The 55,192-nt window shown below is 64.4% G+C and carries 56 protein-coding genes (2 of these 56 only partly in view); 26 read left to right on the plus strand and 30 right to left on the minus strand.

The window, feature by feature from the left end; translation table 11 throughout:
- The 3 genes from ASH00_RS13035 to ASH00_RS13045 all read right to left on the minus strand — a co-directional run.
- Window positions 1–880: the 5' portion of a carbohydrate ABC transporter permease gene (locus ASH00_RS13035; RefSeq protein WP_056549052.1), read on the minus strand. It extends 20 nt beyond the left edge of the window; 880 of the gene's 900 nt are visible here — the first part of the coding sequence; its start codon is at window positions 878–880; its stop codon lies beyond the left edge, outside the window.
- Window positions 877–1,800: a carbohydrate ABC transporter permease gene (locus ASH00_RS13040; RefSeq protein ID WP_056549054.1), complete on the minus strand. Its 924-nt coding sequence runs from the start codon at window positions 1,798–1,800 to the stop codon at window positions 877–879. The genes ASH00_RS13035 and ASH00_RS13040 overlap by 4 nt, the downstream gene beginning before the upstream one ends.
- A gap of 126 nt (window positions 1,801–1,926) precedes the next feature.
- Window positions 1,927–3,228, minus strand: a complete 1,302-nt coding sequence (locus tag ASH00_RS13045) for an ABC transporter substrate-binding protein (RefSeq protein ID WP_235563298.1) — start codon at window positions 3,226–3,228, stop codon at window positions 1,927–1,929.
- Window positions 3,229–3,379: 151 nt separating this feature from the next.
- Here ASH00_RS13045 and ASH00_RS13050 point away from each other — a divergent pair, with 151 nt between their 5' ends.
- The gene (locus ASH00_RS13050; protein ID WP_056549057.1) at window positions 3,380–4,123 is read left to right on the plus strand and encodes a FadR/GntR family transcriptional regulator; all 744 of its coding nucleotides are present in this window, start codon (window positions 3,380–3,382) and stop codon (window positions 4,121–4,123) included.
- Window positions 4,124–4,164: 41 nt separating this feature from the next.
- On the opposite strand, the gene ASH00_RS13055 is transcribed toward ASH00_RS13050, so the two are convergent.
- Window positions 4,165–5,421, minus strand: coding sequence for an MFS transporter (locus tag ASH00_RS13055; protein WP_056549059.1), 1,257 nt, complete (start codon window positions 5,419–5,421; stop codon window positions 4,165–4,167).
- A gap of 88 nt (window positions 5,422–5,509) precedes the next feature.
- On the opposite strand from ASH00_RS13055, the gene ASH00_RS13060 reads away from it, so the two are divergent.
- Together ASH00_RS13060 and ASH00_RS13065 are read left to right on the plus strand one after the other, a co-directional pair.
- Window positions 5,510–5,965, plus strand: coding sequence for a hypothetical protein (locus ASH00_RS13060; protein ID WP_200954806.1), 456 nt, complete (start codon window positions 5,510–5,512; stop codon window positions 5,963–5,965).
- A 22-nt stretch (window positions 5,966–5,987) separates the two neighbouring features.
- Entirely contained in the window at window positions 5,988–6,242 is a 255-nt protein-coding gene (locus tag ASH00_RS13065; protein WP_056549063.1) for a DUF3072 domain-containing protein, read from the plus strand.
- A 52-nt stretch (window positions 6,243–6,294) separates the two neighbouring features.
- On the opposite strand, the gene ASH00_RS17250 is transcribed toward ASH00_RS13065, so the two are convergent.
- Genes ASH00_RS17250 through ASH00_RS13075 form a run of 3 tightly spaced genes read right to left on the minus strand, consistent with a single transcriptional unit; the run spans window position 6,295 to window position 8,307 of the window.
- Window positions 6,295–6,657 carry a GNAT family N-acetyltransferase gene (locus ASH00_RS17250; RefSeq protein ID WP_442854360.1) on the minus strand — a complete coding sequence of 121 codons (363 nt, stop codon included), beginning with the start codon at window positions 6,655–6,657 and terminating at the stop codon, window positions 6,295–6,297.
- On the minus strand, window positions 6,654–7,652 hold the full coding sequence (locus ASH00_RS13070; RefSeq protein ID WP_056549065.1) for a CPBP family intramembrane glutamic endopeptidase: 999 nt from the start codon (window positions 7,650–7,652) through the stop codon (window positions 6,654–6,656). Before ASH00_RS13070 ends, ASH00_RS17250 begins: the two co-directional genes overlap by 4 nt.
- A gap of 22 nt (window positions 7,653–7,674) precedes the next feature.
- On the minus strand, window positions 7,675–8,307 hold the full coding sequence (locus ASH00_RS13075; protein WP_056549067.1) for a hypothetical protein: 633 nt from the start codon (window positions 8,305–8,307) through the stop codon (window positions 7,675–7,677).
- A gap of 96 nt (window positions 8,308–8,403) precedes the next feature.
- Between ASH00_RS13075 and ASH00_RS13080 the strand changes: the two genes are divergently transcribed.
- Window positions 8,404–9,015 (plus strand): TetR/AcrR family transcriptional regulator, encoded by a 612-nt coding sequence (locus ASH00_RS13080; RefSeq protein WP_056549069.1) that lies wholly within the window; start codon window positions 8,404–8,406, stop codon window positions 9,013–9,015.
- Window positions 9,016–9,111: 96 nt separating this feature from the next.
- On the opposite strand, the gene ASH00_RS13085 is transcribed toward ASH00_RS13080, so the two are convergent.
- The 3 genes from ASH00_RS13085 to ASH00_RS13095 are packed head-to-tail and all read right to left on the minus strand — an operon-like array spanning window position 9,112 to window position 15,010.
- Window positions 9,112–10,584 carry a GH1 family beta-glucosidase gene (locus ASH00_RS13085; RefSeq protein ID WP_056549072.1) on the minus strand — a complete coding sequence of 491 codons (1,473 nt, stop codon included), beginning with the start codon at window positions 10,582–10,584 and terminating at the stop codon, window positions 9,112–9,114.
- On the minus strand, window positions 10,581–12,986 hold the full coding sequence (locus ASH00_RS13090) for a glycoside hydrolase family 95 protein (RefSeq protein WP_056549074.1): 2,406 nt from the start codon (window positions 12,984–12,986) through the stop codon (window positions 10,581–10,583). Before ASH00_RS13090 ends, ASH00_RS13085 begins: the two co-directional genes overlap by 4 nt.
- 5 nt (window positions 12,987–12,991) lie before the next feature.
- Window positions 12,992–15,010 (minus strand): beta-galactosidase, encoded by a 2,019-nt coding sequence (locus ASH00_RS13095; protein WP_056549076.1) that lies wholly within the window; start codon window positions 15,008–15,010, stop codon window positions 12,992–12,994.
- 325 nt (window positions 15,011–15,335) lie between these two features.
- Between ASH00_RS13095 and ASH00_RS13100 the strand changes: the two genes are divergently transcribed.
- Window positions 15,336–15,827, plus strand: a complete 492-nt coding sequence (locus ASH00_RS13100) for an FBP domain-containing protein (RefSeq protein WP_056549078.1) — start codon at window positions 15,336–15,338, stop codon at window positions 15,825–15,827.
- A 26-nt stretch (window positions 15,828–15,853) separates the two neighbouring features.
- The gene (locus tag ASH00_RS13105; RefSeq protein WP_056549080.1) at window positions 15,854–16,408 is read left to right on the plus strand and encodes a hypothetical protein; all 555 of its coding nucleotides are present in this window, start codon (window positions 15,854–15,856) and stop codon (window positions 16,406–16,408) included.
- Here the strand turns inward: ASH00_RS13105 and ASH00_RS13110 are convergent.
- From ASH00_RS13110 to ASH00_RS13125, 4 genes are all read right to left on the minus strand, one after another.
- Entirely contained in the window at window positions 16,405–17,427 is a 1,023-nt protein-coding gene (locus ASH00_RS13110; protein ID WP_056549082.1) for a threonine ammonia-lyase, read from the minus strand. The two genes, ASH00_RS13105 and ASH00_RS13110, sit on opposite strands and share 4 nt — an antisense overlap.
- A 17-nt stretch (window positions 17,428–17,444) precedes the next feature.
- Window positions 17,445–18,434 (minus strand): AEC family transporter, encoded by a 990-nt coding sequence (locus tag ASH00_RS13115; protein WP_082566123.1) that lies wholly within the window; start codon window positions 18,432–18,434, stop codon window positions 17,445–17,447.
- 21 nt (window positions 18,435–18,455) lie between these two features.
- Window positions 18,456–18,908 carry a DoxX family protein gene (locus ASH00_RS13120; protein ID WP_056549085.1) on the minus strand — a complete coding sequence of 151 codons (453 nt, stop codon included), beginning with the start codon at window positions 18,906–18,908 and terminating at the stop codon, window positions 18,456–18,458.
- Window positions 18,909–19,049: 141 nt separating this feature from the next.
- Window positions 19,050–20,582 carry a GntP family permease gene (locus ASH00_RS13125; RefSeq protein ID WP_056549086.1) on the minus strand — a complete coding sequence of 511 codons (1,533 nt, stop codon included), beginning with the start codon at window positions 20,580–20,582 and terminating at the stop codon, window positions 19,050–19,052.
- Window positions 20,583–20,784: 202 nt separating this feature from the next.
- Between ASH00_RS13125 and ASH00_RS13130 the strand changes: the two genes are divergently transcribed.
- Together ASH00_RS13130 and ASH00_RS13135 are read left to right on the plus strand one after the other, a co-directional pair.
- Window positions 20,785–21,507, plus strand: coding sequence for a FadR/GntR family transcriptional regulator (locus ASH00_RS13130; protein WP_056549088.1), 723 nt, complete (start codon window positions 20,785–20,787; stop codon window positions 21,505–21,507).
- Complete coding sequence (locus ASH00_RS13135) at window positions 21,504–22,280, plus strand: SDR family NAD(P)-dependent oxidoreductase (RefSeq protein ID WP_056549089.1); 777 nt, start codon at window positions 21,504–21,506, stop codon at window positions 22,278–22,280. Before ASH00_RS13130 ends, ASH00_RS13135 begins: the two co-directional genes overlap by 4 nt.
- A 173-nt stretch (window positions 22,281–22,453) precedes the next feature.
- Here the strand turns inward: ASH00_RS13135 and ASH00_RS13140 are convergent, their stop codons facing one another.
- Window positions 22,454–22,933 (minus strand): MarR family winged helix-turn-helix transcriptional regulator, encoded by a 480-nt coding sequence (locus ASH00_RS13140; RefSeq protein ID WP_056549091.1) that lies wholly within the window; start codon window positions 22,931–22,933, stop codon window positions 22,454–22,456.
- Window positions 22,934–23,024: 91 nt separating this feature from the next.
- Here ASH00_RS13140 and ASH00_RS13145 point away from each other — a divergent pair, with 91 nt between their 5' ends.
- Window positions 23,025–23,603, plus strand: coding sequence for an NADPH-dependent F420 reductase (locus ASH00_RS13145; protein WP_056549093.1), 579 nt, complete (start codon window positions 23,025–23,027; stop codon window positions 23,601–23,603).
- A 92-nt stretch (window positions 23,604–23,695) separates the two neighbouring features.
- Entirely contained in the window at window positions 23,696–24,130 is a 435-nt protein-coding gene (locus ASH00_RS13150; RefSeq protein ID WP_056549095.1) for a DoxX family protein, read from the plus strand.
- An 84-nt stretch (window positions 24,131–24,214) separates the two neighbouring features.
- Here ASH00_RS13150 and ASH00_RS13155 read toward each other — a convergent pair whose 3' ends face one another.
- Window positions 24,215–24,925, minus strand: coding sequence for an LmeA family phospholipid-binding protein (locus ASH00_RS13155; RefSeq protein WP_056549097.1), 711 nt, complete (start codon window positions 24,923–24,925; stop codon window positions 24,215–24,217).
- Window positions 24,926–24,972: 47 nt separating this feature from the next.
- Window positions 24,973–25,341, minus strand: coding sequence for a hypothetical protein (locus tag ASH00_RS13160; RefSeq protein ID WP_056549099.1), 369 nt, complete (start codon window positions 25,339–25,341; stop codon window positions 24,973–24,975).
- 115 nt (window positions 25,342–25,456) lie between these two features.
- Here ASH00_RS13160 and ASH00_RS13165 point away from each other — a divergent pair, with 115 nt between their 5' ends.
- From ASH00_RS13165 to ASH00_RS13180, 4 genes are read left to right on the plus strand one after another with little or no spacing between them, the layout of a single operon-like run.
- On the plus strand, window positions 25,457–26,215 hold the full coding sequence (locus ASH00_RS13165; protein ID WP_056549100.1) for a LamB/YcsF family protein: 759 nt from the start codon (window positions 25,457–25,459) through the stop codon (window positions 26,213–26,215).
- Between the two features lie 23 nt (window positions 26,216–26,238).
- Window positions 26,239–27,831 (plus strand): urea amidolyase family protein, encoded by a 1,593-nt coding sequence (locus ASH00_RS13170; protein ID WP_056549338.1) that lies wholly within the window; start codon window positions 26,239–26,241, stop codon window positions 27,829–27,831.
- Window positions 27,828–29,567, plus strand: coding sequence for an acetyl/propionyl/methylcrotonyl-CoA carboxylase subunit alpha (locus ASH00_RS13175; protein WP_056549102.1), 1,740 nt, complete (start codon window positions 27,828–27,830; stop codon window positions 29,565–29,567). Before ASH00_RS13170 ends, ASH00_RS13175 begins: the two co-directional genes overlap by 4 nt.
- Before the next feature lie 2 nt (window positions 29,568–29,569).
- On the plus strand, window positions 29,570–30,250 hold the full coding sequence (locus tag ASH00_RS13180; protein WP_056549104.1) for a GntR family transcriptional regulator: 681 nt from the start codon (window positions 29,570–29,572) through the stop codon (window positions 30,248–30,250).
- Here the strand turns inward: ASH00_RS13180 and ASH00_RS13185 are convergent.
- Window positions 30,240–31,112, minus strand: a complete 873-nt coding sequence (locus tag ASH00_RS13185; protein WP_082566124.1) for a universal stress protein — start codon at window positions 31,110–31,112, stop codon at window positions 30,240–30,242. The genes ASH00_RS13180 and ASH00_RS13185 overlap by 11 nt on opposite strands.
- Window positions 31,109–32,164, minus strand: a complete 1,056-nt coding sequence (locus ASH00_RS13190) for an NAD(P)-dependent alcohol dehydrogenase (RefSeq protein WP_056549108.1) — start codon at window positions 32,162–32,164, stop codon at window positions 31,109–31,111. The genes ASH00_RS13185 and ASH00_RS13190 overlap by 4 nt, the downstream gene beginning before the upstream one ends.
- Before the next feature lie 199 nt (window positions 32,165–32,363).
- On the opposite strand from ASH00_RS13190, the gene ASH00_RS13195 reads away from it, so the two are divergent.
- Window positions 32,364–32,588: a PLDc N-terminal domain-containing protein gene (locus ASH00_RS13195; RefSeq protein WP_056549110.1), complete on the plus strand. Its 225-nt coding sequence runs from the start codon at window positions 32,364–32,366 to the stop codon at window positions 32,586–32,588.
- 94 nt (window positions 32,589–32,682) lie between these two features.
- Here the strand turns inward: ASH00_RS13195 and ASH00_RS13200 are convergent, their stop codons facing one another.
- The 3 genes from ASH00_RS13200 to ASH00_RS13210 form a co-directional block, all read right to left on the minus strand.
- On the minus strand, window positions 32,683–33,483 hold the full coding sequence (locus ASH00_RS13200; RefSeq protein WP_056549340.1) for a putative hydro-lyase: 801 nt from the start codon (window positions 33,481–33,483) through the stop codon (window positions 32,683–32,685).
- Window positions 33,480–34,700: an NRAMP family divalent metal transporter gene (locus ASH00_RS13205; RefSeq protein WP_056549112.1), complete on the minus strand. Its 1,221-nt coding sequence runs from the start codon at window positions 34,698–34,700 to the stop codon at window positions 33,480–33,482. Before ASH00_RS13205 ends, ASH00_RS13200 begins: the two co-directional genes overlap by 4 nt.
- 139 nt (window positions 34,701–34,839) lie before the next feature.
- Window positions 34,840–36,726 carry a hybrid sensor histidine kinase/response regulator transcription factor gene (locus tag ASH00_RS13210; RefSeq protein WP_056549114.1) on the minus strand — a complete coding sequence of 629 codons (1,887 nt, stop codon included), beginning with the start codon at window positions 36,724–36,726 and terminating at the stop codon, window positions 34,840–34,842.
- A gap of 189 nt (window positions 36,727–36,915) precedes the next feature.
- Between ASH00_RS13210 and ASH00_RS13215 the strand changes: the two genes are divergently transcribed.
- On the plus strand, window positions 36,916–37,953 hold the full coding sequence (locus tag ASH00_RS13215) for an ATP-dependent 6-phosphofructokinase (RefSeq protein WP_056549116.1): 1,038 nt from the start codon (window positions 36,916–36,918) through the stop codon (window positions 37,951–37,953).
- A gap of 127 nt (window positions 37,954–38,080) precedes the next feature.
- Here ASH00_RS13215 and dhaK read toward each other — a convergent pair whose 3' ends face one another.
- Genes dhaK through ASH00_RS13235 form a run of 4 tightly spaced genes read right to left on the minus strand, consistent with a single transcriptional unit; the run spans window position 38,081 to window position 41,449 of the window.
- Window positions 38,081–39,076, minus strand: coding sequence for a dihydroxyacetone kinase subunit DhaK (dhaK, locus tag ASH00_RS13220; RefSeq protein ID WP_056549118.1), 996 nt, complete (start codon window positions 39,074–39,076; stop codon window positions 38,081–38,083).
- 51 nt (window positions 39,077–39,127) lie between these two features.
- A complete protein-coding gene (dhaL, locus tag ASH00_RS13225) occupies window positions 39,128–39,766 on the minus strand; it encodes a dihydroxyacetone kinase subunit DhaL (protein ID WP_056549119.1) in 639 nt (212 codons plus the stop codon).
- Window positions 39,763–40,584 (minus strand): HAD-IA family hydrolase, encoded by an 822-nt coding sequence (locus tag ASH00_RS13230; protein WP_056549121.1) that lies wholly within the window; start codon window positions 40,582–40,584, stop codon window positions 39,763–39,765. The genes dhaL and ASH00_RS13230 overlap by 4 nt, the downstream gene beginning before the upstream one ends.
- Window position 40,585: 1 nt before the next feature.
- The gene (locus ASH00_RS13235; protein ID WP_056549123.1) at window positions 40,586–41,449 is read right to left on the minus strand and encodes a class II fructose-bisphosphate aldolase; all 864 of its coding nucleotides are present in this window, start codon (window positions 41,447–41,449) and stop codon (window positions 40,586–40,588) included.
- A gap of 168 nt (window positions 41,450–41,617) precedes the next feature.
- Here ASH00_RS13235 and ASH00_RS13240 point away from each other — a divergent pair, with 168 nt between their 5' ends.
- Window positions 41,618–42,037 carry a GlcG/HbpS family heme-binding protein gene (locus ASH00_RS13240; protein WP_056549125.1) on the plus strand — a complete coding sequence of 140 codons (420 nt, stop codon included), beginning with the start codon at window positions 41,618–41,620 and terminating at the stop codon, window positions 42,035–42,037.
- 7 nt (window positions 42,038–42,044) lie between these two features.
- Here the strand turns inward: ASH00_RS13240 and ASH00_RS13245 are convergent, their stop codons facing one another.
- On the minus strand, window positions 42,045–43,880 hold the full coding sequence (locus ASH00_RS13245) for a glycoside hydrolase family 15 protein (protein WP_056549127.1): 1,836 nt from the start codon (window positions 43,878–43,880) through the stop codon (window positions 42,045–42,047).
- Between the two features lie 98 nt (window positions 43,881–43,978).
- Window positions 43,979–45,349 (minus strand): glucose-6-phosphate dehydrogenase, encoded by a 1,371-nt coding sequence (locus tag ASH00_RS13250; RefSeq protein ID WP_056549129.1) that lies wholly within the window; start codon window positions 45,347–45,349, stop codon window positions 43,979–43,981.
- 113 nt (window positions 45,350–45,462) lie between these two features.
- Here ASH00_RS13250 and ASH00_RS13255 point away from each other — a divergent pair, with 113 nt between their 5' ends.
- The gene (locus ASH00_RS13255) at window positions 45,463–47,100 is read left to right on the plus strand and encodes an ABC-F family ATP-binding cassette domain-containing protein (RefSeq protein WP_056549131.1); all 1,638 of its coding nucleotides are present in this window, start codon (window positions 45,463–45,465) and stop codon (window positions 47,098–47,100) included.
- 31 nt (window positions 47,101–47,131) lie between these two features.
- On the opposite strand, the gene ASH00_RS13260 is transcribed toward ASH00_RS13255, so the two are convergent.
- Window positions 47,132–48,352 (minus strand): hypothetical protein, encoded by a 1,221-nt coding sequence (locus tag ASH00_RS13260; protein WP_056549133.1) that lies wholly within the window; start codon window positions 48,350–48,352, stop codon window positions 47,132–47,134.
- Between the two features lie 210 nt (window positions 48,353–48,562).
- Between ASH00_RS13260 and ASH00_RS13265 the strand changes: the two genes are divergently transcribed.
- From ASH00_RS13265 to ASH00_RS13295, 7 genes are all read left to right on the plus strand, one after another.
- Window positions 48,563–49,840, plus strand: a complete 1,278-nt coding sequence (locus ASH00_RS13265; RefSeq protein WP_056549135.1) for an SAM-dependent methyltransferase — start codon at window positions 48,563–48,565, stop codon at window positions 49,838–49,840.
- A 9-nt stretch (window positions 49,841–49,849) separates the two neighbouring features.
- Window positions 49,850–51,211 carry a metal-dependent hydrolase family protein gene (locus ASH00_RS13270; RefSeq protein WP_082566125.1) on the plus strand — a complete coding sequence of 454 codons (1,362 nt, stop codon included), beginning with the start codon at window positions 49,850–49,852 and terminating at the stop codon, window positions 51,209–51,211.
- A 109-nt stretch (window positions 51,212–51,320) separates the two neighbouring features.
- Window positions 51,321–51,521: a type II toxin-antitoxin system Phd/YefM family antitoxin gene (locus ASH00_RS13275; RefSeq protein WP_200954807.1), complete on the plus strand. Its 201-nt coding sequence runs from the start codon at window positions 51,321–51,323 to the stop codon at window positions 51,519–51,521.
- A complete protein-coding gene (locus ASH00_RS13280; RefSeq protein ID WP_200954808.1) occupies window positions 51,518–51,919 on the plus strand; it encodes a type II toxin-antitoxin system VapC family toxin in 402 nt (133 codons plus the stop codon). Before ASH00_RS13275 ends, ASH00_RS13280 begins: the two co-directional genes overlap by 4 nt.
- A 43-nt stretch (window positions 51,920–51,962) precedes the next feature.
- Window positions 51,963–52,370 (plus strand): DUF2220 domain-containing protein, encoded by a 408-nt coding sequence (locus ASH00_RS13285; RefSeq protein ID WP_056549137.1) that lies wholly within the window; start codon window positions 51,963–51,965, stop codon window positions 52,368–52,370.
- A gap of 45 nt (window positions 52,371–52,415) precedes the next feature.
- Window positions 52,416–52,637: an antitoxin MazE family protein gene (locus tag ASH00_RS13290; protein ID WP_056549139.1), complete on the plus strand. Its 222-nt coding sequence runs from the start codon at window positions 52,416–52,418 to the stop codon at window positions 52,635–52,637.
- Window positions 52,634–52,963: a type II toxin-antitoxin system PemK/MazF family toxin gene (locus ASH00_RS13295; RefSeq protein ID WP_056549141.1), complete on the plus strand. Its 330-nt coding sequence runs from the start codon at window positions 52,634–52,636 to the stop codon at window positions 52,961–52,963. The genes ASH00_RS13290 and ASH00_RS13295 overlap by 4 nt, the downstream gene beginning before the upstream one ends.
- A gap of 59 nt (window positions 52,964–53,022) precedes the next feature.
- On the opposite strand, the gene ASH00_RS13300 is transcribed toward ASH00_RS13295, so the two are convergent.
- Complete coding sequence (locus ASH00_RS13300) at window positions 53,023–54,831, minus strand: bifunctional metallophosphatase/5'-nucleotidase (protein WP_082566126.1); 1,809 nt, start codon at window positions 54,829–54,831, stop codon at window positions 53,023–53,025.
- Between the two features lie 159 nt (window positions 54,832–54,990).
- Here ASH00_RS13300 and ASH00_RS13305 point away from each other — a divergent pair, with 159 nt between their 5' ends.
- On the plus strand, window positions 54,991–55,192 hold the 5' portion of the coding sequence (locus ASH00_RS13305; RefSeq protein ID WP_056549143.1) for a hypothetical protein. 83 nt of this gene lie beyond the right edge of the window; only the first 202 of its 285 coding nucleotides appear in the window; it begins with the start codon at window positions 54,991–54,993; its stop codon lies beyond the right edge, outside the window.

Consider the following 55,192-nt stretch of genomic DNA (forward strand, 5'->3'; position numbering starts at 1 on the left):
CGGTGAGGCCGGACACGATGTACTTCTGGGTGAACAGGGCAATGACCATGATGGGGATGGTGACCACCACGGAGGCCGCCATGAGGCCTCCCCAGTCGATGCTCGCGTAGGCCACGAAGTTGAAGATCGCCACCGGCAGGGTCTTGGTGTCAGCTCCGGAAAGCACCAGGGCGAACATGAAGTTGTTCCAGGAGAAGATGAACGCCAGGATGCTCGCTGTGGCGATCCCCGCCATCGAGAGCGGAAGGGTGACCTTGAGAAACGCGCCGATATGGGTCAGTCCGTCCACGCGGGCGGCTTCTTCCAGTTCCAGCGGCATGGAGTCGTAGTAGGACATCAGGATGTAGACGATCAGCGGCAGGGCGACAAACATGTGGGAGAGGATGAGCACGCTGTACCCGCCCACCATCGACATGTTCGAGAACACGTAGTACCAAGGCACCAGCAGGCTGACGCCCGGGATGATGCGGGCCATGAGGACCACCAGGGCCGAGCGGCGCATCGCAAACCGGCTCATCGAGTAGGCCGCTGGAACACCGATGATCAGGGACAGCGCGGTGGAGGCGAAGGCCACCCAGAAGCTGTTGAAGACGAAGGACAGGTAGTTGTTCCTGCCCAGCACCGTCTCGTAGTTCGCTGTGGTGGGTTCGAAGATGAGGGTCTTGCTGGCGTCATAGATGTCGACATTGGTTTTGAGCGATGCCAGCAGCATCCAGGCCAGTGGGGCGAGGAAGGACACCACGATGACGATCAGGGCCACGACGCGGAATACCTTGTACGCGCGGCTCTTGAACGGCTTCTTCCGGCGTGGCTGCTGCGGCGGGCGGGCCGCCGTCTCAGCACCGGGTCGGAGCATCTTGGGGGTTACGACGCTGCTCATTTCTGGACGTCCTTCCGGCGGCGGGTCAGAACCCACATGCAACCAATGATGATGAGGAAGAAGATGATGAGGACGGTGGAGGACAACCCGTAGTCGTTGTAGTCGAAGCTGAGCCCGTAGGCGTAGACGTTGAGCGTCTCGACCTCATGGAAGGACCCGCCGCCGCGTCCCTTGGTGGCGTAGAGCAGGTCGAACGTCTTCAGGGCGTCGATGCTGCGCAGGAGGATGGCTACGATGATGGTGGGCATCATGAGCGGAACGGTGATGAATTTGAATCGCTGCCAGGCGTTGGCCCCGTCAATGCGTGCAGCCTCGTCGGGTTCCTCCGAGAGGGAGGTCAACCCGGCCAGCAGGATGATGACCACCATGGGGGTCCACTGCCAGATGTCGATGAAGATCACGGTGGCCAGCGCGGTATCCTGCCCGGAAAGCCAGGGCTGGGCGGGAATGCCGAACCAGGCGAGGGCCTGGTTGGCGAAGCCGATGTTCGGGTCGAAGATCAGCCGCCACATCATGCCGACGGCAACGGGGGTAGCCACCAGCGGCAGGAGAATGGCTACACGCACCCACTTCTCGCCCTTGAACGGACGCCACAGCAGGAGTGCGATGCACATGCCGAGGACCATCTGGACGAGCAGTGCCGCGCCGGTGAAGATGAAGGTCCGGGCTACCGCGGGCCAGAAGCGCTCGGTGTCGGTGAGGACTTCGGCGTAGTTGGCGAAGCCGATGAATTCCGATTCGGCGCGCACCGAACCCGATGCGTCCGTGAGGCTGAGATACAGAGTCCACGCCAGCGGAAAGATGATGAGGATGGCAACAAAGGCCATGGCCGGTGCTGCGAAAAGCCACTTCCGGTGGTCGTTGGCCCAGTCGGAGTAGGCCTTCCACGCGGATTTCTGCGGCAGGGAGGCGACGGTCATTGTCCACGTCCTTGGGGATGAAAGGGAAAAGTCTTCAAAGCGGCGGCCGGGCCGCGCTGTCAGGTGGTGCCGCCGTCGTGCCCGGGGTTGGAACCGGGCACGACGGCGGGTGGTTCAGGAAATCAGTTACTCGCGTTCGTCATCGAGGAACTGCTGGAACGCTTCGTCTGCCGAGTCGGCAGCCGCGTCCACCTCGCCACCGGTGATTCCGACGACGATCGGATCGCCGACGATCTCGCGGGCTTCACCGACATTGATGACCAGCGGGCGGTCGTGGCCTACGCCGTTCTCGGCGCTGACCTCGATGGCTGCTGCCAGATCCTCGGGGTAGGTCGCGGTACCTTCAGGGTTGGACCAGACCGACTTGCGGGGGCCCGGTACGCCTTCCTTCTGGATCTGCAGGACCATGTCCTTGCTGGTGGCCCACTCGACGAACTTCCAGGCGTTGTCCTGGTTCTTCGATGCTTCATTGATGCCGAGGCCCCACGAAGGAACGTTGTAGGGCTTCGAGCCGGCGGGGCCGGCGGGCATCGGCGCGAAGCCGACCTTGTCAGCAACCTGCGAGTTCGCCGGGTCAGTGGCGTTCTGGTAGAGGCTGTCAGCCTCGGTGTAGAACGCGGCACCACCCTGGGTGAAGATGGCCATTGCCTCGGGCCAGCTCATGTCGGTGCTGACATTCTCCGGTCCGTATTCGTTGATCATTCGGCCGTAGTAGGCGTAGGCCTCTTTGGCTTCGGGGCTGGCGACGGCGGAGTTACCCTCATCATCGATGAAGTCGCCGCCGAAGCCGTACAGGAAGCTGGAGAACTGGGTGACGGCCGGGGACTTGCCGGTGCGGGCAACGAAGCCTGCGACGTCGGGGTTCTCTTCGTTGATCTTTTTGGCAGCAGCTTCAAGCTCTTCAAGGGTCTGCGGAACTTCCAGGCCGGCCTGCTCCAGGAGGTCGGTGCGGTAGTAGAGCACCTCACGCTCGGTGATGGTGGGGACACCGACAACCTTGTCTTCGAACGTGGTGGAATCCACCGGGCCCTGCTGGAAGTCGGACCACTCCCACTCAGGGTTGGACTGCACGCGGTCAGTCAGGTCCGCGAGGTAGCCGTTCTGGGCGAACAGCTTGCCCTCCTGGAGGGGGCGGTACATCATGACGTCGATTTCGTCAGTACCGGCATTGAGCTGAACGTTGTACTGGGCTGAGAGCTGATCCTCACCCAACTGGGTGACCTCGACCGTCAGCCCGGTCTCTTCCTCGAACTCGGGGATGGCCTCGATGATCTGCTCGGTCCAGACGTGGTTGGCGAGAGTGACCCGCAGGGTGTCCGAACCCGCTTCCGCGTCTCCGCCGCTGCCGCCGCAGGCGGCCAGTGATCCGCCGGCGAACATTGCGATTGCTGCCGTGATTCCGGCTTTTCGCAGGATTGTGCGCTGCACTGTGTCTCCACTTCTCTTCATTGAGGGACGTCCGCTGTACGCGGGCTGGAGTAGATGCTGAAACATCTGCTGTATAGCTCGAGTGTAGTGAGAAAGATCATACTTATGCAACCTATCTGAGTGATTGGGATGCTGTTGGTACGCTTCCTCCATGCCACCCGCCGAAATCGAGTCTCCCGATGTCGCAGTATTCTCAGGCCTGCACGCCTCGGTGATCGATCAGATGGGACTGGCGATCGGCGCAGGCGAGTGGCAGAGCGGCAGCATCATGCGGATCGAAGAGCTGGAGGAACGCTACGGTGTCTCCCGCTCGGTGATCCGGGAAGTGCTGCGAGTGCTGGCCTCAATGGGCATGGTGCAATCCCGCCGCCGGGTCGGCGTGCAGGTCCTCCCGGCCACCGAATGGAACCTCTACGATCCCCAGGTGATCCGCTGGCGCCTAGCCTCACCCGGCCGGGTGGCGCAGTTGCGGTCGCTGACCGAGCTGCGTACCGCCGTCGAGCCCCAGGCCGCGCGCCTTGCAGCGATGCGCGCGCCGCTGGCGGATGCCAGCGAGCTGATGGGCCTCGCCGGGAAGCTGTGGGCGGCGGGCCAGGATGGCGATACGGAACTGTTCCTGAAACTCGATATCCAGTTCCACCACCTGGTGCTCTCAAGTTCAGGTAATGAGATGTTCGGCAAGCTCAACTCGCTGGTCGCGGAAGTCCTGACCGGGCGGACGCACTACGGAATGATGCCGGACCATCCGCATGAGGAAGCACTGCAGATGCACGTCGACGTGGCCAGCGCCATCCAGCGCGGCCACGCCGTTGACGCGCACGCAGCCATGCTCGCCATCATGGAACGGGCCATGACCGAGATGAGCACCCTGTGGGATGAGGCCGCGCACACGTAGGGGCTGTTTGTTGCTCCTGCTTCAGCTGATTTTATTTGTCGTCAGGCGGAGAGCGGGCGGGCGGTTCGCATCGTCGTCGCACCGGCAACGATGAGCAGCACCAGCAACCCCGCTGACCACGCAAGTCCGGAGTAGCCGACCATCGACAGCACCAGACCGGATGCCGCTCCCCCGAACGCGCCGGCGAGGTTCATGGTGAGGTCAGTTCGGCCCTGGATGCGGGCCCGGGCAGCGCCGGTGACGAGGTCTGCGACCAGCGCTGATCCGGAAACTGTGGACGCGCTCCAGCCGAGGCCGAGCAGAATCAGGCCAATCGTGACGAGCACCGGGTCGTCTTCCCCGAAAGCCACGGTGACCAGCGCAACCGCGAACAGTGCCTGGCCGATCAGGATGGTACCCACGCGGCCAAGGCGGTCGCTCAGCCAGCCGAACACCGGTGATAGAGCATACATACCGGCGATGTGGAGGCTGATAGTGAGCCCGACGATCGTGAGCGTCACGCCATGGTTCACCAGGTGGACCGGGGTCATGGACATGACCGAGACCATGACCGCGTGGCTGGCCGCGATCGATCCGATGGCGAAAATCAGCGCTCCCCTGCCTCGGACCATGCCTGGTGCGTCATCTTTAGGGTCCGACGGCGTTGCCCGGCTGATGAGGTAGGGATCCGGCCGCAGTGCGATCAGATAGACGGCCGCTGCCGCGACCTGCGCGCCGACGGCGATGAGGAACGGTCCCGTCAGCTCGGGCATGCCAAGCCTTTCGGCGATTACCTCGCCCGGTCCGATGAGGTTGGGGCCGAGCACTGCTCCGACGGTGGTGAACCAGACCACCAGTGACAGGTCCCGCCCACGGTGCTCCGGACTTGCCATGTCGGTTGCAGCGAAGCGGGACTGCAGATTGACGGCCGTGCCGACCCCGAGCAGCGCGAAGGCCAGGAGCAGCAGCGGAAACGATCCGAGGGCGGCCGCACCGATAACGGTGAGTGATCCCGAAGCAGCGATAAACGCTCCGGTGGTCAGGGCAGCCCGGCGGCCGAGCCGCTGCGCCAGCCGTGCCAGCGGGATGGCGCTGGCTGCCGCTCCGAGGGTGCTCAGGGTGGCCGCCGTACCGGAAAGCGCCTCGGATCCGGAGAGTTCGGCGGCCATGACAGCGCCGATCGAGAGAACGGAGCCCATGCCAATTCCGCCGAGGATTTGCGCGGCAATAAGGACCCGCACGGTGTGGCGCTGGATGGCAGGAAGATCGGGCGCAGTCGTCGTACTGTTGCCGGCCGGAGTCCTGCTGGAGGTGGGCATGGACTCAGGGTATTCGTGTGTCGGCCGTGAGCATAGTGGGAGGCTGGGATCTGCCCAACCGGGGGTGCCGCTGTATATGGTAAGCAGTATGACTATCTCAGGATCGGACGGGCCGGACAGCAACCACCAGCGGCCCGGATCGGCAACAGACAAGACGGTGGAGGCGCTCGGGAAACTCTCGGAAGCGCTTGAAGTAGTGGAACATGCACGTGGGCTGCTGTATGGATTCCACCGGTTGACGGGTACGGCGGACCTCGCGCTGGGGGAGGCCGTTGACCTGTTGCGTGAGGCGGGACATGAGAGTCTCGCCGAGGAAGTCAACCGGGATGTCCTGGGCCGAAACGTCATCGAGGGGCGGTGGACGTTCCAGATCGTCGAGGACTATGACGACAACTATTACGCAGAGTTCAAGGCCATCGAAAAGCGTGCGCGCGATGAGCTTGTGGAGGGGAAACGGCATCTGTTTGAGGCGGAGATGAAGGAAGACCGGCGGACGCATGGCCGCGCTCACCATGAGGCGCTGCCCCCGGAAGCCAACCAGTAGAACCAACACTGAAGGAGCACTTATGTCTGATGAAACTTTGGGAAGCCCGACGCCGGAGCCGCAGGGCGGTTTTGCACGTGACCCTGAGGAGTGGGTCACCGGAGATGAACCGATGACGGACGCTCAGCGCAGCTATCTGGACACGCTGGCACGGGAAGCCGGGGAGGAAATTCCCGCGGACATCACCAAGGCGCAGGCATCCGAGCACATCGACCGGCTGCAGAAATCCAGCGGACGCGTCGGTGGCGGATCTGACGAGGCGCAGACCGGCGGGTAGTGCCGGCCTCGGGCTTGAACGACGCAAAGGAGGGCGGTTTCGCCCTCCTTTGTCATTCTCTCGACGTTGGCTGCTTTCCCGAGTAGACCATGTATTCAGCGGTGCGATGATGGCCTTGTGAGCAACGTCTTCCTGAGCGGCCAACTCGTCTGCAGCGACGAAGACCAGGCGGCGATCGTTGTCCAGTTTTCAGGGCAACCGCTGAGATTGCTCGACGGTACGAGATTGAGGGTTTATAACCGAGCACAACTCGGCTCCAGCCACTGAACTTCGGCGCCTGCGAACTCCACCCGCAGGAGGATCGCAGGTAGATGTGATCAAACCCGACGGTTCTTGCCTTTGCCTCAAGCCAATCGCAGAGGGCTGCTCCTACGCCCTCACCTCTTCGGGTCGGATTCACGAAGAGATTCTTCATTTCGGGCGAATAGGTTGCTTCAAGGTCCAAGACCACCGTCCATTCTGCGGGCAACCCCTCGCCGGGCTACCGGGCGTGCGGGCGGGCCCTGGTTTGCGTGTTTTCCACCAGATGATGCCGGTGATGAGAACGAATGCGGCGCTTGGGATGAGGAGGGTTATCGAGCCTGTGGCATCTGCCCGGCTGTTAAGTTGACCGGCCACATCGACGTGAAGCGTTGTGGCGAGAACGAGTCCAGTGATGTTGTAAAGGCCGTGAAGGACGACAGCTGTCTCGAGTCCTCCGGTGCGCCAGGTGATCACCGCCATCGATCCGAACAGGACCAGGTACGAGGTGAGGATGTAGGGGTCAAGTGAGCCGTGAAAAAGGGAGAAGAAGACGGTCGGGATGATGATGCCGATGACGGTTCCGAGGCGTGCGCTGCGGGACCATCCACCGACGACGCGGAACATGAAGCCACGGAAGCCATATTCTTCGCCTGCTGCTGCAAGTGGTGTGAGGAGCATCCCGATCACGAAGTAAGCGATGAGATCGATCATCGTCCAGGCGGCCGGTGGACTGGGCATCATGAGGGATGACAAAGACACAGCGATGACTACCACGGGGCCGAAGCCGAGCAACGCCCGACTGAAGATGCCGAATCGAAAGCGCCCGGTCACGGAGTGCAGCGAGCGGAACGGAATTCCGTAAAGCAGGCGTTGCAGCAGCATGCTGTAGGGGATGAGCGCGACAAGGGAGAGGGCGCCGGCGGCGTGCTGAAGGGGCGAGGAGCCCGCCCGTCCAAGAAGTTCCGTATCGATGAGGCGTGCCCCCATCAAGGACAGTTGCGCGAAGCAGACGAGCCCGACGAGTAGCAGGATGATGGCGAAGATGCCGCGGAGGATTCGGCGTTTCTCTCCCGCGTAGACGCGGTGATATTCGACGCCGGGCGGAACGCGAGGAGTCGGTGTGGGTGCGTCCTGCTCGCCAAGCGGATTCAGGGTGGTGTGCTGCACAGTAGGTTCCTTTCGGGGGGGGTCAGCTGGCAAGTTCATCGATCCAGCTCGATCGCATCCGCAGCGCTCGCTCCATACTCCCGATGACAGCGGCAAGTCCGATGAGCAGGTTGATTTGGATGGGGAGTTGTATCGGTGAAGTGAAGGTTCCGATGGAGTCGGCGATGAGGGGAATCTGGGAAAGCAAGGCGATGACTTGCGGCACTTCGACGCCCAAGCCAACGATGACCAGCGCGGTGGAGATGGCCCCGATGACGCGACTCGTACCGGGGTGTCGATGATGGAGCCGGGCGCGACGTCCTTCTGCGGAAGCGGGGTCAGGAGAGAGTTGCTGCTCGATTCCGTCTGTGCGCACATAGTGGCAGCGTTTGAGTCCGAAACCGTTGATTGCGACCTCGATATGACCGTCCGGCACCTCGAACCGGGTCGGCAGCTTCGCGTATGACCGCAGCGCGCCGTCAACGTAGAGTCGCGCGCGGATCTCGCCGTCGGTCATATCTCCGGCATGGCGGACATCAACGGAGTAGGTCAACCTCGTGCCGTCGGACGAGTCCAACGTGATCGAACGCAGTGATCTGCCGAACATCTGCCACCAGCGGTAACGGCGCAGCGGTTCGCCTGATCCTGTTCGAACCCGACGGTGTCTGATACCCATTTCTCCACTCCTCGCTCAGGACTAGTACAGCGTAATAGTCAGCCAAGAGATAAGCTAGCACACTGTAATAGAAAGCTGTCTCGCTAAGGAGCAGACATGAGCGATCAGGCGAAAGAACCAGGCACGCGCGACAAGATCTTGATCGCCGCGGCGACGATGCTCGGCGAGGATCCAACCGCTCGGCTGAGTGTGCGTGCGGTAGCGGCTCGCGCACAGGTGAGCACTGGGTCGCTACGGCACTTTTTCCCGACGCAGCGCGAGCTCATCGATACCGTCGTCGCGGGCATGAACGTCCTCGATATTCCGGACGACCCGATTAACGATCAAGCGCTGTCACCGGCTGAGCGCCTTCTCGCGTGCTTACGATTGATCCTCGCGCAAGTGGGCGTCGGCGAGCGCGCCCGACAGCAGTGGGGTGCTCTATACGACGCATACGTGGCATCGCCCCCGTCCGATGACGAAGCGGCCACATACCGCGCTCTTGAGCGGATGGGTCGCTACCGCATCGAACGGTGGCTAGCCGTTCTGGTCGAGGATGGCGCCATCCCTGCAGGTGGGATTGAGCGGAGAGCGAGGTTCCTTGCTACCGTTCTCACCGGGCTCATGACGGAGCGCGCTCTGCCCGCCGAACCGTTGCGGATCGAGACGGAAACGGAAACTCTCCGCCTAGCCATTCACGCCGCGACGACCGCATGGACCATGTCCTGAACAATCTTCCCTACAAGGCTGCTGCGCAGGTCGGTTCAGGTCGAGGGCGCTGGCGGTTCCGGCTTGCCGGGATGCGTGGGTGCGTGGGTGCGTGGATCAGCCAACCGGCGGGATGCGCCGCTCGCGGATCAACTGTGCATACCAGCGCGAACTGTCTTTCGGCGTCCGCTCCAAAGTGTCGTAGTCGACGTGCACAATCCCGAACCGCTTGGAGTAGCCGTAACCCCACTCGAAGTTGTCCATCAGCGACCACACCTGATAGCCGCGCAGATCCACGCCGCGGGCGATGGCCCGGTGAGCGGCAGTGAAGTGGCGACGCAGGTAATCGATGCGTTCGACGTCGTGAATTTGCCTTGTCCCGTCCGCGTCAACTTCCACCGTGTCGGGGAAAGCCGCACCGTTTTCGGTAATCATCAGCGGCAGCTCAGGGAACTGCTCATGGAGTGAGACGAGCAGGTCCTCGAGTCCGGAGGGGTCGATGTTCCACCCCATGTCCGTGTACGGTCCGGGCTGCTGCAGGAACTCCACGTTCTCCGCACCCGGCCAGGCCGTTCCGGCGGCGGCACCGTGGCCATCGGAGGATTCCTTCTGGCCCTCCCCGTCCCACATCCGCACCCGGTTGGTGGAGTAGTAGTTGACCCCGAGGACGTCCAGCGGCTGCTGGATCAGCTCCAAGTCGCCGTCCTGAATGAAGAACCAGTCAGTGATCTCCGCCGTGTCGTCCAGAACGTCCTGGGGGTAAGTGCCGTTCAGCACCGGGTCGAGGAAGAGCCGGTTCGCCAGGCCGTCCACGCGGCGTACTGCCTCGGGACCGGTCTCGCCGTCCGGGCGGAACACGTGCAGGTTGAGGGTGATAGCGAAGTCGGGATTGTTGGTCACCACCTCACGCAGAGCCGACACCGCCAGGCCGTGGGCCAGGTTGAGGTGGTGCACGGCGGCAAGCGCAGCGGCGGATTCCGTCCGTCCCGGTGCATGCGCGCCGGAGCCGTAACCGAGGTAGGCGCTGCACCACGGTTCGTTCAGGGTGGTCCACAAGGCGACCCTGTTCCCGAGCCGCTCACCCACTATGCGGGCGTAGTCTCCGAAGGCGAGGGCCGTCGCGCGGCTGGTCCAACCGCCGTCGTCCTCGAGTGCCTGCGGCAGGTCCCAGTGGTAGAGGGTGACGATGGGCTTGATGCCGCGGGCCAGCAGCCCGTCGACCAGGCGTTCATAGAAGGCGAGACCTGCCTCGTTGGCCGGTCCCCGGCCGGTGGGCTGGATCCGCGGCCAGGCGATGGAGAAGCGATAGGACTCCAGCCCGAGGTCCTGCATGAGATCGAGGTCCTCGTCCAAACGGTTGTAGTGGTCGCAGGCGACGTCACCGGTGTCACCGTTGAAGACCTTGCCCTCGGTGTGGCTGAAGGTGTCCCAGATGGAGGGTCCACGGCCATCGGCGTTGTGCGCACCCTCGATCTGGTACGAGGCTGTGGCGGAACCGAAGACGAACCCCGCAGGGAATTCGAGACCGGTGTCGCGGTAGTCGGGATCTCCCATGGTGCGGGTGTCTCTTTCTTCGAGGTGTTGGGTCATGGCGTCAGCGATGCCTTTCCTTTGGTTGGAATGCTAGTCGTGTTGTGTGAATCGAGGTCAGTGAGGACAGTGCGGCGGCCGAATGCGAGCGTGACCGATTCACTGCGGTCCCCCAGCTGGACGAGATACTCCCCCGCAGCCTCGGCACGCCGCGGGGCAAGCGCGGCTTCGCGGATCACACCGTTTTCCCAATGCAGGTCGACGGCGATTCCCGGCCTGGCGATGAGGCCTCGGACGCTGCCGGTGCCGGTGCGCAACTCAGCCGGGAGGGCGGGCAGGAGTTCGATGATTCCCGCATGACTCTGCACGAGCACCTCGGCCAGCGCCCCCACGAAGCCGAGGTTCCCGTCGAGCTGGAACGGCGGATGGGCGGCGAACAGATTGGCGTAGAGCCCGCCGGCGTGCGGGCCGTTTGCTTCGGCTGCCGTGCGGAACATCAGGCGGAGGAGGGCTCCCACCTTTCCGCTCTGCTTCAGGCGCGCCCGGAGGCAGGCCTTCCAGATGAGCGACCAGCCGGTGGAATCATCACCGCGGCGATCGAGGGAGAGGGTGAGCGCGTCCGTCAGCTCCGGCGTCGGGCCGCTTCCGGGATAGGCGAAGAACAGGTGCGAGAGGTGCCGGTGCGTAGGATCAGCCTCCACCTCGGGGGTACCCCATTCGAGGATTCGGCCGTCCCCGCCCACGGCGGGTGGTGCGATGCGCGGCAGTGCCGCCTGTACTTCCGCCACAATCGGGTGGTGCGGGTGGCCAACCGCGTCAGCCAGAGCCAGCACAGTCTCGAAGAGTTCGGTGATGAGCGTCCTGTCCATCGCACTGGATGTTGCGACGGCGGCCCTGCCCTGGGCGCTGAGGTAGCAGTTCTCAGGTGACGTGGAGGGGCAGGTCTCCAGGTGGGCGCCGCCGTCGTCAATCAACCAGTCGCAGGCGAATGCGGCGGCACCGACCGCCAGGTTCCAGAGCCGCTCGAGTTGCTCAGGGGTGGCGGAGCCGAAACGGCACATCTCATCGAGCTGGCGGATCAGCCATGCGCCGGCCAGAGGCCACTGCGACCAACTCGCGTGCCCGGCGGTCGGGGAGCTGAACGCCCACGCATCGGAGTTGTGGTGCGCTACCCAACCGCGGGCATCGTAGAGAGTCGCGGCGGTGTTCCGCCCTCGTTCGGCCAACGCTTCCGCAAGGTCCAGGAGAGGCTGGTGGCACTCGGACAGCCCGGCGACTTCCGCTCCCCAGTAGTTCATCTGGGCGTTGATATTCAGCGTGTAGTTCGACGACCACGGCGGACGCAGGTCCTCGTTCCAGATCCCCTGCAGGGTAGCTGGAAGGGTGCCCGGCCGGGACGATGCGATGAGCAGGTACCGCCCGTAGTCGAAGAGCAGGGCAACCAGTTGCGGGTCGGCGGTCAGCACGCCCGCTGGGTGCGCGTTCGCCTGTTCCAGGCGCATATCGGTGGGGACGTGCTCGCGATCCGGCAGTGCGCCCGGGCCGGGCGTGAACGTTACGGACACCCGGTCGAAGAGCTCCCGGTGCGCACGTATGTGGTCGGCGAGCAGTGCGTCCCAGCCCTTCTCGATCGCTGTATACGCACGGCGGTGTGCCGCTTCTGCGCACGTCGCAGCCGAGCCTTCCGGTTCCCGGCCGATCCCCGTGAAGGTGGTCTCGGTGGCAACCACGAAGAGCAACTCGGTGACACCCGTGAATACTGTCGCTCCGTCGTCGTTATGGGTGACGGAACCGTCGTGGCGCGCCGCCAGGCACAGCGTCCCCTCCAGCGGAACGACGCCGTCTATTTCCCATTGCAGTGCCGGCTCGTCGGGTTCGTGGCCGGGGGCCGCGTCCGCGGGCAGCTTCAGCTCCAGTACGACGCCGTCACTTCGCTTGGTACGGCCGGTTTCCTTGAGCAGGGTGGAGACCGCGACGGTGAGGTCGACTGGGCTGCCGGAGCGCAACCGGTGCACGAGCACTCCATCAACGGCGCTAATGAAGGTGTCCTGTGTGACGCTGCCGCCGGGTCTATCCGCGAGAGTGCGATGTGTGGCGTCGGAGAGGGAGAGCCTGCGCTCCTGAAGCCGTACGTCGTCGTTCAGCTGGAGGATGATGTCAGCGAACGGCAGGTATGACTGGGAGTAGCCGGACTGTAATTGCTCAAGGTTCCGCTCGGCGTCAACCGGCCGCCCGTCCACGATGGCGCTCCGGGCGTCGGCGAGCGCGGTGACGGCGGATTCGGCGGAGGTGCGACCATGCCGGTGTTCGCTGGCCGTGCTGCCTGACCAGGCGGTGCTGTCATTGATCTGCAGGCGGGTGGTCGAATCGCCCGCAAGCACCATCGCTCCGAGCCTGCCGTTCCCCAGGGGCAGGCCCTCCAGCCAGGTAGTCGCAGGGCTGGTGTAGAAGAGGGAGGCCACTGTGGTCAGCCGACTTCCCGGACAATCAGTGCGGCTCCCGGGGCGAGGGTAGCGGTCCCGTTCAACGCGGTGTCGCTGAGGAGGTCATGACCGTACACGTCAATCTCCGCCGTCTCCGCTGAGTGGTTGAGGAGGAACAGGTAGCTGGAGTCGCCGGCGTAACGGCGGACCGCCTCAAGACCGTAACCGGCGGCCGGATGATCGGGGTGGACGCCGGCGTCGTTCAGGATGCGGTGCAGATGGTTGCGCAGCGCGTCGTCGCCCAGCCGGGTAGCGATGTAGTGGGCGATGCCGGAGCCCCACGCATGCTGTGTGACTGCGGGACGTCCAGTGAGCGGGTAATCCGTGAAGTCTGCGATGCTGGCGGCGCCCGTGAGCTCCACGGTTTCCGCCCAGCAGTCTGCGGTGGATCCGTCGCTGAGTTTCAGCGCGGTGGCGGCGAGCTGCGGGAAGTGTTCCTCGACGCGGATGCCGAGGAGATCCGCAAACGCTCCGGAGAAGCCGCCGGGCCGGACGTTGAGGTTCCCATCCGTGCTACCCGAGAAGTACCAGATGGCGGTGTGTCCGCCGTCGGCGACGTACCGCCGGAGTGCTTCCGCTTCAGCGTCCGAGGCGGCCAGCTTGCTGGGTACCAGGACGAGGTTGTAGCCGCTCAGGTCCTGATCGAGCCGGACAAAATCAACGTTGATTCCGAGCAGCCAGAGCGCACGGTGGACCGCTTTCACGGCGGGCAGGAAAGCGACGTCGGTAGACGGCAGGGCGCTCGTGTCCGTCGACCACCACGCGGCTGAGTCCCAGACGATGGCCACCCGGTTCCGGTTGACGCGTCGCCCGGCGGCTGGCGGCTCTGCAAGTTCATGCAGGGTGAACAGCGTGGTGCCGAGTTCGACGATTTCTCGGAACGTCCGGGAGTTTTCACCGACGTGCGGCACCATGGGCGAGTGGAAGAACTCTGCTCCTGCCCGCGGTGACCGCCACTGGAAGAACAGTGATCCGGTGGAGCCGCGTGCCAGGTATTGGAGGGTGCTGAACAGCAGCGTGCCCGGATCCCGTGCGAGGATCCGCCCCTGCGCGTAGTTGTAGACCATGGTGGTGGCCTGTTCCATGAGCACCCACGGGCGGCCGCCGTTGAAGGAGCGGGCGAGGTCGCTGCCGAAGGCAACCTGGATGTTCCCCTCGATTCCCGGGGTGTCCGGGTAGTGGTCAACGGAGACGTCGTCAATCTCGGCGGCGAAGTCCCACTGGTCGTAGTGGTTCCAGCTGGGGAGCATGAAGTTGGTGGTGACGGGAACGTCGGCGCGGACACCTCGGACGATGTTCACCTGGTCGCGCAGGCAATCTCTCAAGAGGTCAGCCGAGAAGCGCTTGAAGTCGAGCAGCTGGGAAGGGTTGGGTAGGTATTGGGTGGCCTGAGGGGCGAAGATCTCGTTCCATTCGCCGTACCCCTGAGACCAGAACGCGGTGTTCCAGGTAGCGTTCAGCTGCGTCAGGGTCCCGTACTTCGCGCGTAGCCATGCCCGGAACGCCGTATCCGTCTCAGGACCGTAGGAAACCGTGCCGTATTCGTTGTGGAGGTGCCACATCCGCAACGCCGGATGGGCAGAGTACCGCTCGGCGAGGGCCGCCGTGACCCGCTTGGCGGCGGCGCGGTAGGCCGGTGCCGCCGGGTTGTAGGTGTCCCTGCTTCCATGGATCAGCCGCACACCGTCCGCTGTGACCGGCAGGGCTTCCGGATGTGCCAGGGAAAACCAGGGCGGCGGCGAGGCCGTGGGTGTGGCCAGGACAACGCCGATGCCGTTCTCCGCCATCAGATCCATGACCTTGTCGAGCCAGCCGAACTCGTAGTGACCTTCCCGCGGTTCGATGGAAGACCACGAGAAGACCCCGATGGTCACCCGATTGACATGTGCTTTCCGCATCAGACGAACGTCTTCCTGCCACACCGATTCGGGCCACTGTTCCGGGTTGTAGTCGCCGCCGAAGACGAGCTCATCGGCTTTCGGGAAGGGCTGGTCAGTGGGCATGAAGTCGGTCCTTGAGCGAGATAGAGGCGTTGTCGAAGCGCTTCGACAACTGTATGGCGCGGTGACGTGACGCGCAACACCTTCCGTCTGCGTTGCCCCTGGCGCGTCACTTTGGGAAGATGCAACGGTAGGAAATCGAGAAATTCGACGACGGATCCAAGGGAATGGACATGCCGCTAACCGCTCCGGTCAGCGCGGCCATTGGAAGCGAGGCGGCCGCTGTGGCCAGCTGTGAGGAACGCGACTAGCCCTTCCCTGCCGAACCCGGGCAGGTGGAGGGCCACTGTGTCATGCCCTCGAACACCCATCTGCAAGGCGATCCATCATGCAAAAAATCAGCGACCGCGACATCCGGTCATCGTTCATCAATGCCACCCGCTCCGAAACGGCCAAACTCAATCTCCCAGCGAACTTCGACTCGCTCGAGTGGGACAAGCTCGACTTCCTCGGTTGGCGTGATGGGAAAATGCCGCTCCGCGGTTATCTCATCGTGCCGAATGAAACCGGGATCACCGGCGTCCTCCTGCGAGCGCCGGAGGGCGGACCTAAGAAAAACCGTTCGGTACTGTGCGAGATCTGCCGCGATGTGTTCTCCAAGGAGGACGTCCTGCTCTGGGTGGCCAAACGTGCGGGCCGGTCAGGTAGGAACGGCAACACGGTCGGGACGTTGATCTGTGCCGACTTCATCTGTTCGGCCAACGTGCGCAAGGCGCCGCCGGTCAATGAGATCAACCCGGATCCCGCGGTCATCGTGAAGCGGCAGGTAGAGGAGCTGAACGTGAGAATCCGGAAGTTCTTGGCGAGAGTGGCCGAATAGTCGGCGGTGCGTGGCAGGATTCGGGAATGGCAGAAAACCCCAGGATTGCGTCGATCGAGCGTGCCACCGAACGCCCTTGGGAAGAGTGGGTTACGTTACTGAGCGGCGCCGGCGGCAAGGACCTCAGCCACAAGGACATCGCTTCGAAGGTGTACGAGGAACTTGAGGGCTCAATGGAGCAGGCCGGCTGGTGGGCCCAGTCGGTGGCGGTCGCCTACGAACACCACATCGGACGACGCCTTCCCGGCCAGCGCTCGGACGGCACCTTTCAGCTGAGCGTGAGCAGGTCCACCGCGCTCGGTGTGGAAGGGCTCATGGAACGCTGGTCGGAGTTCGCCTCCACTCACGCAGCCGTGCAGGAGCTCCTTGCCGAGCCCCCACGGATCAGCGGCACGGACAGTCGGATGACCTGGCGGTCCAAGGCGGTGGACGGCTCAGCTGTCCTCGTCACCAGCGAGCCGAAGAAAGACGGTACTGCGTCGATCGTGGCGACGCAGGCAGGCCTTCCCTCTCCTGAAGCGAACGACGCCGCCCGCCAGGTCTGGGTGGGTGTACTCACCGGATTCCTCGAACGGCTCTAGCCCGCCTGCTGCAGCACCTTGGCCAGAAGGGCGGGATCCACTGATCCGCCGGAGACGACGGCGGCCGTTGTGCCGCCGTCGTTCTGGGCGTTTCCGGACGGCGGCACGAGGTCGTGCATCCAGGCGGCGGTGGCCACAGCACCGGAGGGTTCAACTACGAGCCGCCCGGCGAGGGTGAGGTGGCGCATTGCGGCGAGGATCTGCTCTTCGGTGACGGTGATGACGTCGTCGACGTAGCGCTTGACGTGCTCCCACGGATGGACACCGAGCGCGGGTGTGCGGAGGCCGTCGGCAACGGTGCGGTACGTCAGCTCCTGTTCCCAGGTGATGCGGCGGCCTTCGCGGAAGCTCTGGGCGGCGTCAGCGGCGAGTTCGGGCTCCACTCCGATCACGCGGGTTCCGGGATTGATCGCTTTAACCGCCGTCGCAATGCCGGAAATGAGTCCGCCGCCGGAAATGGGGACCAGGACCGTGTCGACGTTGGGCAGCTGCTGCATGATTTCGAGGCCGACCGTTCCCTGGCCGGCGATGATGCGCGGGTCGTCGTAGGGCGGTACGTGGACGTAGCCGTATTGGGCAACGAGTTCGTGGGCGCGGACGTCGCGCAGCGCGGAAGGCACGATCTCAACCTCGGCGCCGAGCGCACGGACTGCCTCGATTTTGGGGAGCGGCGCGGCGTCCGGCATGACGATCACCGCGCGCAGGTTGAGCCGGTGCGCCAGCCAGGCAACGGCGCGGGCGTGGTTTCCGGAGGATTGCGCGACGATGCCGTGTTCGCGTGCCTGATCCAGTACCTGCGCAACGGTGTTGTAGGCGCCGCGCAGCTTGAAGGCGCTGGTGGGCTGGAGGGACTCGGCCTTGCAGTGGAGCACCTCATCCGGGCGCTGCGGGTGCGGAAGTTGAATGATCGGCGTGCGTAGCACCAGGTCGCTGATGCGTTCAGCAGCGGCTTCGATGTCGCTGAGGGTGACGAGCGTGGTCTCTGCCGCTTCGCTTGTTGCGGCTTCGCTGATACTCATGGATCGATCCTAGCGACCTACAGCAGTACCGTCAGCGCGATGAGGATCCAGGCCGGTAGCACTACGCCGGAGAGGACGGTCTGGGCGGCGGTGATCTGGGCCATCAGTGAGGCATCGCCGCCCAGCCGCCGGGCAAAGACATAGGAACTCGTTGCCGTGGGTAGCGACTGGAAAACCACGCAGACGACGGCGGCTGGGCCGGTGAATCCCAGCAGGAGGCACAGCCCCAGGGTGGCTGCCGGAACCGGCACAAACCGGAGCAGCAGTGCGGCCGTCACGGGCCGCAGGGATTCGCGGGGGAAGACCCGTCCGCGCAGCCCGGCTCCAACGCAGAAAAGGCCGATCGGAAGTGCCGCTCCCCCCAGCAGTCCAAGCACTGCAGCGATCAGCTGCACGCCGACGGCCGGCGCCGGCGCACTGAGAAAGTCACCCATCCCCGGAGCGGAGCCAATCAGGTTGGCGGCGAGTCCTACGACGCAGGCGAGAATTAACGGGTTGCCGAACACCGCCAGGATCAGGGCGGATCCGCGAAGCCTGTGGTGTCCGTAGTGTGCGAGCGCGACGGTTGAGGCGAGGTTCCCGAACGGTATGAGCACCGCATTGGCGAGTGCTGCGATGGCGATGCCGCTGGATCCAAAGAGGGCTGCCGCCGTCGTTACTCCGATATAGGTGTTGAAGCGGACGGTGCCCTGGAAAACTGAGGTGAAGGCTGGGCCGTCCCTACCGGTGGCCGGCCGGCGGGCGGCATAGGCGAGCAGTGCGGAGAAGGTCGCAGATGCTGTCAGGACGAGCACCATGGGACCGGGTTCAATGGAGGCGAAGTCCGCTCCGGCAAGTCCTGTCACCAGCAGTGCCGGCAGCAGCACGAAGTAGACGAGCTTCTCGAGTCCGGACCAAAATTCCGGGCTGGGAATGAAGGAGTGTCGGAAGATCGAGCCCAAGCCGATGAGAATGACGGCTCCGATGAGCGCGATGACAACGTCTATGTCGATGACGCCACGTCCCATCGCGGTTTTAGCCTCATGCCGTTAGCGGCGTTGGTGCTCATCTGAGGAGCGTAGCAATCGGCGGTCGCGCCATGCGCCGGTGGACCACAGCGCCCAAAGAATGAGGACCGGCTGGAAGAAGAGGCGGATGAGCCGTGCGCGGTCGGTGTCCAGGCCGAAGGCGTCCACACCCTCGACGTATTGCGCGATATTGCCCGGAAAGACCGCCACGAAGAAGGCAGCGACGATCCAACCGACGAGGATCCGGTACCGCGGAAGGACAATCAGTGCAGCGCCGAGGAGTAGTTCGACGATGCCGGACCCCACCACGACGACGTCGGTAGGCAGGGGAAACCAAGACGGCACCTGAGCGGCGAATTCGGAGCGGGCGACCGTGAGGTGGGCGGTGCCTGCAGCCAGGAGGATTGCCCCAAGCAGAATTCGGGCGATGCTTCGGGGAAGGGATGTGCGCGCTGGAGTTGGGGTTGCCGCCATTCAGCTCAGCCTAGCTGGCAGCGACACTGCCTTCATGCTGCTACGGGTTCGTCTCGATTAGGATGAGCGCAGCACAACACTGCTCCCCGGGAAGCATTCCCAGGGAGCAGTGCTGTGCACTAGTCAGGCAGAGTTACGCGGTCAGCCGAAGATTGCGTTGGCGATGAACAGGAGCGGGATCGAGCCGGCCCACACCGCCGTCGTAATTCCAGACCAGCCCTTCAGCGCCGCTGTCCCTTCCAGTCCTGAGAAGCGGGTGACCACCCAGAAGTAGGAATCGTTGAAGTAGCTGAACACCATGGATCCAGCCGTGCAGGCAAGTGCCGCAACCAGTGGGTCAACGCCGATCGACGTGACCAGCGGAGCCGTGACCGAAGCCGCGGTAATCATCGCGACTGTGCCGGAGCCCTGGGCGATACGGACGAGGGTGGCAATCAGGAACGGAACCAGGAAGGCCGGAAGGGCTGTCGCTGCTATGGCTTCAGCGAGGGCATCGCCGACTCCTGAGCTACGCAGCACCTGCCCGAGGGCACCGCCTGCACCGGTGATGAGCAGAATGAGCCCGGCTGACGCAGCAGCATCAGCGAACCAGCCCTGCACCTTGGAACGCGGAGTCCAACGGGGCAGGAGCACGTACACGGCAAGGATGACGCCAATCACGAGGGCAACCACGGGGTTACCGATGAAGGCCAGTGGGACGGCCCACGCGGAGGGCTCGTACTCACCAGTACCGACAACACCCTGGTTGCTCTGGTCGATTGCACCGCTCACCGTGTTGAGAATGATGAGGATCAGAGGCACGAGCAGCGGGAGGGAAGCAACGAAGGCTCCTACCTTGTGGGGCTTGGCTCCCGCCGGCGGCGTACCCAGTTCGGAACTGTCGAAGTCAATGGTGGAACCGTATTCGGGATCCTCCGATGGTCCGGTTGCGCCAATGGCATGGGCAGTACCGTCACCCCGCGCGTCGTCGCCATGGTCAGCGAGGGCTGTGGTTGTCCGGCCACGGTGGTGACTGGCGGCCCTACCGTAAACGGTCTCGCGAATGGTCTCCGACATGCCAGGCTCAATTTTCGGCCCGATCCATTTCGCGTAGAACACGACCACCGGCAACAGGATGATGGTGAACGCAAGCCCGGCAAGGATGAGAGCTCCAAGATCTGTGCCGAGAATACCGGCAACAGCGAGGGGACCCGGCGTCGGTGGAACCATATGGTGCGTCAGCGTCATACCGCAGCCAAGGGCCAGTGCCAGCGTGATGTAGCCGGCACGCTTTACCCTGGCGATGGAGCGGGCCAGCGGGTTCATAATCACGTAGCCGGAGTCACAGAACACCGGGATGGAGACGAGCGACCCAACGCTTGCCATTGCCCAGGGTTCGCGCCCCTTGCCGAACAGCTTCAGGAACGCAAGCGCCAGGGCATTAGCGGCACCTGACACCTCGAGAATCTTTCCGATTCCCACGCCCAGACCAATCACAATTCCGATGGACGCGAGGGTATTGCCGAACCCGGTTGTGATCGCCGAAACAATCTCCAGCGGAGCCTGCCCAGCCACAAGACCGGTCACCAGGGCGGCAATAAGCAGTGCCACGAACGCATCAAGGCGCGTTCTCAGCACAAGGATGATGATGGTCGCGATTCCAAGAACCAGCGCCAAAAGTAGTTGTATGTCCACTTGGTATGTACTCCTCGTCAGCTAAGCAAGCCTCGTTGCCGTCTTAGGGTCTGCACGTGCCCGAAGTACATTGACGAGCGATGTGCTGACTGTCACACTAGCACCGGACATATGACGTCTGACAAGTACCCGGAGAGGAAATGGATCGTGCGGATGTGCGTAGCAGCGGTGCTTCCCCGCAGACGGGCCGGGAGGTGGACCCATGGCGCGTGCTTCGCTGGCTGAGTCGGTCTTCGAAGAGATCCTTGAGCGCATCATCAACGGCACTTATCCGCCCGGCGAGTTCCTTCCGTCTGAGGGCGAACTGGCCGCCTCAACGGATGTAAGCCGATTGACGGTGCGCGAGGCATTGAAGAAGCTTCAGGCCCAGAATGTGGTTCAGGTGCGGCGCGGACTCGGCACGTATGTGAACCCGAGCGCCCAATGGACGGACCTGCAGGCCATCCTGCGCTCCGCAACCGCGGCGTCCGCTTCTCCTGACGTCTCACTTCGGCTCCTGGAGATTCGGCGCATGGTGGAAATCGGGGCTGCCGAACTGGCTGCCCTGCACGCCACCAAAGAAGACCTGACCCGTATGGAGACGGCAAACGCTGCACTGCGGGTTGCGCATCAGGCAGGCAACCTCGATGCCGTGACCACCGCCGACCTTGCCTTTCATGAAGCAGTTTTCCGGGCATCGGCGAACCCCTTCATTCCGGTGATTCTTGGACCCCTCGGCAAGCTGCTGTACAGCATGCGGCGGGAGACGTCGTCGTTCCTTGAAGTTCAGAAGCATGCGCTTGAGCACCATGCGCTGGTGCTTGACGCAATCCGGACCGGTGATGCCGAGGTGGCCGGAAAAGCGATGCAGGCGCACATCAACCAGACCTATGACGACTACGAGCACTTCATCCATCACAACGATCAGCATCAGGAGCAAAGGTGACCGAATCAGCAGAATTCCCCTCAAGCCGTACAGCGGTACTCACAGGGGCGGCCTCCGCACGTGGAATCGGTCGGGCGACAGCCAATCGGTTGGCCGGCGAGGGCTGGAACATCGGAATTCTCGACATCGACGGCGCCGCTGCCGAAGAGGCAGCAGCGGATATCGCTCAGCGGCACGGCGTTCAAGCAATCGGTGTTGCTACTGACGTGTCCGATGAGGCTTCGGTGGATGTTGCCATCGGCCGGATCGAAGCCGAGTTGCCGCCTATTGTGGCGCTGGCGAACCTAGCGGGGATCAGCTCCCCCACCGAGTTCATGCAGGAGACCAGGGAAGCCTGGGAGCGGGTTTTCGCGGTCAACATGACGGGAACCTTCCTCGTGACGCAGCGGGTGCTGCACGGGATGATCGAGCGGAAGCTCGGGCGTGTGGTAAGCATTTCGTCGATCTCCGCCCAGCGTGGTGGGGGTACCTATTCCAAGGTGGCCTACAGCGCGTCAAAGGCCGGCATCATTGGATTCACGCGTGCGCTCGCACGGGAGATGGGCGAGCACGGCATCACGGTCAACAGCATTGCGCCGGGTCCGGTTGACACCGACATCATGGGCGGAACCCTCACGGAGGAGCGCAAGCGGGACATGTCGAAGGACATCCTGGTTGGTCGCGTGGGCACCGTCGACGAGATGGCTGCGCTCATCTCGTTTTTGGTGGGTCCTGATGCCGGGTTCATTACCGCCGCTACCTACGACATCAACGGCGGCCTGCAGGTTTCGTGATGCCGTAGCTTGAATGCGCGGCAGCCACCGCCAGGCGGCCGCTCGAGCGTGGGCGAGTGCCCCGCCGATAGCGTTTCAGTCATCGGATAGCCGTTTACCGCTATCCGATGGCTGGAATGCTATCGGCGGGCGAAACTGCTAGCAGCGCCGGCTGTCCGGTGACGGCTGCGGACCTACTTCCCCAGGGAAGCAAACATCCGCCCCTCGGGATCGAGCGTCTTCAATAGCTGGGTGGTGATCTCGGACAGCTGTCCGACCTGCTCCGGCGTGAGCTGGTCGAACACCATCCCGCGCACGAACTCAACGTGGCCTGGGGCAGCGTCCACCAACTTGGCCCACCCTGTCTCGGTCAGCGTCACGTTCTTCGCACGACGGTCTTCGCTGCACTCGGTCCGCTCCACCAGCGCCTTCTTCTCCAGACCCGTCAGCACCCTGGAAAGCCGCGGAAGCGTTGCATTGGTCTGCGACGCCAGCGCTGTGATGCGCAACGTCCGCCCGGGCACCTCGGACAGTGACGCCAGCACGAAGTACTCAAAGTGCGTCAGATCCTCATCGCGCGTCAGTTGCCCATCGAGCGCCGCCGGCAGCAACTCGAGCACAGCCGCCATCCGCTTCCACGCGTCCTGTTCGTCCTTGCTGAGCCATCGCGTCATGCCTTCATTCTACGTAATGGTTGCATGTACAACCAATCGGTGCTAATTTATTAGTTGTACCCGCAAGCAATTCTTTCTCAAGGAGCTCCACATGACTTCGTTCACCATCTTCGGCAAGGGCAACATGGGCAGCGCCATCGCAGGCGTCGTCGCAGCAGGCGGCTCGTCCGTCGAGCACATCGATTCGTCCAGCACCGGCGCCGCCACCGTCAGCGGCGACGTCGTCGTTCTCGCAGTCCCCTACCCCGCCCTCAAGGACATCGTCGCGCAGTACGGTGACCAGTTCTCCGGCAAGATCGTCGTTGACATCACCAATCCGCTGAACTTCGAAACCTTCGATTCACTCGTCGTTGCCCCTGACAGCTCCGCCGCCGCCGAATTGGCGTCCGCACTACCGTCGTCGAAGGTCGTCAAGGCCTTCAACACCAACTTCGCGGCCACCCTCGGTTCCAAGACCGTCGGCTCAAACCAGACCACCGTGCTCATCGCCGGCGACGACACCGATGCCAAGAACACCCTCGCCGACGCCGTAAAGGCCGGCGGAGTGGACGCCGTCGACGCCGGCTCCCTCGCCCGCGCCCGCGAACTCGAAGCTATCGGCTTCCTGCAGCTGACCCTCGCCGCCGGCGAGAAGATCCAGTGGACCAGCGGATTCGCTCTCGTGCGCTAATCAGGCACAATCACCAGCACGACGCCGGTGCTCACCCGTTGCGCACCGGCGTCGCTCGTTCCACCCAGCCCCAAACCCCGAAACGGAACTTCATGAACAACGCCACCCAGACCACCACTGCCCGCACCGTGCTTCGCGTCGTCGTCGGCTTCCTTTTCGCCGCACACGGCTGGCAGAAGTTCAACGAGTGGACCATTGCCGGCACTACCGCAGCCTTCGGTGACATGGGCATCCCCATGGCCGAGGTCGCCGCCCCGGTCATTGCCACCCTTGAGCTGGTCGGCGGAATCGCCCTCATCCTGGGCCTCCTCACCCGCCCTGTTGCGGTGCTGCTGACCCTCGACATGCTGGGCGCACTGGTTCTGGTGCACATCTCCGCCGGCGTCTTCGTTGCGAACAACGGCTACGAACTTGTGCTGCTGCTCGGTGCCGCCGCGCTGACCCTCGCACTGGTTGGTCCGGGCCGCGCCTCGGCTGACTACGCGCTGTTCGGCCGCCGCGACTCACGCGTGAGTGTGCTCGCGTAAGCACTAAACCTGAAAAGGGAGGAAGCCTGCACCGGCTTCCTCCCTTTTTGCGTACCCGGAGTGCTCCCGCAGCAGCGGGTGGCACTAAGGACCCAGGCGAACGCCTTCACCCTTCAGATTGGCCCGAAAACCGTCGTCCTGGACGGTGACTTCCTGCAGCATAAGCCCCTCGGGAAGGCCTTCGATCTCATGCTCGATGGTCACGAGGCTGCGCACCACGGTGCCGATTGCGTTCGAGAGGAAGTCCGGGCCGCCAATGTCGATCGAGCGGGGTTCGACCACGAGACTGCCGCCCTCGACCTCGACAGTGCCGGTGGCCACGACGCGAAGTTCGCGGCCCAGCGCTTCCACTGTGCGAACGACGGCGGCCTGGCCGCCCTCCGCTGCACGGACCACGGTTCCCTCCCCCAATTCGTCGGCGACAACCTCGAACGGCACCGTGGCGTCCACGGAGAGCCGGGCCGCGACCGAACCGTCCGGCCCAGTGACCACATCCTGACCGACAGCCTGCACGTCACGAAGCGTCGAACCGGCGGTAACCACTGTTCCGGCGTCCAACTCAAGGTCAGCGAGCCACGTCTCGTCCTCCCGCAGGTCGTCCGGCGGCAGGTCGTCGGGAGCTGCAGGCGGTGGAAGGTCGCCGGGCATAGCCGCGGTCGACGACGGCGTTGGCTCCGCGCCGGACATTCCCGCCGGGCTGCTCACCGCCCACCAGAGGATCGCAATCGTGATGCCCAGGACAAGGATCATCCCAACGGCACCGATCAGCCAGTCCTTCGCACGCGTCCAGTCCATAAGAACAGTCTGGTGGTTCCGAGCGCGGGATGGGTGGACCCCGTCGGTCAGGCGGTCTGGCTCAGTCGATCGGTCGGAAGGGGAAGTTCGATGACTGCCAGGAGGTCCACCGACTTGGCGATCGGTCCATCCATCGCTTGAGCAACCGAAATGGTGTCCCGCCGAACCTCCTGAATCAGCACCTTGACGCGCCGCCCATCAAGGTCCAGCCACCAATCCTCGATGAACATTCGAAGACCCAGTTCTTCTAGAATGTTCTCCGCATCCTCCAGTTCCGTCGCTTCGCCGGCTGGACGATGCAGGAGGTCGAACGGCGCAAAAAGACCATCGTTGGTGAGATGGATATAGCCAACGTGCTCACCATCGGACGACCGCCTGTGGTCGAAAGTGTTCTCAGTAGGTAGCGCGCTGGTCATATGGCCACTATAGGTTCGCTCGTAGCCAGAGCCGCCACCAACGTGAGTGAATATTGTTGAACAATCTGTGAATCTCGTGCATGCTGGGGGGACCACAAACGAGACGAGGATCACTATGGCTTTCATCGACCTCAACAGCGACGTCGGCGAGTCCTTCGGCAACTGGACCATGGGCAACGACGCCGCCATCTTCCGCTCCGTCTCCAGCGCCAACGTTGCGTGCGGCTTCCACGCCGGTGACCCGTCCACCATCGCCCAGACGTGCCGCGACGCAGTTGCCGCCGGCGTCACCATCGGCGCCCACGTCGGTTACCGGGACCTGGCCGGCTTCGGACGGCGCTTTCTCGACTGCTCCCCCACAGAACTGGCCGACGACGTCCTGTACCAAATCGGCGCCCTCGACGCGATTACCCGCGCAGCCGGCGGCACCATCCGCTACGTCAAGCCACACGGCGCCCTCTACAACACGATCGTCACCCACGAGGTCCAGGCCAAGGCAGTAGTCGACGCCGTCAAGGCCTTCGGCGGCGACCTCCCTATGCTGCTCCTCCCGGGCTCGGTCGCGCTCAAGACGGCAGAAGCCGCCGGACTCCGCGGAGTCTCCGAAGCCTTCGCCGACCGCGCCTACAACCCGGACGGCACCCTGGTCTCCCGCCGTGAACCCGACGCCGTCCTCCACGATGAAGACACCGTCGCCGCCAACATGGTCCGCCTCGCCACCGAAGGAACCATCATTGCCCGTGACGGCTCCACTATCAGGACAACCGCCGAAAGCATCTGCCTCCACGGCGATACCGACGGCGCGGTGGCCATGTCCGCCGCCGTCCGCCGCGAACTCGAGGCTGCCGGCGTCAGCATCCGGAGCTTCGTGTGAGCGCTGGGATTCCGCAGAGCAGCATGCTGACGGAAATTCACTGGGCCGGGCCGCGCGCCCTGCTCATCGAACTCGAATCGCTCGACGCGGTCCTGGCCCTTCATGCGCAACTGGTCGACCATCCGCTGCCTGGCCAGGTTGATGTCCTCGCTGCAGCCCGCACCGTGCTCGCTGTGTTCGACTCGAGCGGGAACGCCCGCGCTGCCAGCACCGCAGTCGCTGCGCTGGACGTCGCCCAGTCAAAGGACGCGCTTACCTCCGCCGATCCAGTCCGGGTCGAGGTGGTGTACGACGGCGACGACCTCGCCGAAGTAGGCCGCCTCACCGGCCTGGGTGCTGACGGCGTCATCGAAGCCCACACCGGACAACTCTGGACGGCGGCCTTCGGCGGCTTCGCTCCCGGTTTCGCCTACCTCGTCGGCGAGAACGAGACCCTCAACGTCCCACGCCGCACCAGCCCCCGCACCGCCGTACCTGCAGGATCGGTGGCCCTGGCCGGCAACTTCTCCGCCGTCTACCCGCGCCGCTCCCCCGGCGGCTGGCAACTGATCGGCCGCACCTCCACCCGCATGTGGGACCTCGACCGCGAGCAGCCCGCCCTCCTGCGCCCCGGCACCACAGTCCAGTACGTAGCGGTGCGTGAGGCGATCGAGCTTGCGGACACCCAGGGAACAAACGACGACGACGACGCCACCCGCCCTGCCGCTGTCGGCCCCGCCCTCGAGGTACTCAACCCCGGCCCGCAGTCGCTGATCCAGGACCTCGGCCGGCCCGGACTCGGTGATCTCGGGGTCTCGGCGTCCGGCGCTGCCGATACCGCGAGCGCACGCCAGGCCAACCGTCTGGTCGGCAACGAGCCCGGGGACGCCGTCGTCGAAAGTGTCGTCGGCGGACTGGCGGTTCGCGCTCATGGGGAACTGACGCTCGCCCTCGCCGGTGCACCGGTGCCCGCCCGCATCGACGGACAGCACAGCGAGCGGACCGCTCCGCTGTATGCGCCCTTCGCGCTGCATGACGGCGAGAGCCTGCACCTCGAGGTGCCCGAGGCGGGATTGCGAACCTACCTCGGCGTCCGCGGCGGCATCGACGTCGAACCGGTACTCGGCAGCCGCTCGACTGACCTGATGTCCGGAATCGGCCCGGCGATCCTCAAACAGGGAACAGTGTTGCCGGTTGGCGACGTCGAGCACGGGCGGACAGTCGGTACGGCCGAAACCTCAACTCTCCCGCAAGACATCCTCGAGCGCCGGGAAACGGTCACGCTGCGCATCACCACCGGCCCCCGCCAGGACTGGTTCACACCGGAATCGCAGGCCGCCCTCACAGAGCACCCCTGGACAGTCACCGCGGAATCCAACCGGATCGGCGTCCGCCTTGGGGTGACCAGCGGCCAGCCGCTCGAACGCGCACGCACCGAGGAGCTCCCCAGCGAAGGTGTGGTGGCAGGCTCACTGCAGGTGCCGCCGTCGGGCCTTCCCGTCCTTTTCCTCGCCGACCATCCGGTCACCGGCGGCTATCCGGTGATCGGCGTCGTCGTACCCGCTGACCTGCCCGCCGCCGCCCAACTGCCGCCGGGCACCACCGTGCGTTTCATCGAAATGGAGCCTAAGCCATGAAGAAGGTCCTGATCGCCAACCGCGGCGAGATTGCCGTCCGGATTGCCCGCGCGTGTGCCGATGCGGAGCTGAATTCCGTTGCGGTGTACGCCGATCCCGACGCCGATGCACTGCACGTCCGCCTCAGTGACGAGGCCTATGCGCTCGGCGGTTCGGCCAGCGCGGACACCTACCTGAACATCCCCAAGCTCCTGGACGTTGCAGCCCGCGCCGGCGCCGACGCCGTTCACCCCGGCTACGGTTTCCTCTCCGAGAACGCCGACTTTGCGCAGGCAGTGCTCGACGCCGGACTGACGTGGATTGGCCCCTCACCGGACGCTATCCGCAGTCTGGGAAACAAGGTCACCGCCCGCGAGATCGCTGTGAAGGCGGGCGCACCGCTCGTTCCCGGCTCGGACGGCCCGGTTGCCAATGCCGACGAGGTCCGTGCTTTCGCCGAGCAGCACGGCGTGCCGGTAGCGATCAAGGCGGCATTCGGCGGCGGCGGCCGCGGGCTCAAAATCGCCCACCGGCTCGAAGACATCGACGACGCCTTCGACTCCGCCGTCCGGGAGGCCACAGTGGCGTTCGGCCGCGGTGAGTGCTTCGTCGAGCGGTTCCTCGACAAGCCCCGCCACGTCGAGGCGCAGGTGCTGGCGGATACGCACGGGAACGTCGTCGTTGTCGGCACCCGCGATTGTTCGCTGCAGCGGCGCAACCAGAAGCTTGTGGAGGAAGCACCCGCGCCGTTCCTCACCGATGACCAGCGCAGCCGCATTCACGAATCCGCCCGCGCCATCTGCCGCGAAGCCGGGTACACCGGTGCAGGAACAGTCGAGTACCTGGTGGCGCCAGACGGCGTGATCTCCTTCCTCGAGGTCAATACCCGCCTACAGGTGGAGCACCCGGTGACCGAGGAGACATCCGGGATCGACCTCGTGCGTGAGCAGTTCCGCATCGCCGCCGGCCTGCCCGTGTCCATCACCGAGGACCCCGTACCGCACGGCCACGCCATCGAATTTCGGCTCAACGCCGAAGACGCCGGCCGCGGGTTCCTGCCCTCCCCCGGGCCGGTCGACGTCTTCGAGGCGCCGACCGGTGCCGGCATCCGTGTGGATACCGGTGTCCGCTCCGGCTCCAGCGTGCCCGCGGAATACGACTCCCTCATGGCCAAGCTGATCGTCCACGGCGCGGACCGTGCACAGGCGCTGCGGCGTGCCCGAACCGCCCTGGATGAGCTGCGGATCGAGGGGGTGCCCACCGTCGTCCCGTTCCATCGTGCAGTGGTACGCGACCCCGATTTCACGCAGCCCGACCGCCTCGGCGTGTACACAACCTGGATCGAGTCTGAGTTCTCCGAACGGCTCGCCGCCTCGCTCACCAGCGGGATCACTGGCCCCGTTGCCCGCCGGGAGACGCTCACGGTGGAGCTCGACGGTAAGGCCGTTCAACTAGGTCTGCCGGCACAGGTGTTCGCTGCGCTGATGAGCGGCGAAAGCACCGCCGTCGCGCCTGGTTCCCGTGTGGAGGAGAAGACAGCGGACGACGGCGCCATCACTGCCCCGATGGGCGGAAACCTCGTGAAATGGCTGGCCGACGATGGCGCCGAGGTGAGCGCGGACCAGGCCGTCGTGGTGGTTGAGGCAATGAAGATGGAGACCGTGGTCTCTGCATTGTCCGCCGGCACTTTCCGGCGCGGCGCGCAGGAGCCGGGTGCCGCCGTCGTACGTGGTGAGGTGTTGGGTACGGTTGAGTAGCCATGAATACTGCAACGGATACGACAACCGCAGCTGAGCACGCCCATACGACGGCGTGGATTGCTTCGGTGCTGCGCGCACGGATTGCGGCAGGGCAGCTGACGCCGGGGTCGAAGTTGTCGGAGCAGTCGTTGTCGGAGTCGCTGGGGGTTTCGCGGAATACGTTGCGGCAGGCGTTCGCAACACTCGCGGGCGAATCGATCGTGACGCGCATCCCGAACCGGGGCGTTTTCGTGGCAGCGCCCGGTGTGGAGGAAGTACGCGAGATTTATCGGGTGCGGCGGACGATCGAACCGGCGGCAGTGCTGTGGGGCCGGCCCACTCCCGCACAGCTGGATGCGATGGACGCCATCATCCGGAAGGCCCGGGCGGCACGCGATGCCGGCTCCGTTCCCGAGATGGCCAACGCGAACCAGGCGTTCCACGAGGCCGTTGTCAGCCTGACCGGCAGCGAACTGCTGCGGGAACTGATGGACAAGGTACTGGCGGAGATGCGGCTGGTGTTCCATGCCATGTCCGCGGCCCCCGATTTTCACACGCACTACGTGGACCGCAATGCGGCGGTCGTTGAGCAGTTGCGCAGGGGCGAGAACGAGCGTGCAGCCGCTGACCTGCGGGCCTACCTCGACGCCGCCGAGTCCGAGCTGCTGGGGCACCTCGAGGGCGAGGCCCCTAACCGGTGATCACCATAACGGGGCACTGCGGATCCAGCAGAAGCTTGTGAGTGACGGACCCCAACTGGATTCCGGACCTCGCCCCACGGCCGTGCCGCCCGATGACAAGCAGGGAGGCGCCTGAGGCGCGGTACTTCAGCGCTTCGTCTGGAGCACGCTCCAGATCGGTCAACCGGGAGATCCGCACCTCCGGGTAACTGGCGCGCAGGGCGTCGAGCATGCCCGCGAGTTCCTGAGAAGCAGCATCACCGGTTGGACCGTCGTCGGCGGTTTCCGTGCCTTTCGATGAAGTGACGACCGTCAGCGCGTGGCCGGAACGGTCTGCTTCAACGACGGCCACGCGAAGCGCTGCATGGGACTCGGGCGAGCCATCCACGCCCACAACTATTCCCCCGCTGCCGCCGTCAAGAGCCTGCGCATCATGGGGAAGGACCACGACGGGACAGGCACTTCCCAGCGCGACCTGATGGCCGACCGATCCCAGGTACTCCCCGGTGCGTCGGTCTACCCGGTCAGCCCCTACGACCACCAGTGCCGCGTTCTCCGCGATGCCCAGCAAGGCGTCGACGATTTCACCGCAGTGAACGGTTGAGGCAAACCGAACATCCGGGTACTCCAGCTCCGCGCGTGCTTCCTCGTCATCCATCAACTGCCGCGCCGCGTCCACCAGGCTGCGGTAGGGTGTCCCTCCCGCAGCCACCGGCAGGACGAGTGACGGGTCAGGAATCGCATGCACCAGGGTGACGGATTGACCGGTGCGCCGGGCGCGCTCGGCTGACCACCGTAGAATAGCCGGCCCCCTTTCCCCGTCCCGGAATGCGACGACGATGCGGCGCGACGGAGAGTGAGCGGATCCCACAGCACTACTCACCGTCCGGGTTCCTGCTGTTCGGGCACGATGACTGCGCGGCCGCGGACAGCGCCGGCCCGCAGCCGTTCATACGCGACGGGCGCATCGGAAAGGCTGAAAGTCTCAATCTCAACAGAGATCCTTCCTGCCCGCGCCAGCTGCACCACTTCCATCAGTTCGGACCGCGATCCCCAGTAGGGAGCCCGTGCAGCGGCATCCCACGGCGTGGAAAAGAATCCGACATCCACCGTTCCGACGCCGACGCCCACAATTGCAATTTCACCGCCGACACTCACCACGTGTGATGCAAAGGCCGTTGTCGCCGGTGCTCCCACAAAGTCGAATACCGCCGTTGCGCCCCGGCCGCCGGTCAGAGCCCGGATCTGCCTCTCCGCATCCTCACCCGGCACAAAGGCGTGGTCAGCGCCGACTTCGAGGGCGAGATCCAGCTTCGGCTCTGACTGGTCAAGGGCGATGATGGTGCTCGCCGTCAGCGTGCGCAAAATCTGGATGGCTACATGGCCCAGTCCGCCGACACCGATGACCACTGCGGCCGACCCGGGGACCAGGGTCGGCAGGGACTGCTTGATGGCGTGGTACGGGGTCAATCCTGCGTCGGTCAGGGACACACTGGCAACAGGGTCCAGGTCTCCCAGCGGCACCAGATGACGAGGATCGTCAATAAGCAGATACTCCGCCATCGCCCCCGGCGCACCCAGACCGGGAGGCCTGATTTCGAGCTCTGCCGCTACCTCGCAATAGTTCTCCTTGCCCTGCGCGCAGGTGTAGCAGCGTCCGCAGCCCCACGGTCCGTAGACCAGCATCGGCTCGCCGACGGTAAGGCCCTTCACCCCGTCGCCCCAGGATTCAACGACGCCGGCTCCCTCGTGACCCAGGGTAAGCGGAAGCCCATAGATGTACTGATCCTCCGGCAGGTCCATGATGAACTGGTCCGAATGGCACACGCCCGCGGCCGTGACGCGCAGAAGCACCTGCCCCGGCCCGGGCACCGGAGTCTCGACCTCGACAACCTCCGGCGCGGCACCCACAGCACGGTACTGGAGCGCCCTCACGAGTACTCCTCCACAAGCCGGCGTGGGTCGGGATCTCCCATGACATACCTCCTGGGTCAGCGCGTCGATTGCAGCGGTTGACCCCAGTGTGCCCTCTCCGGGAGCCCCGCGGTAGAGCCCTATGCCCGTTCCATAAAATAGGGTGACCAATGGATCGCTACACAGCGACGAATGAACCAAGACCGGGCGGTGACCTGTGATGAAGACAATAAAGGCCAAAAAGTGGAGCGACCTGACGCCCGCGCAGCAACGAGCGGTTCTGACCGCTGCGTCGGTGCAGTTGTCGCTAGCGGCTACCGCGTGGGTTGACCTGGCCAGGCGGCCCGAGAGCCAGGTCAACGGACGCAAGAGCCTGTGGGCGGTAGGGATCGGCCTTAACTTTCTGGGACCGATCCTGTACTTCAGCCGGGGAATCCGCCGCTGAAGTACACCACCCGCTGGAACTTTTGCGCAGATCCGGTGGGTTCGGCGGGGTCGGAAGCCGCCGGATCTGCGCAAAAGTTCCCTGAAATCGGGGCTTACGGCACCAGGTAGTCGCTGTCCCTCGCGTCGGTGATGAGCATATGGCCGGGTGCGTGGCCGATCGCGAGCGGCGGCCGCGACTGCATCACCGCCGCCTGCGGAGTGACGCCGCACGCCCAGAACACCGGCAGGTGTCCGTCGGGGATCTGGACAGCCTCACCGAAGTCGGGGGCGCCAAGGTCAGCAATGCCAAGCTCCTCCGGATTGCCCACGTGCACCGGCGCGCCATGGACGGCCGGATAGCGCGAGGTGATGCGCACGGCGTCGGCTACCTGTGCAGCGGGAACCGGGCGCATGGAGACCACCAGCGGACCGGACATGGCGCCGGCGGGAGCGCATTGCCGGTTGGTCCGGTACATCGGCACGTTGACGCCCTGGTCGATGTGCGCAATCCGGACGCCGCCGTCCTGCAGTGCAGCCTCGAAAGTGAAGGAACAGCCAATCAGGAACGTCACGAGGTCCTCACGCCAGTAACGCCCGATGTCGGTGGGCTCGTCCACCTTCTCGCCGTCCCTATACACCGTGTACTTCGGGACGTCGGTGCGGATGTCCCCGCCCGCCAGCAGCGGCCCGGCTGTCTGGCCCGGCTCCAGTACGCCGAGCACAGGGCAGGATTTCGGGTTGCGCTGGGCAAAGAGGAGCAGGTCGAAGGCCTGCTCACGCGGGATGGCGAGCACGTTGGCCTGGGCGTACCCGCGGGACCAGCCCGACGTCGGCACCACCAGTCCGCTGCGGAAGGCCTCCCGCGCTTCGGCCGGCGTGGCCCCAGCGCGGTCTTCGGCACTCCAGCTGATCATGCGGACCACAGCTGCGCGAGCCCCATGATCGAGGTCCAGCCGAGGAAGAGGGTGAGCAGCCAGGTCACCACACCGACGATCAGCAGCCACTTGGGATAGTTGTAGCCGTTCATCAGGTCACGCCGGCGCCAGGCCACCCAGAGGAGCACGCCGAAGCCGACAGGCAGGATCAGTCCGTTGAACGCACCCGCGAAAATCAGCAGCTGCTGCGGTGCCTGGCCGAGGAAGAGATAAACCGTGGCGCAGACCACGATGAAGGCAACGGTGATGAGGTTTCGCTTGCGCTCGGGGGTCTTCGAGGAGGTGATGAAGGAGACCGAGGTGAAGGATGCACCGATCACAGAGGTGATGGCCGCGGCCCAGAGGACGATGCCGAACACCCGCATTCCGATCTCACCGGCGGCCGCACCAAAAGCTTCAGCCGCCATGTTATTACTGCTGAGGACGGTACCGCCGGCAACCACACCGAGGATCGCCAGGAACAGCAGAACCCGCATGACGCCGGTGACGATAATGCCGATCACCGAGCTGCGGGTGATCTGCTGGACGTGTTCAATTCCGGTGGCGCCGGAGTCGAGCATGCGGTGTGCGCCGGCGTAGGTGATGTAGCCGCCGACGGTGCCGCCGACCAGCGTGGTGATGATGAGGAAGTCGACCTCCTCGGGCAGGAACGTATTTTTCAGCGCGTCACCCAGCGGTGGAGCCGCGACGATGGCTACGTAAATCATCAGCAGGATCATGATGGCGCCGAGAAGAACCACTATGCGGTCCAGTGCCAGGCCCGCGCGCTTGCTGACGAAGATCAGAATGGCGATGACAGCGGAAATTGCGCCGCCAATCTTCGGGTCAACGCCGAGCATCGCGTTGGCGCCAAGGCCGGTTCCCGCGATGTTGCCGATATTGAAGACCACACCGCCGAGGAAGACCAGGCCCGCAAGAAACCAGCCGACGCCGGGAACCACCCGGTTGCCAAGCTCCTGCGCCCTCAGCCCGGAGACTCCGATGACCCGCCAGACGTTCATCTGCACTGCGATGTCGATGAGGATCGACGCCAGGATGGCGAAGGCGAACGCCGCGCCGAGCTGCGCGGTGAAGACGGTTGTCTGAGTGATGAAGCCGGGGCCGATGGCGCTGGTCGCCATCAGGAACATCGCGCCCAGCAGGGCTGAGCGCCGAGCTGAGGAGCTCAGATTGAGTTTGGTGCTGCCTTCTGCCATGGGGTCCGTCCGTAACGTCGGGGTGACTAGCGTCACAATTATCGTCCCGAGGAACGATACAGGTTGTTGAACAATATTGGCAAGAGATTGTTCAACAACTTCGTTTATTGTTGCAGGCCCAGACTGGCTGACCGGCGGCTCACCCGTCGAACTGCAGCAGTGAATCGGCGGTCCGCCCACTCATCCCCACGAGCATGGTGCGGTTGCGGGCACCGGTCTTGCGAAGGATGGAACCCACGTGTTTCTCCACTGTCTTCACGGAAATCTGAAGTTCACGCGCAATCTGCTTGTCCGCCATCCCGCGGATCACCATCGCGCAGACCTCCCGCTCGCGGGTGGTGAGGTTATCCGTCTCCTTCTCCTCAGAGGAATCGAGAAGCCGGTCGAAAACGTCCCCTTCCAGCAACGCTTGCCCCTGCCCGGCCGCCACGATGGTCCGGGCAATGGACTCGCCGCCGGCACGGCGGTTGATGAACCCGCGCACGCCCACCTGCTTCGCCGAGCGCACCTGGTCGACGGTCGGATTGTCGGTCAACACCACGACGACGGCGTCAGGGCCCAGTTCCCTCATCCTGCCGACCAGCGCGGTATGTGCATGCACCATGTCCAGATCCATCAGCACCACGTCGGGATGGAGCAACTCATACGCTTCCAGCAATTGGTCCGCTGAGTGGACCTCCGCTCCAACCTGGATGGCGGGCTCGGCGATGCCGAGCAGCCTCACCAGACCGGCACTGACCACGGGGGCGTCGTGGGCAATCAGGATCCGCCATCGCGGCTCCTGCACTGCCCGGCGGTCCGGGGCGGCGTGCGGCAGGACGGCCTTGACCGTTGTCCCCCACCCCGGAACGCTGTCAATCTGCAGGGTTCCGCCGAGATGGATGGCCCGCGATGTCATGCCGTGCAGGCCGAGGCAACTGGTGGGCAGCGTCGAGTGGTCACCGTGCGCTGTTGCGGGGTCGAATCCCCGCCCGTTGTCTTCAATCACTACGGCCAGGGAACCGCCGTCGTGAATCAGCCCGACGCGCACGTTCACAGCGCGCGAGTGGAGGACCACATTGTTGAGGGCCTCCTGCACGATCTTGAACGCCTGATGCTCAACCTCGGGGGCAAGCGGCAGCTGGTCCCCGATGATGGTCAAGCGGGTGGCTGCCCCGGACATCGCTTCCGCCCACACCAGTTCCCCGCGGATGGCCTCCGCCAGGGATTTACCAGCCAACGACGCCGGTCCAAGCCCCAGTGCCGTCCGGCGCGTTTCAGCCAGCGCATCGTGGGCGACGGTTTTCGCCGTGCTGATATGGGCCGAGGCCTTCCGCGTATCAGGGCCTGCGCCCTCGCTGACCCCGGCCAGGGCCTTGTCCGCATCATCAAGACTGAGCAGCAGCGCTGCGAGTGACCGGCCGAGGGTTTCATGTACGTCCCGGACCGCGCGTTCACGTTCGGCTGCCACAGCGGCCTCGCGTTCCCGGGCAGCCGCCTGAGCATGGAGATCATAGTTCCCGAGGGCAATGGCGGCGTGACCCGCGAACAGTTCCGCCAGGCGGGCCTCATCCCGGGTGAAGGTGCGGCTGCTGTCGGGGCTGAAAAGGATGAACGCGCCGACGATCCGCTCATCCCACTGCAGCGGAACACCGATCACCGCGCAGTTCCATCGTGGATCGTTGGCAGCAATGTGGCCGCGCTCGATCTCCGAATAGGCATCCAGGACAACCGTGGAGCGGCTCCCCACAACCCGGCCCGTAAGGCCCTCCGCAAGCGAGAAGGTCTGGCCTTCCTGACAGCCGACGCCGATATCCACTTTCTTGGTGTACGTACCTTTTGCCTCGTCGACGAGCGCGATCGAGCCGGACTCGCAGTGGAGAAGGGAGGTGGCGTGGATAAGGATCCGCTGGAGAAGCGCCTGGATTTCGAACCGTCCGGCGAGATCCCTCGCGATCCCGATCATGGGATCAAGTTCCTCCGGGAAACCGGTCATCCGGCGCACGCCGCTGGGCAGGGAAACAGAACTTTGTGCAACTGCGTCCATGACGTCCTCTCTGACGCTCGGTCCTCACGTAACGGGTGGCACCCTGCGGGTATTCCCTCATGGCAACGTTCGGGTTAATCCTTATTTTGCCGGAACAGCGCAAGTGGTTGGGTTGAAGGGTGGAGCGGACTCCTTCTGCACCTCACCAGACGCCATCGAGGAGACACAAACGATGATGTGGAACGCTCAATGACCCGCATCGGCATCCTGACCAGTGGCGGAGACTGTCCCGGGCTCAACGCAGTGATCCGCGCCTGCGTGCTGCGTGGAACCCGGGATCATGGACAGGAATTCGTCGGCATTCTGGACGGGTGGCGGGGATTGGTGGATGCGGACTTCATCGACCTTGACTGGATGAGCGTGCGCGGGCTGGCCAAGCTGGGCGGCACCATCCTCGGGACCTCGCGGACGAGCCCGTTCGGCGAGCGCGGTGAGGACGGCGGAGTAGCCCATATCAAGGCCAACCTGCGCACCGCGGGCGTTGACGCGCTCATCGTGATCGGCGGCGAGGGCACACTGGCCGCCGCCCAGATCCTCAGCCGGCACGGGGTGCGGATTGTCGGGGTACCGAAGACCATCGACAATGACCTCTCCGCAACCGACTACTCCTTCGGGTTTCACACGGCGGTCGAGATTGCTACCGAGGCGATTGACCGGCTCAAGACGACGGGCGAATCGCACCACCGCTGCATGATCGCCGAGGTCATGGGCCGGCATGCCGGGTGGATCGCGTTGCATGCGGGTATCGCTACCAGCGCCCACGCAATCCTGATCCCTGAACAGGAGGCCACGCTGGACCAGATCTGTGCCTGGGTGCGCACTCCGTTCGAGCGCGGCCGCACTCCCCTTGTGGTGGTCGCCGAGGGATTCGTCTCCGCGGAGATGACCCAGCCGCATTCGGAGCGTGGCCTGGATGCTTTCAACCGGCCGCGGTTGGGCGGCATCGGCGAACGGCTTGCTCCGATTATCGAGGAACGGACCGGCATCGAAACGCGGTCCACCACACTCGGGCACATCCAGCGCGGCGGGGCCCCGAGCGGGGCCGACCGGGTCCTCGCAACCCGCCTGGGCCGGGCCGCTGTGGACGCCGCCCATGATGGGGACTGGGGCACCATGGTCGCCAGCCGGGGAACGGATATTGTGCGGGTGAGCCTGGAGGAGTCCGTCGGGCGCCTCAAGACGGTTCCGCAGGCGCGCTACGACGAAGCGTCGTTCCTTTTCGGCTGATCGTTCCTTTTCGGCTGATCGGCCGCACAACCGGAAACCGGCATAGACGGAGACCGCACGGACACAGAAACACAGCAGGGCCCGTCCGGTGGGGAATTGGACGGGCCCTGCTGTGGCTATCAGCTGGTTAGAACACGCGGATGGGAATCTCCGCGGGGTCGTTCAGGAGCCCTTCGATTTCGTCGTCGAGCTTGACCAGGGTGATGGACGCGCCGGCCATGTCCAGGGAGGTGCAATACTCACCGACATAGCTGCGCCCCACCGTGATGCCCTGTTCCGCAAGGCGCTTGTGGGCCTGCCCGTAGAGCAGGTAGAGCTCGCTGATCGGCGTCCCGCCGAGACCGTTGACCATGAGGGCCACCCGGTCACCGTCTCCGAACGGAAGATCCTTGACGACCGGGGTGAGCAGTTCCTCGACAATCTCGTTGGCAGGCATCATCTTGGCACGACGGCGGCCCGGCTCACCGTGGATGCCTACGCCCATCTCAATCTCATCGTCACCGAGCTCGAAGAGCGGGCTGCCCTTGGCCGGAGGGGTGCAGGCAGTCAGTGCTACGCCCATGGTGCGGGTTACGGAGTTGACCTTCTCACCGATGCGGATGACTTCATCGAGATCCGCTCCACGCTCGGCGGCAGCCGCGACTGCCTTGATGACAAAGAAGTTGCCGGCCACCCCGCGCCGGCCGATCGTGTACGTGGAATCCTCCACCGATACATCGTCGTTGATGAACAGGGTCTTGACGTTGACGCCGTCGGCGGAGGACATCTCCTGGGCCATTTCGAAGACCATTTTGTCGCCGGTGTAGTTGTTGACCAGCAGCAGCACGCCCTTGGGCGAGGCCAGCATCTTGGTGGTCTCATACACGTAGTCAAACGGCGGTGCGGCGAAGACGTCGCCCGGGCACGCGGCGTCGAGCATGCCCTTTCCGACGATCATCACGTGTGCGGGCTCGTGTCCGGAGCCGGAGCCCTGGACAATCGAGACCTTGTTCTCATCCGGGCCGTCGGCCCGCATGATGAGGTTGTACTCGGGGACGTACTTCAGGGTGTCCGGGTTGGCCAGCGCAAGGCCTTCGAGCATCTCTGGAACAAACTGCTGCGGATCATTGACGAACTTCTTCATGGGGGCTCCACATCGTTGTGCTGGTTGGGGAAAGGGGTATGACGGAAAAAATCAGCGGTTGGGCCACTCGGAGACAACGCGTTCGATGATGATGGCAACCGCCACTGCTCCGGCGTCGGGTGAACCGATGCTGCGCTCGCCGCTGTAGCTGGCACGCCCGCGTTTGGCCTCCAGCTTGCTGGTGGCATCGGCGCATTCACGGGCGGTCTTTGCAAAGGCAGCGCGTGCCTCCGCGGCGTCGGAGCCGGACTGGATCTGCCGTTCGAGTTCATCGGTTGCCGGCACCAGTGCGTCGAGCAGCGTCTTGTCGCCCAGGTCGGCATTACCGCGGGCCTTGATCCCGTCGGTCGCTGCCCGCAGCATTGCCACGGCTGCTGCGCCGTCGATGGTGTCGTGGCTCTTGGCCGTCATCGAGGCGCGGAGGAACGCCGTGCCCCACAGCGGACCGGAGGTTCCGCCGATCCGGCTGGAGATGGCGACTGCCACCTGCTGGAGGAAGGTGGCGACGTCGTCGCGCTTGAAGTTGTCCCAGTCAGCGAGGACCTTCTCGAAGCCGCGCGCCAGCGAGTAGCCGAGATCCCCGTCACCGACGACGGCGTCAAGGTCACCGAACTCCTTCTCCTGGTCCACTGCGGTCTGGGCGAGGGTGCGGACAACGTATTCGACATCCGCGAGATCTGTGGCGGTCATGATTTCTCCGTAGGGGTCGAAGCGGTGGTGGAGTGTGCGGACGGTGCCGGGCGGTCGAGCACATCCTGCAGGACGGCCAGCGAGACGGCATCCGGTACGTCAAGGCCGAGCGGGTTCTGCAACACCTCGGTCGGTTCGCCGTTGTCAGGATCGCCGAGGGAGGAGACAACCAGCGAAGCGCCGTTGAAATCCTCTTCTTTCGTATAGCCGCTGACCGTGACGACGGTCCGCAGCCCTGCCGCCAGCGCGGCCAGCATTCCGTTGCGGCTGTCCTCGATCACGACGGCGTCATCCGGTTGCAGCCCCAGGTCACCGAGCGCTACCAGATAGATGTCCGGTGCCGGCTTCTTGAGCGGCACGATGTCTCCGGCGAACACGGAGAAGTGCGCGGCGAGTTCCGGGCCAACCGCATGGCCGAGTACGGCACGCACGGCAGGTTCCGCGGAGGTGGATGCGACCGCAAGGGTCCAACCGGCGTCGTGCGCTTCAGTGACGATGCGCGCAATTCCAGGCCGTCCCGGCATGGCGCCGCTTTCAACCAGTCCCTTGTAGATGTCGGTCTTGCGCTTGTGCCAGTCGCGGATCGCCTGGTCTACAGCGGCGTCGTCATTCAGTCCGAGCGAAGCGGCCAGCTCATCGGTCAGGATGCTCCGCATCCGCTCCTTGCCGCCGCCGATCTTCACCTTCTGCGCGTACTCCCCCGAGGTCCACTGCACCGGAACGTTGAAGTCGGTGAAGGTCTGGTTGAAGGCAGGCAGGTGACCGTGCTGCTCAGTGTCGGCCAGGACGCCGTCGCAATCGAAGATCAGTGCCGGCATCCTAGTGTCCGGCCTTTCCTGCGCTGCCGAACTGGTCCGCGAGCTGTGTCACCATGGCCACGACGTCACCGCGTGTGTGCTTGAACAGTGACGGCGGATCCCACTTGTTGTTCTGCTCAGCCTGCTTCAGGAAGGACAACGAGGACTGCATGTACGTTTCCTTGAGCGCCGTCGAGATGTTCACCTTGGCGCAGCCGCGGGCAATGAGGTCGGCGAACTGTTCCGGGCTCAGTCCGCTTCCGCCGTGGAGCGCAATGGGAATGTTCCGGGCCTCGACGATCTGGGTGACCCGCTCGACGTCGAGCACCGGAGCTGCCTTGTAGGAGCCGTGTGCGTTGCCGATCGAGGGAGCAAACACGTCAATGCCGGTGGCGTCGATGAACGCGAGCGCGGTCTCCAGGCTCTGCTGCTGCGACACTTCGTCCGAGCCGTGATCGTCCTCGACGCCGGTGATGGACTCGATCTCCCCCTCGACCTGCGCGCCGTAGCTGCGGGCTTCGGCGACCACGTCGATGGTCTGGCGCTGGTTCTCCTCGACCGGCAACTCGGAGGCGTCGAAGAGCACCGAGTTCCAGCCGGCTTTCAGGCACTCCGTCACGACCTCCCGGTCCGGGCAGTGGTCCAGGTGAAGGGTCACCGGTACCTCGATGCCGCGGGTCAGTGACTGCCACATGTCGAACAGCACCCGCGACCCGATACTGCGCACGGTTTTGACCGAGGTCTGCAGGATGACCGGCGAGCGGGCTTCAACCGCGCCTGCCAGTACAGCCTCCATGGTCAGGTCATTGAAAATGTTGATCGCAGGAACGCCGTAGCGGGACTCAAACGCCGGATCAACGATGTCTTTCAGGGGAACAACGCCCACAACACATACCTCCTGAGTAGGGTTCAAACTCCACAGTAGGGGTGCGTACCGCACACCGGAATGGGGGGTTACCCACCCCTCGCCTTGCGGGTAATCACCACCTCGTCAGGACCGCCCGTGGCGTGCTTAGGTTGCTCAATCACCCCCCCCCTACCGACAGGAAACACCATGGCAACTGGAAGCGTGCTTGAGACAGTCACCGCCGAGGAAGCGCGCCGCGTCATTGATGCCGCGGCCGCCAAGGCAACGGAAATCGGGCAGCCGATGGACATTGCCGTCGTCGACGCCGGCGGCAACCTGAAAGCCCATGTCCGCATGGACGGCGCCAACATCGGCAGCATCACCATTGCCATCAACAAGGCCTACACGGCCATCGCCTTCCAGTGCGAAACCGGTGACCTGCAGGGGCTCACCCGGCCGGACGGCCCGATCTACGGATTGAATGACGCCCACGGCGGCCGGCTGGTGGTGTTCCCCGGCGGCATTCCCCTGGTACGCAACGGTGACATTGTGGGCGCCGTCGGTGTCTCAACCGGAACCATCGAGCAGGACCAGGAGGTTGCGGAGGCCGGGGTCGCTGCGTTCTGAGCAGGGCTCAGGCCTGTGCTGCCTGTGCGTCTTCTGACTGGGTGATAGCCCAGGCCGCGTTGATGAGGCCGATATGGGACAGACCCTGCGGGAAGTTCCCGATCAGGGCGCCGCTCTTGATGTCGATCTCCTCCGATAGGAGGCCGAGGTCATTTGCGTATCCGGTCACTTCGTCGAAGATTCTTCTGGCGCGTTCCGGTTGGCCTGCCATCGCCCAGCCGCTGGCCAACCAATAGGAACAGATGATGAAGGCACCTTCATCACCGGAGCCCGTCCATCGCTGGATCAGGTTCCCGGTGGCGAGTTCGCGCTCCATCGCCTCCAGGGTTGCCAGTATTCGGCTGTCATCAGGCGGGAGGAACGCCATGATCGGCATCAGGAGCACACCGGCGTCGAGATGGTCAGAGCCGAAGGCGCCTGTAAAAGCGTTGACCGTGCTGTCCCACCCCTGATCGAGGATAGCGGCGTGAATCCTGTCCCGTTCACGCTCCCACTCCGGCACCTTCTGGGCGGCGCCGAGACGGTCGGCCAGTTTCAGCGCGCGGTCCAACGCCACCCAGCACATCAGTTTCGAGGTGACGTAGTCCCGTGTGCCTTCACGGCCTTCCCAGATTCCCGAATCGTTCTCCCGCCACGTTTGGGCAGCCCTGTCCGCAACGGCGACCAGGAACTCCCGGGTCTCGGTAGGGAATTCGCCGAGCTGGTCCCGCAGGATCCAGGCACACTCGAAGACCTCACCGAGGACGTCAAGCTGCTTCTGGTCCCAGGCGTCATTGCCCACACGGACCGGCCGGGATCCGGCATAACCAGCCAGGTGGTCCAACTCGCGTTCAGTGAGGTCATGCTCGCCGCCCACGCCGAACATGATGCTCAGGTGCCCGTCGCGAAGCACGCCGACAGACGTGGTGATCCAGTCGAAGAAATCCTGCGCCTCGTCCGGGCACGCTGCCACCCACAGCGCCTTGAGGGTCAGGCTGCCGTCACGCAGCCAGCCGTAGCGGTAGTCCCAGTTGGAGGTGCCGCCCGGCTCCTCCGGCAGGGAGGTGGTGGGTGCCGCGACGACCGCGCCGGTCGGACTATAGGTGAGTGCCTGGAGCACCAGGGCGCTGCGGTGCACCTGCTCGCGGTAGGCACCACGGTAGCTCTGGTGCATGTCGCTCCAGGACCGCCACGCGGCAATGGTGTTGTCCAGCTCAGCGGCGCCGTCGGCGGCCGGGTGCGCGGCGGTCACGGCGCCCTGGTGATGGAGCGCAAAAACAGCGGCGTCTCCAGCCTCGAGCCGGAAGGTGCCGCCGAGTGATCCGTCGGCGGCAGTGAGGTTCAGCCCGGCGGTCAGCGTCAGACGGTCGGCGCCGCCGCGGATCCCCCATCCGGTCGCCGTCTGCGTGAAATGAGGAGTGATCAGTCCGTATTCCGGACGGGGAGCAAGATCGACCGCCAGTTCAACGGTTCCCCGGGTCACCTCGACCCGGCGAAGCAGCATGTGCGGGGAGTTGTGTCCGACCTCGTGGCCCCGCTCCCCTGGCCCCAGGGCCAGCGCATCCGTCAGCAGGACGGTTCCTTCCCCGCAGTCGAACTCGGTTTCGAGGACCATGGTCCCGGGAAGGTAGCGGCGAGTGGCTGTGTAGGTGCCCGTCGGGCGGATAGTCCAATGTCCGGCGTCGGGATCCAGCAGGCGCCCAAACACGCTGGGGGCATCGAAGCGCGGCGGGCACCACCAGTCGACGGAGCCGTCCCGGGAGGACAGGGCGGCTCCCTGGCAGTCTGCCAGCAGTCCGTAGTCGGCTATCGCGGCTGCTTCGTGATCCGGCTGGTTGTCCGGCTGGTTGTCCGGCCTTCGCACAGAAAATCTCCCTCGATCGTGTTTCACCGTAACCCTACCCGTGGGCCGGAATCCGGCCGGGCGGCAATGTAAGACGGCGCCGCTGGAAGGCCGGGGCACTAGGGGCGAGGCCACTGTGGGCCGTTTGAACCTGCCTCGTATTCATCCAGCGGCACCTCACCACCGGCCCACGCCTCGCGCACCGCATCGACAATCCGCCAGCCTTGCTCAGCCGCGGAACCGTCCAGGGCGAGCATCGCGTCCTCATCGAGCATTCCACGCAAGACTTCCCCATAGGGATTCAGGTCTCCGGGTCCCACCTCTGCCGAGAGGTGCGTCCGGTGGAGTTCCAGGGGGTGCCCTGACCCGTTCGCGTTGATTCCGAGATCCACGCCGCCATCTTCGAGGTTCAGTCGCAGCACGTTGGACCGGTTCTCTCCGTTGAGCCGCTGAGGCAGGTGCGGCACCTCCCGGAAGGTCACGATCACTTCCTTGCGCGGCTGCCCGATCGCCTTGCCGGAACGCAGGGTGAAGGGCACTCCCGCCCACCGTCGGTTCGCCGCCTCTACGTCGAGCTCGGCAAGGGTTTCGGTGTTGCGCCCGGGATCCACACCGTCTTCCTCGACGTAGGCCGGCAGCTCCCTTTCGTCAACGGTGCCCGCCGTGTAGCGGGCACGTCTGCTCGCCGTCCGCGGGTCATTACCCCACAGGTGAATCGAGCGGAGCGCCTGGACTTTGGCGGCGTGGAAATCCGCAGCGTCAAGCTCGGCCGGCGGCTCCATGACGATCAGCGCCATGATCTGCAGCAGATGGCTCTGGAGCATGTCCACCATGGCTCCGGCCTTGTCGTAGTAGCCGCCGCGGCCTTCGAGCCCGAGTTGCTCGTCATACACGATCTCCACCCGCGCAATATGGTCCCGGTTCCAGAGTGGTTCGAATACCCGGTTGGCCAGGCGCAACCCGAGGATGTTGAGGACTGTTGACTCGCCCATGAAGTGGTCCACCCGGAAGACCTGCGACTCCGGAACCACCCCGGCGACCAGTTCATTCAGCTCGGTTGCACTCCTGCGGTCGTTGCCGAAGGGTTTTTCGAGCGCCAGCACCGTGCCCTCCGGCAGCTGTGCATCCTGCAGGGCCTCCACTGCAGTGGCCGTTACGCTCGGCGGCAGTGCGAAGTAGATGATCGGCTTGCCGTGTGCTTCCCGGACGAGCCCGGCGAGTTCCTCGGGAGAGGAGAAATCCACGGCAAGGTAGCGCGACGTGGACAGGACATGGTCAACGGCAGCGCCATGGGCGTCCACGGTGGAGAAGGCCTCGCTCACCGTGCTGCGCCACTGGTCATCGCTCCACTGCTTCCGCCCCGAACCCAGTACCAGAATCCGCCGATCGGGTTCCTCCGTGAGCAGCTTTCCCACCCCCGGCAGGAGCAGCCGGGCTGCCAGGTCTCCGGTTCCCCCGAGGATGATGAGCGTTGATTCCGAATCGGTCATGCCTGTTCCTCCAGGTTGGGGGCATCGTTGGATACTGACCCGTCCAGTCTGCACCCTCTCACTGACACATTCCTGACGCGCGGCTGACTGCCACCGGCTCCTACACTGAATCAATGACTGCAACCCTCGTGGCCAAGGCGCTTTCCGGCGGCCACGCCCACCGCACCCTGTTCGCCAACCTGGACCTCACCGTCACCGAGGGCGACGTCGTCGGGGTGGTGGGTGCCAACGGTGCCGGCAAGTCGACCCTGCTCCGTCTGCTCGCCGGCGTGGATGAGCCGCTCGCGGGCACCGTGATGGCCTCGCCCAAGGATGCTTTCGTCGGGTGGCTCCCGCAGGAACATGAGCGCACACCGGGTGAGACGGTGGAGCAGTACATTGCCCGCCGGACCGGAGCAACTGCCGCTACCCAGGCGATGGAAGCCGCCGCCGAAGAACTCGGTACCGCCGTCAAAGGCGCTGATGATCGCTACTCGGCGGCGCTGGAACACTGGCTCGCCTCGGGAGCGGCGGATCTGGAGGACCGGCTCCCGGCGGTCCTGGCCGACGTCGCACCCGGTGTTGGCCGCGACGCCCTGGTGACTGGGCTCTCCGGCGGCCAGCTCGCCCGGGTTGCCCTCGCCGCGCTGCTGCTGAGCCGGTTCGATGTGGTCCTCCTCGATGAGCCCACCAACGACCTGGACCTCGACGGACTGGCACGGCTGGAGGCGTTCATGCGGAACCTGCGCGGCGGCGCGGTGCTCGTTTCCCATGACCGTGAGTTCCTTGCGCGCTGTGTCACCACCGTGGTGGAACTTGACCTCGCGCAGAATCAGGTAGCGGTGTATGACGGCGGTTACGACGCCTACCTCGAAGAACGTGCCGTTGCCAAACGGCATGCGCGCGAGGCGTATGAGGAGTATGCGGAGAAAAAGCAGGATCTCGTCTCGCGCGCGCGCACCCAGCGCGAATGGAGCTCGCAGGGCGTGCGGAACGCCATGAAGAAAAGTCCGGACAATGACAAGATCCGCCGCCGCGCGAGCATGGAGTCCTCAGAGAAGCAGGCGCAGAAGGTCCGCCAGATGGAATCGCGGATCGCCCGGCTGGATGAGGTGCAGGAGCCTCGCAAGGAGTGGCAGCTGCAGTTCAGCATCGGCTCTGCGCCGCGGTCCAGTTCGGTGGTGGCGACGCTGAACGGTGCCGTGGCGAGGCAGGGCGACTTCACGCTGGGCCCCGTGTCGGTCCAGCTCAACGCCGGTGAGCGGATCGGCATCACCGGCCCCAACGGCGCAGGGAAGTCCACCCTGCTGCGCCTGCTGCTGGGTCATCAACACCCCGACGACGGCGCCGCCTCGGTCGGAGCCAATGTCGCCGTCGGCGAAATAGACCAGGCTCGCGGACAACTCGCGGAGGACCAGACGCTCGCGGCCGCCTTCGAGGCGGCGGTGCCGGACCTGGCGCAGGCTGAGGTTCGCACGCTGCTGGCCAAGTTCGGACTGAAGGCGGACCAGACCGGGGCGCTGGTCGGAAAGCTCTCCCCCGGTGAGCGCACCAGGGCCGGGCTGGCACTGTTGCAGGCCCGCGGGGTGAACCTGCTGGTGCTCGATGAACCCACCAACCACCTCGACCTGCCAGCCATTGAGCAGCTCGAGGAAGCGTTGGAGGACTATACGGGTGCGCTCCTGCTGGTGACCCATGACCGCAGGATGCTCGAGAACGTCCGGCTGGATGCGCGGTGGGAGGTCAGCGCTGGACAGGTTCGGGTCAGCTAACCCCCGGAACTTCTGCGCACCTACGGGGACTTCAACCGGCAGCGGAGTCGCCGAAGCTGCCCAAAAGTTCCGGGGATTTTCCGTCCCTCTCACGCAGCTTCTTCGTCGCCGCCTTCACCACAACGTACGGAACCCAGCACAGCGGCAGGTAGATCAGGGCTGCAATGAAGAAGCTTTCGCTCACCTCCAGCTCCAGCCCTGGGCGGCTCGGGATCAGCGCCGCGATCGCGCTGAGGAGCACGCCGCCGGAATAGATGAACATGTAGGGCCAGCGCAGGTAGCTGCGGAGCCTATGGAAGAAGGCGAAGCCGAAGGCAAGAACACAAAGGAAGCTGACCAGCGGGTTGAACGGCTCCAGGTACCCCCATTGTGCGGCGAGCTGCTGAAAGAAAACAGCAATCATCAGCCAGACGAAAATCAGTGCCATCGAGATCCAGGTCCGCCCCGAATGCCGGGCTCGCTTGTCCTTCAACTCGGGGTCCCTGGCCTCTTCCTCGTGGCGGATCGCTGTGTCGAGGGCCCTCCACTGGGTGCCAAGTTCGTGTTCGTCCGCGAGCCAGCCCTCAGCGAACGTGTACGGAATAAGATCAGCCGCGGCGTTGAGATGCTTGAGCCGGTCTGCATCAGTGAGGATCTGCGTGTCATGCCGGAAGAGGGTCCGCGGAGTGTAAAACAACGGAATGCCTGCGCCGGCGAAGTAGCCCAGCCACCGGTCAACGCCCTCATCCTTGTGCGACGAGAAGGGCACGCTCAGCAGCTCCTGGCGGCCGTCGTCGTCGTACCGGATGTACAGGACCGGCGCGGTCTCGATGATAGGGATCGCGTGGCGAGGTGTCGTTGTCCGGCGGACAATCGCGAAAGACGCCACCACAGAGGTGACGGCATTGAGCGGGATGGTGCGCTCACGCGGCGCCTCATCGGCACGAATTTGCACGCCCTTCATGAACGGCGTGCGCCACTCCACGGCTTCAATCCGGTCCTCATGCAGGGTGAATTCAGACAGATGAGCGTAGTGCCAGCGGAGTGTCTGGCCATGCTTGAAGACCTTCACCGCCATCCAGGCCCCGGCCGGCACCAGCGGCAGGAGAAGCAAGAGCCACGGGTTCCGATAGACGGCCAGCAACACCAACGGCCCGACGGCGAACGCCACCCCGATCAGCACGCCGACGGTCAGGAAGATGACGCCAGCAATGCGCCAGAAAAGATCCGGCGGAGTCAGTGCATTCGTGTGGATCAGGCCTGGCCGCGTCAAGAGTGTCGTCCCCCGTAAACATTTAGAAGGCAATTCGCCCTCCTGCATCCTAGTTGCCTTCGGAAACGAGTGCCGCGTGTGCCCGTTCCCGGGGAAGTTTTGCGCACCTACGGTGGCTTCAACTGGCCGATAGGTCACCGGATCTGCGCAAAAGTTCCGAGGTGTTGGAGGCTCTGGTTCGTCGGCGCAATTCGGAGTAGACAGGAGTACATGGCGAAAGCAAAGGGAGTAGCACCACGGTTGGCGGAAGCCCTGGGCATCATTCTCGGCACAGAGGTGATTCCGCTGCGGCTCCGTGCATGGGACGGTTCGGAGGCTGGACCGTCGGGTGCGCCGGTGATTGAATTCCGCTCCCGCCGCGCGTTGCGCCGCATGCTGTGGTGCCCCAACCAGCTGGGCCTGAGCCGTGCGTACGTCGCCGGTGATATTGACGGTCCCGGCGACCTCTTCGAGAGCTTCTCCGTGCTAAGTTCGGTGGGAAAGTTCGCCGAGCTGAAGGCCTTCCGTCCGCCCACTCTCAGCGAGCGCCTGCGGTTGCTGACCACCGCCGTCCGGGTTGGCGCGCTGGGCCTTCCGCCCGCGCCGCCACCGGAGGAAATGAGTGTTGCGAAGGCTGGCCGGCTGCATTCGAAGAAGCGCGACGCCGCCGCGGTTTCCCACCATTACGACGTCGGCAATGACTTTTACGCGCTCGTCCTCGGCCCGTCCATGGTCTACTCCTGTGCTGTCTGGAACGACGAGAACACCGGGCTCGATGCGGCCCAGGAGGCAAAGCTCGACCTGGTCTGCCGCAAGCTCGGACTGCGGCCGGGCATTCGGGTACTTGATGTGGGCTGTGGGTGGGGCAGCTTCGCGCTGCATGCCGCGCAGAACTACGGAGTCGACGTCGTTGGTGTCACTCTTTCGAAGGAGCAGGCAGCGCTGGCACAGGAGCGAGCGGCTGCCGTCGGGCTTTCCGACCGGATCCAGATCCGCGTTCAGGACTACCGCGACGTTGAGGACGGCCCGTTCGACGCCATCAGTTCCATCGGCATGGCCGAGCATGTGGGGCGGGAGCAGATCGGGCACTATGCATCGAAGCTGCACGGCCTGCTGCGGCCCGGCGGGCGGCTACTCAACCACGCAATCTCGTGGAACGCCGGCGAGATGCCGCCGGATCCTGACTCCTTCATCCCACGCTATGTGTTCCCCGACGGCGAGATGCTGAGCCTCACCGTGATGCTGGGCGCACTGGAATCCACGGGGCTGGAAGTGCTCGACGTCGAAGCGCTGCGCCTGCACTATGGACTCACCCTGCGTGCGTGGGTGCGCAACCTCGAGGAGAACTGGGACGAGGCGGTCCGGCTCACCAGCGAGGGTAGGGCGCGGGTGTGGAGGCTGTATATGGCCTCGAGCGCGCTTGGGTTTGAGCGCGGGCTGAACGGCGTGAACCAGATTCTGGTGCAGCGGCCGGGCGGCGAGGATCCGCCGTTGCGGCGTACTTATTAGAGTGGCTGCATGACACCCACTCTCACAGTCTTCCGGAACGGCCATGTGTTCGACGGCGAACGCTTCCTCCCCGAGCCCGCTGACGTTATTGTCCGGGGCACCACGATCGAAGCGGTGGGGCCGCGTGCCTCAGAAGCGCCCCAGTACGACGGCGCCACGGTGGTCGACTGCACCGGGCGCACAGTGCTCCCCGGGATGATCGACCTGCACATCCACGCGACCACCTCCAACCCCGGTTCCATCCAGGCCGTGGCCGAGCCGTTTTCGCTGCAGTTCTACGAATCGGTGCGGAACCTGGAGGCCACGCTGCGGGCGGGCATCACCACGGCGCGCGATGCCGGCGGCGCTGACCTCGGCGCCAAGCTGGCCATCGAGCAGGGCCTCGTGAAAGGGCCGAGGCTCCGACTGGCAATCAGCATCATGTCCCAGACCGGCGGCCACGGGGACTTTTGGCTGCCCTCCGGTGTGGACTCCCCTGCGCTGGGCCCTCACCCCGGGCGGCCGAGCGGAATTGCCGACGGCGTCGAGGAGGTCCGGAAGGTCACCCGCCAACTGCTGCGGGCCGGAGCGGACCAGATCAAGATCTGTTCCACGGGAGGAGTACTCTCCCCCACCACCGACCCGCGTCATTCGCAATTCACTCCGACGGAGATCGCCGTCATTGTTGAAGAAGCAGAGTTGCAGGGCAAGTACGTCATGGCGCATGCGCAGGGCACCGCCGGCATCATCAACGCACTGCGGGCCGGCGTGCGATCCATCGAGCACGGAATCTACCTCAACGAGGAGGCGATCCAGCTTTTTCTGGACACCAACGCCTACCTGGTGCCTACCCTCGCTGCGCCCCGGGCGGTCATCCGCAAGGGCGAGTCCGGTACCAGCGGCCTTCCGCCTCAGGTCATCGATAAGGCGAAGCGGGTCGCCGATGATCACAGTGCTTCAGTTGCCCGTGCTGTTGAGGCCGGTGTCCGGATCGCCATGGGGACGGACTCCGGCGTGGGAGTTCATGGCGAGAACCTCGAAGAGCTTGCCCTGATGGCGGATGCCGGCATGAACCTCGAACAGGTGCTGGCCGCCACTACGTCGGTTGCGGGGGAACTGATCACCCCGGAGCAGTCCGTGGGCCGGCTTGCTCCGGACTACCTGGCCGACGTCGTCGTCCTGGACGGGCTGCTGGAATCGGAAGGGCAGCTTGCGCGGCTGCGCGAGATGATCGGGCAGGTCTATAAGGAGGGCGCGCTGCAGTTTCCTGCACTGCTCGCCGGCAACGTCCGGCCGGTGAGTTCCGAAGCAGCGGACTTCCGTTTGTTACCCCGTGCGCGTCAAAGTGAGAGTTCGGCCGACGTGCTCGATGATCTGCGCGGCGACCAATGATCGCAGGTCCTCCAGCGAAGTCTTGCTGTAGCACTCCGTAGCATCGAGGGCTACAGGTGATTTGTGAAAACCATCGCACAGCGAGAACTCCGTAACGACAAACGCGAGAGTGATCGATGCAGTGCAAGCGGGAGAAACGTTCATCGTCACGCGCAATGGAGAGCCCGTCGCCGAGTTGCGGCCTGCACGAACTGGTCGAAGCACGTTCGTCTCCCGTGAGGAGCTGGCCACATTGGCGGCAGCCGGCGTGCGCATCGATCGGCATCAGTTTCGAGCCGATCTTGACCAGCAGATTGATCAGGGCCTGTGACCGCGCCTCGCAGACTGCTGGATACATCGGTTGTCATCGATTGGCATGATCCTGCAGTGGCCGGCGCACTACCTGATGAGGTAGCAATTTCCGCGATCACAACGGCTGAGCTCACTGCTGGTCCTCATCTTGCTGCGACGCCGGGCGAAGCGGCTAAACGACAGGCACGGCTGCAGGAGGTTGAAGCGAGACTTGAACCGATCCCGTTCGACGGCGCCGCCGCCCGCAGCTACGGACTGGTGGTCGCCGCAGTCGTCATTGAAGGACGGAAACCGGGAAGTCGATTCGCTGATCTGGTTATAGCAGCCACCGCCCATGCGCACGGTCTGGACCTCTACACCCGCAATGGTGATGATTTCGCAGGGCTCGACCATCTGGTCCGGGTCATCTCAATCTAACTCCTGCCTTCAGCACCCTGGCGCTGCCAGTCCGCACTGTGTTGTGACCGAGAACCTGGTGAACTTTTTGGCCCTCCCGGAGCGCACGGGGAGCCTCGCTCTCTTCGGCAAGGGCTACGGCTTTTCAGCGTTGCATGAAGCCGACTGGTTGCGAGAATGCAGCGTGCTTTATTGGGGTGATCTGGACACGCACGGTTTCCAGATCCTCGACGGACTGCGTTCTGAGCACCCGCATGTGGCCAGCGTGCTCATGGATGAAGCGACCTTGCTGGCTCATCGGGATGCCTGGGGCACCGAGCCCTCAGCTACGCGCGCTGAATTGACGCGGCTGACGGCGGAGGAATTGCTCCTGTACCAAGCGCTTCAGGACCATACGTACGGGTCCGCGGTCCGCCTGGAGCAGGAATTGATTCACTGGGACTGGGCTCTTCAGCGACTCGCGGATGCGTGAGCATCCCGCCCTGCCTTCTTGTGTTGTTACATGTAACATTGTTCTATGACCAGTAGAACCCGTGTTCAGGAACATCGCAAGCGCCTGCGTGAACAGGGGCTGAGGCCTGTCCAGTTTTGGGTGCCCGATGTGCGTTCTCCTGAATTTGCCGCGGCGGCGCACCGCCAATCGGCTCTCGTAGCCGCCAGCGGTTCCGAAGCGGACGACCAGGCTTTCGTTGACGCCATATCGGTCGAGTGGGATGCCGAGGCGGAGCCCGACGCATGAGCCGCGGCGATATCTGCGTAGCTGCCGCAAGAGGATCCTATACAGGCAAGCCGCGGCCCGTCGTCATCGTTCAAGATGATCGTTTTGATTCAACAGGGTCTCTCACGGTGTGCCCCCTGACCACGCATTGGGTGGAGGCGCCGCTTATCCGCATTCCTGTCGAGGCGACTGCCACCACCGGTATTTCACAACGAAGTCAGCTCATGGTGGACAAAATTGTGACCATGCCACGGGACAATGTCCGCGAAACCCTGGGGCGGCTGACCGACCCTGACATGGTCCGGCTCGATCGCGCGCTGCTCGTCTTTCTCGGCCTCGCCGGGTAGCAATAGCAGCAGGGCACGGACCCAGCGGCCCGTGCCCTGCGCGTTTACTGCGGGTGCCGCTAATTGAAGACCGGCTCCCCCGCACGGGTGAGCTGCCAGTTCACCTCGAAGAAGTTCGCCGGGTCGATGCTGCCCTGGGCGATCAGGTAATCGATCAGCAACTGGCGGATCTCGGTCTGCTGGTTCACGAGTACCGGCGCGGTGGCGATATGCGGGAAGTTCCCGCCGCCGGACTGCCGGTAGTTGTTCGTGGCCACAGCGAAACGCTGCGCAGGATCGATGGGTGCGCCGTTGTAGCTCAGATCCACGATGCGCTCCCCCACCGGCTTGCTGATGTCGATGCTGTAGGAGACACCGGACATCATGTCGTAGTTGTAGTCCGGAGTGCCGCCCGCGTTGGTCAGCGTGGCCGGATCAACCGGAGCACCGGGTGCGGTCTGGTTGAAGTACTTCGCCGAGTACTCGAGGTAGTCCTTGATCTGTGCACCGGTCATTTCAACACCGAAGAGCGTGTTCGGGAAGACGTACAGCCCAGCCATGTCGCGGATGGTCACGGGCCCCTCAGGAATCACGGCGGCCCGGTTGAACGGCGCAACAATCGACAGGACCGGAAGGTCCGCGTTGGCGGTTCCCTCCAGCGCCCGGTCCACGGCGTCCGCCTGCACCTTGTTCACGAAGTCCATGACGGCGGTGTCCTTATACCGGGACTCGGCGGCGGACATGGTCTCGGTAGCCGTTCCGATCGCGGTGTTGACGTAGTCAATGACCTGCTGGTGCTGGTCCGCCACGAGCGCCGAGATCTCCGGATCAGCCTCAACGGTGTTGGCGTTCAGCAGCTCCGAACTAGCAGAGAGAACATCCCACTGCCCACGGACCTTGACCAGCTCGAAGTCCATGACGGAGAGGCGCTGGCCCCACTGCTTGGGCTCGGTCAGGAGCACCTGCTCGCCGGTCTCCTTGTTGGTGATGAAGCGCTCGGCGATCTCGCGGTGCTCGTGGCCGGCGAGGATGGCGTCGATCCCCGGCACTTCCTCGGCGATCAGCGTTGAAGCGTTCTCGACCGGCAGGCTGTCGCCGTAGGAAGAGGTGCCCGATGGCCCGGAGTGGGAACTGACAACAACGACGTCGGCGCCCGCTGCCTTCATCTCGGGAACGTACTTTTCTGCCTGCTCAACCATGTCGAGGAAACGCAGTTCACCCTCAACGTTGTTCTTGTCCCAGATGGCGCTGCCCGGCGTGGTGAGGCCAAGAATGCCGACCTTGATGGGCTTCTGCCCGTTCAGCTTGACCGTCTCGATGACGTAGGGAGTGAAGGCATCTTCGCCGGTCTCCCAGTCCTTCACGTTGGCGCCGAGAAGCGGGAAGTCGAGCTGCTCCTCGTACGCGCGCAGCAGCGGCAGCCCGTAGTTGAACTCGTGGTTGCCCAGCGTGGTGGCGTCATAGCCCATGACGTTCATGGCGGCCGCCATCGGGTGCAGCTCGCCGGTCTCGTTGATGGGTTCAACGTTGGCGTAGTAGTCGGTGAGCGCGGTGCCCTGGATGGTGTCGCCGTTGTCGATGAGGAGGGTGGACTCCTCACCGCGGTCCGCACGGACCTGCTTGACCAGGCTGGAAATCTTGGCGAGGCCAACATCGTTGGAGGCGGCGTCGTCGTACTCTGCGTTGGTGAAGTAGTCCCAGTTCTCAATGTAACCGTGGAGGTCACTGGTACCCATCACCGTGATGGAGGCAGTCTTGCCGTTGGAACCCTTGATGGTGGCGTCACCCGGTGCGGCGGTTGCTGCCGGTGCGAGCGTCAGTGCTGCGGCGCAGCTGAGCGCGACGGCCGTGATGGCACGGCGAGGCCCTCTGTTGAAAGTGTGGAACACGTGAAACCAACTCCCTGTCGTAATGCGGTGACAGCAGGTTATCCGTGATCGGTGACACTTTGGGAACGCCGTGCCCCGATTCGGGTGAACAGGGCGTTGACATGGCCGGCGAAACGAGGACGATCAGAAGTACACACCGGCTCAGCGACGGAGGACAGCATGGACATCAATGACAGTGGGCATGTGCCGTTCGAGGTTGAGTTGGTGCCCGATTTCGAAGACCCGGCCCTGCGCGTTCCGGGCGCGGTTGCTGCTGCCGCGATCGCACCAAGCGCGGTGCTTGCGTTCATGACAGCCGACGACGACGCCTCCCCCTACAGCGATCCAGCCGCGTTGCGTGCTGGGGGCTCCGGCCAGACGT

Origin of the sequence: Arthrobacter sp. Soil782, from assembly GCF_001428435.1 — a bacterium.
Lineage (GTDB): Bacteria > Actinomycetota > Actinomycetes > Actinomycetales > Micrococcaceae > Arthrobacter_D > Arthrobacter_D parietis.

What these genes read in the sequence shown, in the direction of transcription:
- ASH00_RS13040 (WP_056549054.1), bottom strand. Translation starts at nt 1,800, where the DNA reads ATGACCGTCGCCTCCCTGCCGCAGAAATCCGCGTGGAAGGCCTACTCC.
- ASH00_RS13050 (WP_056549057.1), top strand. Translation starts at nt 3,380, where the DNA reads ATGCCACCCGCCGAAATCGAGTCTCCCGATGTCGCAGTATTCTCAGGC.
- ASH00_RS13055 (WP_056549059.1), bottom strand. Translation starts at nt 5,421, where the DNA reads ATGCCCACCTCCAGCAGGACTCCGGCCGGCAACAGTACGACGACTGCG.
- ASH00_RS13060 (WP_200954806.1), top strand. Translation starts at nt 5,510, where the DNA reads ATGACTATCTCAGGATCGGACGGGCCGGACAGCAACCACCAGCGGCCC.
- ASH00_RS13065 (WP_056549063.1), top strand. Translation starts at nt 5,988, where the DNA reads ATGTCTGATGAAACTTTGGGAAGCCCGACGCCGGAGCCGCAGGGCGGT.
- ASH00_RS17250 (WP_442854360.1), bottom strand. Translation starts at nt 6,657, where the DNA reads ATGAAGAATCTCTTCGTGAATCCGACCCGAAGAGGTGAGGGCGTAGGA.
- ASH00_RS13075 (WP_056549067.1), bottom strand. Translation starts at nt 8,307, where the DNA reads ATGGGTATCAGACACCGTCGGGTTCGAACAGGATCAGGCGAACCGCTG.
- ASH00_RS13080 (WP_056549069.1), top strand. Translation starts at nt 8,404, where the DNA reads ATGAGCGATCAGGCGAAAGAACCAGGCACGCGCGACAAGATCTTGATC.
- ASH00_RS13085 (WP_056549072.1), bottom strand. Translation starts at nt 10,584, where the DNA reads ATGACCCAACACCTCGAAGAAAGAGACACCCGCACCATGGGAGATCCC.
- ASH00_RS13095 (WP_056549076.1), bottom strand. Translation starts at nt 15,010, where the DNA reads ATGCCCACTGACCAGCCCTTCCCGAAAGCCGATGAGCTCGTCTTCGGC.
- ASH00_RS13100 (WP_056549078.1), top strand. Translation starts at nt 15,336, where the DNA reads ATGCAAAAAATCAGCGACCGCGACATCCGGTCATCGTTCATCAATGCC.
- ASH00_RS13105 (WP_056549080.1), top strand. Translation starts at nt 15,854, where the DNA reads ATGGCAGAAAACCCCAGGATTGCGTCGATCGAGCGTGCCACCGAACGC.
- ASH00_RS13110 (WP_056549082.1), bottom strand. Translation starts at nt 17,427, where the DNA reads ATGAGTATCAGCGAAGCCGCAACAAGCGAAGCGGCAGAGACCACGCTC.
- ASH00_RS13115 (WP_082566123.1), bottom strand. Translation starts at nt 18,434, where the DNA reads ATGGGACGTGGCGTCATCGACATAGACGTTGTCATCGCGCTCATCGGA.
- ASH00_RS13120 (WP_056549085.1), bottom strand. Translation starts at nt 18,908, where the DNA reads ATGGCGGCAACCCCAACTCCAGCGCGCACATCCCTTCCCCGAAGCATC.
- ASH00_RS13130 (WP_056549088.1), top strand. Translation starts at nt 20,785, where the DNA reads ATGGCGCGTGCTTCGCTGGCTGAGTCGGTCTTCGAAGAGATCCTTGAG.
- ASH00_RS13140 (WP_056549091.1), bottom strand. Translation starts at nt 22,933, where the DNA reads ATGACGCGATGGCTCAGCAAGGACGAACAGGACGCGTGGAAGCGGATG.
- ASH00_RS13145 (WP_056549093.1), top strand. Translation starts at nt 23,025, where the DNA reads ATGACTTCGTTCACCATCTTCGGCAAGGGCAACATGGGCAGCGCCATC.
- ASH00_RS13150 (WP_056549095.1), top strand. Translation starts at nt 23,696, where the DNA reads ATGAACAACGCCACCCAGACCACCACTGCCCGCACCGTGCTTCGCGTC.
- ASH00_RS13155 (WP_056549097.1), bottom strand. Translation starts at nt 24,925, where the DNA reads ATGGACTGGACGCGTGCGAAGGACTGGCTGATCGGTGCCGTTGGGATG.
- ASH00_RS13160 (WP_056549099.1), bottom strand. Translation starts at nt 25,341, where the DNA reads ATGACCAGCGCGCTACCTACTGAGAACACTTTCGACCACAGGCGGTCG.
- ASH00_RS13165 (WP_056549100.1), top strand. Translation starts at nt 25,457, where the DNA reads ATGGCTTTCATCGACCTCAACAGCGACGTCGGCGAGTCCTTCGGCAAC.
- ASH00_RS13170 (WP_056549338.1), top strand. Translation starts at nt 26,239, where the DNA reads ATGCTGACGGAAATTCACTGGGCCGGGCCGCGCGCCCTGCTCATCGAA.
- ASH00_RS13175 (WP_056549102.1), top strand. Translation starts at nt 27,828, where the DNA reads ATGAAGAAGGTCCTGATCGCCAACCGCGGCGAGATTGCCGTCCGGATT.
- ASH00_RS13180 (WP_056549104.1), top strand. Translation starts at nt 29,570, where the DNA reads ATGAATACTGCAACGGATACGACAACCGCAGCTGAGCACGCCCATACG.
- ASH00_RS13195 (WP_056549110.1), top strand. Translation starts at nt 32,364, where the DNA reads ATGAAGACAATAAAGGCCAAAAAGTGGAGCGACCTGACGCCCGCGCAG.
- ASH00_RS13200 (WP_056549340.1), bottom strand. Translation starts at nt 33,483, where the DNA reads ATGATCAGCTGGAGTGCCGAAGACCGCGCTGGGGCCACGCCGGCCGAA.
- ASH00_RS13205 (WP_056549112.1), bottom strand. Translation starts at nt 34,700, where the DNA reads ATGGCAGAAGGCAGCACCAAACTCAATCTGAGCTCCTCAGCTCGGCGC.
- ASH00_RS13210 (WP_056549114.1), bottom strand. Translation starts at nt 36,726, where the DNA reads ATGGACGCAGTTGCACAAAGTTCTGTTTCCCTGCCCAGCGGCGTGCGC.
- ASH00_RS13215 (WP_056549116.1), top strand. Translation starts at nt 36,916, where the DNA reads ATGACCCGCATCGGCATCCTGACCAGTGGCGGAGACTGTCCCGGGCTC.
- dhaK (WP_056549118.1), bottom strand. Translation starts at nt 39,076, where the DNA reads ATGAAGAAGTTCGTCAATGATCCGCAGCAGTTTGTTCCAGAGATGCTC.
- dhaL (WP_056549119.1), bottom strand. Translation starts at nt 39,766, where the DNA reads ATGACCGCCACAGATCTCGCGGATGTCGAATACGTTGTCCGCACCCTC.
- ASH00_RS13230 (WP_056549121.1), bottom strand. Translation starts at nt 40,584, where the DNA reads ATGCCGGCACTGATCTTCGATTGCGACGGCGTCCTGGCCGACACTGAG.
- ASH00_RS13240 (WP_056549125.1), top strand. Translation starts at nt 41,618, where the DNA reads ATGGCAACTGGAAGCGTGCTTGAGACAGTCACCGCCGAGGAAGCGCGC.
- ASH00_RS13250 (WP_056549129.1), bottom strand. Translation starts at nt 45,349, where the DNA reads ATGACCGATTCGGAATCAACGCTCATCATCCTCGGGGGAACCGGAGAC.
- ASH00_RS13255 (WP_056549131.1), top strand. Translation starts at nt 45,463, where the DNA reads ATGACTGCAACCCTCGTGGCCAAGGCGCTTTCCGGCGGCCACGCCCAC.
- ASH00_RS13265 (WP_056549135.1), top strand. Translation starts at nt 48,563, where the DNA reads ATGGCGAAAGCAAAGGGAGTAGCACCACGGTTGGCGGAAGCCCTGGGC.
- ASH00_RS13270 (WP_082566125.1), top strand. Translation starts at nt 49,850, where the DNA reads ATGACACCCACTCTCACAGTCTTCCGGAACGGCCATGTGTTCGACGGC.
- ASH00_RS13290 (WP_056549139.1), top strand. Translation starts at nt 52,416, where the DNA reads ATGACCAGTAGAACCCGTGTTCAGGAACATCGCAAGCGCCTGCGTGAA.
- ASH00_RS13295 (WP_056549141.1), top strand. Translation starts at nt 52,634, where the DNA reads ATGAGCCGCGGCGATATCTGCGTAGCTGCCGCAAGAGGATCCTATACA.